Annotated in this window: 52 protein-coding genes and 1 tRNA gene (2 of these 53 cut by a window edge); 23 read left to right on the top strand and 30 right to left on the bottom strand. The window is 70.0% G+C overall.

Annotated elements, in window-relative coordinates; all coding sequences use genetic code 11:
• Positions 1–636: the 5' portion of a putative bifunctional diguanylate cyclase/phosphodiesterase gene (locus tag Q0Z83_RS37035; protein ID WP_317787947.1), read on the bottom strand. 1,305 nt of this gene lie to the left of the window's left edge; the window shows 636 of its 1,941 coding nt (coding positions 1–636); its start codon is at positions 634–636; its stop codon lies off the left edge, out of view.
• A gap of 160 nt (positions 637–796) precedes the next feature.
• Here Q0Z83_RS37035 and Q0Z83_RS37030 point away from each other — a divergent pair, with 160 nt between their 5' ends.
• The 3 genes from Q0Z83_RS37030 to Q0Z83_RS37020 all read left to right on the top strand — a co-directional run bounded on the left by Q0Z83_RS37030 (position 797) and on the right by Q0Z83_RS37020 (position 3,546).
• The gene (locus Q0Z83_RS37030) at positions 797–1,819 is read left to right on the top strand and encodes a sugar ABC transporter substrate-binding protein (RefSeq protein WP_317787946.1); all 1,023 of its coding nucleotides are present in this window, start codon (positions 797–799) and stop codon (positions 1,817–1,819) included.
• A gap of 36 nt (positions 1,820–1,855) precedes the next feature.
• Entirely contained in the window at positions 1,856–2,719 is an 864-nt protein-coding gene (locus Q0Z83_RS37025) for an SGNH/GDSL hydrolase family protein (protein ID WP_317787945.1), read from the top strand.
• A 119-nt stretch (positions 2,720–2,838) separates the two neighbouring features.
• Positions 2,839–3,546: a hypothetical protein gene (locus Q0Z83_RS37020; RefSeq protein WP_317787944.1), complete on the top strand. Its 708-nt coding sequence runs from the start codon at positions 2,839–2,841 to the stop codon at positions 3,544–3,546.
• Positions 3,547–3,565: 19 nt separating this feature from the next.
• Here Q0Z83_RS37020 and Q0Z83_RS37015 read toward each other — a convergent pair whose 3' ends face one another.
• From Q0Z83_RS37015 to urtA, 8 genes are all read right to left on the bottom strand, one after another.
• Positions 3,566–4,144 (bottom strand): TetR/AcrR family transcriptional regulator, encoded by a 579-nt coding sequence (locus Q0Z83_RS37015; protein ID WP_317787943.1) that lies wholly within the window; start codon positions 4,142–4,144, stop codon positions 3,566–3,568.
• Entirely contained in the window at positions 4,141–4,707 is a 567-nt protein-coding gene (locus tag Q0Z83_RS37010; protein ID WP_317787942.1) for a TetR/AcrR family transcriptional regulator, read from the bottom strand. The genes Q0Z83_RS37015 and Q0Z83_RS37010 overlap by 4 nt, the downstream gene beginning before the upstream one ends.
• The gene (locus Q0Z83_RS37005) at positions 4,707–6,434 is read right to left on the bottom strand and encodes a purine-cytosine permease family protein (protein ID WP_317787941.1); all 1,728 of its coding nucleotides are present in this window, start codon (positions 6,432–6,434) and stop codon (positions 4,707–4,709) included. The genes Q0Z83_RS37010 and Q0Z83_RS37005 overlap by 1 nt, the downstream gene beginning before the upstream one ends.
• Positions 6,435–6,529: 95 nt before the next feature.
• A complete protein-coding gene (locus tag Q0Z83_RS37000; protein ID WP_317787940.1) occupies positions 6,530–7,213 on the bottom strand; it encodes an ATP-binding cassette domain-containing protein in 684 nt (227 codons plus the stop codon).
• A 1-nt stretch (position 7,214) separates the two neighbouring features.
• On the bottom strand, positions 7,215–7,961 hold the full coding sequence (gene urtD, locus Q0Z83_RS36995) for an urea ABC transporter ATP-binding protein UrtD (protein ID WP_317787939.1): 747 nt from the start codon (positions 7,959–7,961) through the stop codon (positions 7,215–7,217).
• Between the two features lie 49 nt (positions 7,962–8,010).
• Positions 8,011–9,105: an urea ABC transporter permease subunit UrtC gene (gene urtC, locus Q0Z83_RS36990; RefSeq protein ID WP_317787938.1), complete on the bottom strand. Its 1,095-nt coding sequence runs from the start codon at positions 9,103–9,105 to the stop codon at positions 8,011–8,013.
• A complete protein-coding gene (urtB, locus tag Q0Z83_RS36985; protein ID WP_317787937.1) occupies positions 9,102–9,986 on the bottom strand; it encodes an urea ABC transporter permease subunit UrtB in 885 nt (294 codons plus the stop codon). The genes urtC and urtB overlap by 4 nt, the downstream gene beginning before the upstream one ends.
• A gap of 77 nt (positions 9,987–10,063) precedes the next feature.
• Positions 10,064–11,365, bottom strand: coding sequence for an urea ABC transporter substrate-binding protein (gene urtA, locus Q0Z83_RS36980; RefSeq protein WP_317787935.1), 1,302 nt, complete (start codon positions 11,363–11,365; stop codon positions 10,064–10,066).
• Between the two features lie 557 nt (positions 11,366–11,922).
• On the opposite strand from urtA, the gene Q0Z83_RS36975 reads away from it, so the two are divergent.
• Complete coding sequence (locus tag Q0Z83_RS36975) at positions 11,923–14,379, top strand: rhamnogalacturonan lyase family protein (protein WP_317787934.1); 2,457 nt, start codon at positions 11,923–11,925, stop codon at positions 14,377–14,379.
• Here Q0Z83_RS36975 and Q0Z83_RS36970 read toward each other — a convergent pair.
• Positions 14,351–14,797 carry a protein-tyrosine phosphatase family protein gene (locus tag Q0Z83_RS36970; RefSeq protein ID WP_317787933.1) on the bottom strand — a complete coding sequence of 149 codons (447 nt, stop codon included), beginning with the start codon at positions 14,795–14,797 and terminating at the stop codon, positions 14,351–14,353. The two genes, Q0Z83_RS36975 and Q0Z83_RS36970, sit on opposite strands and share 29 nt — an antisense overlap.
• A gap of 186 nt (positions 14,798–14,983) precedes the next feature.
• Here Q0Z83_RS36970 and argS point away from each other — a divergent pair, with 186 nt between their 5' ends.
• Both argS and Q0Z83_RS36960 read left to right on the top strand, forming a co-directional pair.
• The gene (gene argS / locus Q0Z83_RS36965) at positions 14,984–16,627 is read left to right on the top strand and encodes an arginine--tRNA ligase (protein WP_317787931.1); all 1,644 of its coding nucleotides are present in this window, start codon (positions 14,984–14,986) and stop codon (positions 16,625–16,627) included.
• Between the two features lie 105 nt (positions 16,628–16,732).
• Positions 16,733–18,514, top strand: a complete 1,782-nt coding sequence (locus tag Q0Z83_RS36960; RefSeq protein ID WP_317787929.1) for a bifunctional metallophosphatase/5'-nucleotidase — start codon at positions 16,733–16,735, stop codon at positions 18,512–18,514.
• A 51-nt stretch (positions 18,515–18,565) separates the two neighbouring features.
• On the opposite strand, the gene Q0Z83_RS36955 is transcribed toward Q0Z83_RS36960, so the two are convergent.
• The 3 genes from Q0Z83_RS36955 to Q0Z83_RS36945 form a co-directional block, all read right to left on the bottom strand.
• A complete protein-coding gene (locus Q0Z83_RS36955; protein ID WP_317787928.1) occupies positions 18,566–19,198 on the bottom strand; it encodes a hypothetical protein in 633 nt (210 codons plus the stop codon).
• Between the two features lie 96 nt (positions 19,199–19,294).
• Positions 19,295–20,773 carry a serine/threonine-protein kinase gene (locus Q0Z83_RS36950; RefSeq protein ID WP_317787927.1) on the bottom strand — a complete coding sequence of 493 codons (1,479 nt, stop codon included), beginning with the start codon at positions 20,771–20,773 and terminating at the stop codon, positions 19,295–19,297.
• Between the two features lie 125 nt (positions 20,774–20,898).
• Entirely contained in the window at positions 20,899–21,276 is a 378-nt protein-coding gene (locus tag Q0Z83_RS36945) for a hypothetical protein (protein WP_317787926.1), read from the bottom strand.
• A gap of 291 nt (positions 21,277–21,567) precedes the next feature.
• Here Q0Z83_RS36945 and Q0Z83_RS36940 point away from each other — a divergent pair, with 291 nt between their 5' ends.
• A complete protein-coding gene (locus Q0Z83_RS36940; RefSeq protein ID WP_317787924.1) occupies positions 21,568–21,912 on the top strand; it encodes an STAS domain-containing protein in 345 nt (114 codons plus the stop codon).
• Positions 21,913–21,919: 7 nt separating this feature from the next.
• Here the strand turns inward: Q0Z83_RS36940 and surE are convergent, their stop codons facing one another.
• Together surE and Q0Z83_RS36930 are read right to left on the bottom strand one after the other, a co-directional pair.
• A complete protein-coding gene (gene surE / locus Q0Z83_RS36935) occupies positions 21,920–22,756 on the bottom strand; it encodes a 5'/3'-nucleotidase SurE (protein ID WP_317787923.1) in 837 nt (278 codons plus the stop codon).
• A 35-nt stretch (positions 22,757–22,791) separates the two neighbouring features.
• Complete coding sequence (locus Q0Z83_RS36930; RefSeq protein WP_317787922.1) at positions 22,792–23,733, bottom strand: PfkB family carbohydrate kinase; 942 nt, start codon at positions 23,731–23,733, stop codon at positions 22,792–22,794.
• Positions 23,734–23,910: 177 nt separating this feature from the next.
• Here Q0Z83_RS36930 and Q0Z83_RS36925 point away from each other — a divergent pair, with 177 nt between their 5' ends.
• The gene (locus Q0Z83_RS36925) at positions 23,911–24,837 is read left to right on the top strand and encodes an SMP-30/gluconolactonase/LRE family protein (protein WP_317787921.1); all 927 of its coding nucleotides are present in this window, start codon (positions 23,911–23,913) and stop codon (positions 24,835–24,837) included.
• On the opposite strand, the gene Q0Z83_RS36920 is transcribed toward Q0Z83_RS36925, so the two are convergent.
• Complete coding sequence (locus Q0Z83_RS36920) at positions 24,834–26,960, bottom strand: HelD family protein (RefSeq protein WP_317787920.1); 2,127 nt, start codon at positions 26,958–26,960, stop codon at positions 24,834–24,836. The two genes, Q0Z83_RS36925 and Q0Z83_RS36920, sit on opposite strands and share 4 nt — an antisense overlap.
• Before the next feature lie 183 nt (positions 26,961–27,143).
• Positions 27,144–28,088 carry an alpha/beta fold hydrolase gene (locus Q0Z83_RS36915; RefSeq protein WP_317787919.1) on the bottom strand — a complete coding sequence of 315 codons (945 nt, stop codon included), beginning with the start codon at positions 28,086–28,088 and terminating at the stop codon, positions 27,144–27,146.
• Between the two features lie 181 nt (positions 28,089–28,269).
• On the opposite strand from Q0Z83_RS36915, the gene Q0Z83_RS36910 reads away from it, so the two are divergent.
• Positions 28,270–28,887, top strand: a complete 618-nt coding sequence (locus Q0Z83_RS36910; protein WP_317787917.1) for a carbonic anhydrase — start codon at positions 28,270–28,272, stop codon at positions 28,885–28,887.
• A gap of 66 nt (positions 28,888–28,953) precedes the next feature.
• On the opposite strand, the gene Q0Z83_RS36905 is transcribed toward Q0Z83_RS36910, so the two are convergent.
• Positions 28,954–29,280 (bottom strand): hypothetical protein, encoded by a 327-nt coding sequence (locus Q0Z83_RS36905; protein ID WP_317787916.1) that lies wholly within the window; start codon positions 29,278–29,280, stop codon positions 28,954–28,956.
• A gap of 246 nt (positions 29,281–29,526) precedes the next feature.
• Between Q0Z83_RS36905 and Q0Z83_RS36900 the strand changes: the two genes are divergently transcribed.
• Together Q0Z83_RS36900 and Q0Z83_RS36895 are read left to right on the top strand one after the other, a co-directional pair.
• The gene (locus tag Q0Z83_RS36900; RefSeq protein ID WP_093611019.1) at positions 29,527–30,018 is read left to right on the top strand and encodes a DUF3145 domain-containing protein; all 492 of its coding nucleotides are present in this window, start codon (positions 29,527–29,529) and stop codon (positions 30,016–30,018) included.
• Positions 30,019–30,153: 135 nt separating this feature from the next.
• Positions 30,154–31,887, top strand: a complete 1,734-nt coding sequence (locus Q0Z83_RS36895) for a glycoside hydrolase family 3 protein (RefSeq protein ID WP_317787914.1) — start codon at positions 30,154–30,156, stop codon at positions 31,885–31,887.
• 220 nt (positions 31,888–32,107) lie between these two features.
• Here the strand turns inward: Q0Z83_RS36895 and Q0Z83_RS36890 are convergent, their stop codons facing one another.
• From Q0Z83_RS36890 to Q0Z83_RS36865, 6 genes are all read right to left on the bottom strand, one after another.
• A complete protein-coding gene (locus Q0Z83_RS36890) occupies positions 32,108–33,295 on the bottom strand; it encodes a carboxyl transferase domain-containing protein (protein WP_449701868.1) in 1,188 nt (395 codons plus the stop codon).
• Between the two features lie 106 nt (positions 33,296–33,401).
• Positions 33,402–34,628 (bottom strand): beta-ketoacyl-ACP synthase II, encoded by a 1,227-nt coding sequence (gene fabF, locus Q0Z83_RS36885; RefSeq protein WP_317787912.1) that lies wholly within the window; start codon positions 34,626–34,628, stop codon positions 33,402–33,404.
• 1 nt (position 34,629) lies between these two features.
• Complete coding sequence (locus Q0Z83_RS36880; RefSeq protein ID WP_109591874.1) at positions 34,630–34,872, bottom strand: acyl carrier protein; 243 nt, start codon at positions 34,870–34,872, stop codon at positions 34,630–34,632.
• A 56-nt stretch (positions 34,873–34,928) separates the two neighbouring features.
• A complete protein-coding gene (locus Q0Z83_RS36875; protein WP_317787910.1) occupies positions 34,929–35,879 on the bottom strand; it encodes a beta-ketoacyl-ACP synthase III in 951 nt (316 codons plus the stop codon).
• The gene (locus Q0Z83_RS36870) at positions 35,876–36,805 is read right to left on the bottom strand and encodes an ACP S-malonyltransferase (RefSeq protein ID WP_317787909.1); all 930 of its coding nucleotides are present in this window, start codon (positions 36,803–36,805) and stop codon (positions 35,876–35,878) included. Before Q0Z83_RS36870 ends, Q0Z83_RS36875 begins: the two co-directional genes overlap by 4 nt.
• A 159-nt stretch (positions 36,806–36,964) precedes the next feature.
• The gene (locus Q0Z83_RS36865; protein WP_378078665.1) at positions 36,965–38,260 is read right to left on the bottom strand and encodes a PucR family transcriptional regulator; all 1,296 of its coding nucleotides are present in this window, start codon (positions 38,258–38,260) and stop codon (positions 36,965–36,967) included.
• 206 nt (positions 38,261–38,466) lie between these two features.
• Here Q0Z83_RS36865 and Q0Z83_RS36860 point away from each other — a divergent pair, with 206 nt between their 5' ends.
• Positions 38,467–38,691, top strand: a complete 225-nt coding sequence (locus Q0Z83_RS36860) for a hypothetical protein (protein WP_317787908.1) — start codon at positions 38,467–38,469, stop codon at positions 38,689–38,691.
• Between the two features lie 73 nt (positions 38,692–38,764).
• Positions 38,765–39,367, top strand: coding sequence for a TetR/AcrR family transcriptional regulator (locus Q0Z83_RS36855; RefSeq protein ID WP_317787907.1), 603 nt, complete (start codon positions 38,765–38,767; stop codon positions 39,365–39,367).
• Here Q0Z83_RS36855 and Q0Z83_RS36850 read toward each other — a convergent pair.
• The 3 genes from Q0Z83_RS36850 to Q0Z83_RS36840 form a co-directional block, all read right to left on the bottom strand.
• Complete coding sequence (locus Q0Z83_RS36850) at positions 39,348–39,938, bottom strand: hypothetical protein (protein ID WP_317787906.1); 591 nt, start codon at positions 39,936–39,938, stop codon at positions 39,348–39,350. The two genes, Q0Z83_RS36855 and Q0Z83_RS36850, sit on opposite strands and share 20 nt — an antisense overlap.
• Positions 39,939–40,307: 369 nt before the next feature.
• A complete protein-coding gene (gltX, locus tag Q0Z83_RS36845; protein ID WP_317787905.1) occupies positions 40,308–41,714 on the bottom strand; it encodes a glutamate--tRNA ligase in 1,407 nt (468 codons plus the stop codon).
• A gap of 25 nt (positions 41,715–41,739) precedes the next feature.
• Positions 41,740–43,854: a methyl-accepting chemotaxis protein gene (locus Q0Z83_RS36840; RefSeq protein WP_317787903.1), complete on the bottom strand. Its 2,115-nt coding sequence runs from the start codon at positions 43,852–43,854 to the stop codon at positions 41,740–41,742.
• A 140-nt stretch (positions 43,855–43,994) separates the two neighbouring features.
• On the opposite strand from Q0Z83_RS36840, the gene Q0Z83_RS36835 reads away from it, so the two are divergent.
• Positions 43,995–44,528 (top strand): dihydrofolate reductase family protein, encoded by a 534-nt coding sequence (locus Q0Z83_RS36835; RefSeq protein WP_317787902.1) that lies wholly within the window; start codon positions 43,995–43,997, stop codon positions 44,526–44,528.
• 42 nt (positions 44,529–44,570) lie between these two features.
• On the opposite strand, the gene aceE is transcribed toward Q0Z83_RS36835, so the two are convergent.
• Positions 44,571–47,309 (bottom strand): pyruvate dehydrogenase (acetyl-transferring), homodimeric type, encoded by a 2,739-nt coding sequence (gene aceE, locus Q0Z83_RS36830; RefSeq protein WP_317787901.1) that lies wholly within the window; start codon positions 47,307–47,309, stop codon positions 44,571–44,573.
• Positions 47,310–47,478: 169 nt separating this feature from the next.
• Positions 47,479–47,883: a YjbQ family protein gene (locus tag Q0Z83_RS36825; protein ID WP_317787900.1), complete on the bottom strand. Its 405-nt coding sequence runs from the start codon at positions 47,881–47,883 to the stop codon at positions 47,479–47,481.
• Positions 47,884–48,070: 187 nt separating this feature from the next.
• Here Q0Z83_RS36825 and Q0Z83_RS36820 point away from each other — a divergent pair, with 187 nt between their 5' ends.
• The 5 genes from Q0Z83_RS36820 to Q0Z83_RS36800 all read left to right on the top strand — a co-directional run bounded on the left by Q0Z83_RS36820 (position 48,071) and on the right by Q0Z83_RS36800 (position 52,869).
• Positions 48,071–50,335, top strand: a complete 2,265-nt coding sequence (locus Q0Z83_RS36820; RefSeq protein ID WP_317787898.1) for a transketolase C-terminal domain-containing protein — start codon at positions 48,071–48,073, stop codon at positions 50,333–50,335.
• Positions 50,336–50,449: 114 nt separating this feature from the next.
• Positions 50,450–50,881, top strand: coding sequence for a DUF3052 domain-containing protein (locus Q0Z83_RS36815; protein WP_317787897.1), 432 nt, complete (start codon positions 50,450–50,452; stop codon positions 50,879–50,881).
• Positions 50,882–50,953: 72 nt separating this feature from the next.
• Positions 50,954–51,418, top strand: a complete 465-nt coding sequence (locus Q0Z83_RS36810) for a peroxiredoxin (RefSeq protein WP_317787895.1) — start codon at positions 50,954–50,956, stop codon at positions 51,416–51,418.
• A 73-nt stretch (positions 51,419–51,491) separates the two neighbouring features.
• A tRNA-Val gene (locus tag Q0Z83_RS36805) sits at positions 51,492–51,563 on the top strand.
• A gap of 460 nt (positions 51,564–52,023) precedes the next feature.
• On the top strand, positions 52,024–52,869 hold the full coding sequence (locus tag Q0Z83_RS36800) for a hypothetical protein (RefSeq protein ID WP_317787894.1): 846 nt from the start codon (positions 52,024–52,026) through the stop codon (positions 52,867–52,869).
• Between the two features lie 274 nt (positions 52,870–53,143).
• Here Q0Z83_RS36800 and Q0Z83_RS36795 read toward each other — a convergent pair whose 3' ends face one another.
• Positions 53,144–53,776 (bottom strand): bifunctional DNA primase/polymerase, encoded by a 633-nt coding sequence (locus Q0Z83_RS36795; protein WP_317787893.1) that lies wholly within the window; start codon positions 53,774–53,776, stop codon positions 53,144–53,146.
• 225 nt (positions 53,777–54,001) lie between these two features.
• Between Q0Z83_RS36795 and Q0Z83_RS36790 the strand changes: the two genes are divergently transcribed.
• The 4 genes in view from Q0Z83_RS36790 to Q0Z83_RS36775 are tightly spaced (at most 16 nt apart) and all read left to right on the top strand, a layout consistent with a single transcriptional unit that may run on beyond the window.
• A complete protein-coding gene (locus Q0Z83_RS36790) occupies positions 54,002–55,228 on the top strand; it encodes a helix-turn-helix domain-containing protein (RefSeq protein WP_317787891.1) in 1,227 nt (408 codons plus the stop codon).
• A 16-nt stretch (positions 55,229–55,244) separates the two neighbouring features.
• Positions 55,245–55,829: a flavoprotein gene (locus Q0Z83_RS36785; protein ID WP_317787889.1), complete on the top strand. Its 585-nt coding sequence runs from the start codon at positions 55,245–55,247 to the stop codon at positions 55,827–55,829.
• 10 nt (positions 55,830–55,839) lie between these two features.
• Positions 55,840–56,688, top strand: coding sequence for a Nif3-like dinuclear metal center hexameric protein (locus Q0Z83_RS36780; RefSeq protein WP_378078642.1), 849 nt, complete (start codon positions 55,840–55,842; stop codon positions 56,686–56,688).
• Positions 56,685–57,147: the 5' portion of a zinc ribbon domain-containing protein gene (locus Q0Z83_RS36775; protein WP_317787888.1), read on the top strand. The gene runs 272 nt beyond the window's last position; the window shows 463 of its 735 coding nt (coding positions 1–463); its start codon is at positions 56,685–56,687; its stop codon lies off the right edge, out of view. Before Q0Z83_RS36780 ends, Q0Z83_RS36775 begins: the two co-directional genes overlap by 4 nt.

The following is a 57,147-nucleotide window of genomic DNA, read 5'->3' as shown; positions in this document are numbered from 1 at the left end:
CACGGCCTGGCCCTCGATCCGTCGCTGGTGGGTGAGCAGGATCGACGCGCAGAGCACGAGCAGCAGGAAGTCGGTGCCGCAGACGACCGCCGCGGCGAGGCTGAGTTTCTGGTTGAACTCGTCGGCGTCGCCCAGGTAGGCGTCCATCGCCAGTCGGTGCCTGGTGACGTTCGCGTTGGCCATCTTGCGCAGCATCGACGAGCCGAGGGCGGCCTGGTCGGCGAGCTGTTTGGTGTATTCGGGATCGCTGGTGGAGCGGCGTACGTCGATCAGGGTCTGGGTGAACGAGCCGTAGGCGTCGGTGGCCAGCTGGGCGTTCTGCACGTCCAGGTCGTCACCGTTGCGGGTCTGCCAGGCCAGCCCGGGGCTGGCCGAGTGCAGGGCGCTGTCCAGGAGGTCCCGGCCGAACTTCTTGGCCACCACGTAACTGTTCAGCGCTTCGGTCTCGACGCTGATGTTGACGTCCAGCTCAGCCCAGTGATCGCTGATCTGGGACACGTGTCGTACGTGGCTGGTGGTCCTGGCGTTAGTGGTGATGCTGATCGCGGCCAGAGCGGCCAGCGCGAAGACACCGACCGCGAGACCGATGACGGCGGCACGCGCCACGGCCTTGCTACGGACAACCTTCCCGAGCACCCCGATACCTCCACAGAACATCCCGAGGCGGACCGCTTGAGGGTTCCGCTCGCGGTGCTATCGATCGGCTGAACCGACGCCCGGTTAAAGGAGATCCCTCATACTGACTTGGCCGAGGGTCGAACATGGAAGAGCTATGAAATATCGGATCTTTCGCTCTGTGCTGGTTCTGCTTCTCCTCGGCGGCTCGGTGTCGTGCACGAAGCAGGACGACAATGGGGACCGCACGCCCACGGTCGGGTTCGTGGTGGCGAACAAGCAGCTCAACTACTCGCAGGAGATGTCGCTCGGCTTCATCGCCGGGGTGAACCAGGTCAAAGGCGTCAGCCTCCAGGTGGACGGGCCGAACATCATCGACGGCCCGCGGCAACTCGCCCTCTTCCAGGAGATGCGCAAGACCGCCCCGGACGGCATCTCGGTCTTCACCCTCACCCCGGACCTGTTCGCCGAGCCGCTGTCGACCGCGATCGCCGACGGTGTGCCCATAATCGCGGTGGACAGCCCGGCGCTCCCGTCGGCGGGGGTACAGCTGTTCATCGGCAACGACAGCTACGAGCTGGGCCGGTTGCTGGCCCGCAAGGTGATCACCCAGCTCCCGTCCAACGCCACCGGCAAGGTCGTCCTGGGCACCTCCTCCCCCGGGGTCTCGGTGCTCGACCGCCGCGCCATGGGCATCCGTGACGAGTTCAAGGAGCGCCTCCCGGCGGTCGGCGTGTTCGGCCCCTTCGACACGAAACAGGAGGTGGAGGCGAACATGGAGGCCTGGGAGACGCTCGTCAAGGTCAACCCGTCGGCCCTCGCCTTCATCGGCACCAGCGACGCCGACGGCTGGAACCTCGCCGAGATCCGCCGCCGGGAGGTCGCCTCCTGGGTGGCCGGCGCCTTCGACATCGACCCCAAGTCGCTGGCCGCGGTCAAGACGGGCGACCTGATCCTGGTCTCGCCGGAGCACTACGTGAAGGGCGCCGTCGCCGGCCGGCTCCAGGCGGAACACGCCAAGACCGGAAAAGCCCTGCCCAAGGGCTGGTTGTACGTGCCCGGCCTGGCCGTCGACAGGTTCAACGTCGACGAGATCCTGGCCCGCCAGTCGACCGTCGCGACCCGGGCCAAGGCGTTGTCCGGCGAGGTCGACAAGGTGCTCTCCGATCCCTCCTATCTGCGACCGCTGGCCGAGGTGAGCTGATTGGGACAGCCGTGACCGGTGAGGCAAGCTGGACGGGTGATTCGTCGATGGCACGTCGCCGCTCTGGCCCTGCTCGCCGTCTTCGCGCTGGCCTGTGACGGGGCGGGCCGAGCCACCCCGGGCGCCTCCGGGAAGCCCGAGCCCACCCGGTCGGCAGCCGGTTACCCGGCCTCGATGGTGGCGCTCGGCGACTCGATCACCGCCGGGCTCGGTGCCTGTCTCGCCTATGTCGCCTGCACCCGCAACTCCTGGTCGACCGGGACGAACGAGGCGATTCAAAGCCATTACCAGCGCATTCGCGACAAGAACGACAGTATCGAGGGCAACGCCGAGAACCTCGCCACTCCCGGAGCCGAGGCCGACGCGCTGGAGGGCCAGGCCGAGCGGGCGGTCCGGTTGAAGCCGCAGTATGTGACGGTACTGATCGGGGCCAACGACGCGTGCGCCGGCCGGGTGCAGGACATGACGCCCGTCGACACCTTCCGGGAGCAGGTCGACCGCGGGCTGGCCCGGCTGCGCAAGGGGCTGCCGAAGGCGCGGGTCCTGGTGGTCAGCATCCCCGACCTCTACCGCCTCTGGCAGGTCGGCAGCGAGAACACCAAGGCCACCGAGATCTGGAGCCGGGGCGGTATCTGCCCGTCGATGCTGGCCGACCCGACCTCCACGGCCACCGCGGACCGGGAGCGGCGGGAGAGCGTCCGGGACCGGATCGACGATTACAACACCCAACTGCGACAAGCCTGCCGGGAGTACGGGGACCGCTGTCGCTGGGACGGCGGGGCCGCGCACCGGGTCCGTTTCGCCATCGATCAGCTCAACCGGTTCGACTACTTCCACCCGAACGCCGAGGGTCAGAAGGAACTGGCCGATGTGGTCTATCCCGGTCGTTTCACATGGTGATGGGCGTCACAAATGACCAATTTGGCATTCACCATCGCGGCTTCGGGTGATTTCCGCGCGTACTCCCGGGAGATATACAAGCGACAGACGGGGCTCTACAGGACGCTGAGAGGAGCGCGATGGCCACCTGGCTTCTCGTGCCGTGTCTGGGCCAACTGCGCACCGAGCTGAACCGGATCGCGCCGAACAGGGACAAGTCCAGCGACGGCACCATCGGCGACTCGGCGCATCAGGGCCGCGTCTCCGATCACAACGACGACGAGGTCGGCCGGGTCCCGATCCGGGACGCCGACTCCAAACACGAGGTCCACGCCATCGACCTCGACACCGACCTGCGCGAACCCAACCTGACCATGGAGATGGTGGTGCAGCACGTGGTCGCCCGCTGCCGCAGCGGCGCCGAGAAACGGCTGCGTTACGTGATCTACAACCGGCGCATCTGGGAGGCGTCGAACGGTTGGAGGCAGCGCTCGTACACCGGGGACAGCCCGCACACCGAGCACGCGCACTTCTCCAGCTCATACGAGACGAAACTCGAAGCCTCGACCGCTTCCTGGCACCTGGAGGACATTCCCGTGGCACTCACCGAAGCCGACAAGAAGTGGCTGGCCGCCCAGATCGACAAGGCCGCGACCAACGCCGCCGAACGGGTCTGGAAGACGAAGTGGAACATCAACTTCGAACCGGGCACCGCGCCCTACGTGGCCGAGGCCGGCTCGATCCTGGCCCACGTGCCGGGCGAGCACGCCCGTACCGAGGCGGCTCTCGCCGAGATCGACGGCAAGGTCGACAAGCTGCTCACCGAGGAACCGTCCAACCAGGTCTGACCGGCGGGTCGCTGTCCGGCTAGGCCGGGGTGGTGCGGTCGCGGAGGCGGTCGAGCACCGCCTCGGCCGCCCACGCAGCGGCGTCGGCGATGTCTCGCCGGTCCATGCCGAACTCGCGACGGAACGTCACCCAGGTCCCGACGGAGTCGAGGTGGGACAGCGCCGCGACGACCGCCCTGCGCTGCGCCGGGTCGAGGGACGGCACCTCGGCGTCCAGCAGCCGCTCGAGCTGCGCCCGGCCCGGCGACGGCGCCGCGCCGTTCACGCCGCGCATCGCCGTCTCGGCGACGACGTGTGCGAGTTCCGGCCGTTCGTCGTACCGCTGCATCGCCTCGCGGATCGCGAGCGGAAGGTCGAAGATCGAGTGGGACTCCTCGCGGGCGAACAGCGTCGCCTCGATCCAGGCCGAGGTCGCCAGCAGCAGGTCGACGCGCGTCGGATAGTTGCGGAACACCGTGCGCTCGGCGATGCCGGCTCGGCGCGCGATGACCCGGTACGACACGTCGTCGCTGCCGAGCTCCTCGATCAGTTCGGCGTAGGCGGCGAGGATCGCCTCCTGCGTGCCGCTCAGCGACGGGACCGCCACCGACTCGCTCACGGCTCCGCCCGGGTCGTCTCGGGCACCCGGGTGAGCACGGTGTCCACGGCGCGGTCGAACGCGTCGCAGATCTCGTCGGCGTCCAGGTCGAATCCGGTACGCAGTCGCGCCCAGAACATCGCCGACGAGAAGTAGCGCAGGGCGGCCGCGACCCGCCGCCGATCCCGCCGGTTGAGCGTCGGGGCCGCCACGTCGAGCATCGCCTCGATCGCACGCGTGATGTGGGCCGGCTCGGTGTCGAGTGTCGGCGAGATCGCGGACGCCCGCGCGCCGACATACGCGTACGCGGGTGACGCGTCGAAGGCGCGGAAGCGCTCGTGCACGGCGGCGCGGAAATCGGACACGGTCACGAACGGCGGCAGCGGGAAGCGGGTCTGCTCGATCCAGTTCGAGAGCGCGGCGAGCAGGTGCGCGCGCGTCGGGTATTGGCGGTAGATGGTGCGCTCCGAGATGCCGACCTCGTCGGCCAGGGCCCGGTAGGAGATGTCGTCGAACGTGCGCTCACGCAGCAGCACCGCGGCGCTCGCGAGAATCGCGGTCGCCGTGTCGACCGGCTCCTCCATCACGTCTCCCTCTTTCGGGCGGCCGTCCGGTGCGGTGGCCCGGTGACTTCCGGCGGGAGCACGTAGTGATCGGAATCGTCGAGCGTGAGCGCCAGCGACGAGACGTACTGCACTTCGCCGTGCGGTCCTCTCTCGGCCGAGGCCAGCATATCCGGCCGCTCGAAGGTGTAGCCGGTGACATGGCAGCGCAGCCGCTCGCCGGAGGGGTTGCCGTGGACGTCGAATCGGGGGGAGTCGATGCCGTCGGAGCGGCGGCGCAGGTAGTAGCGCCCGCGCGTGGCGAGGGCCGTGACCGGCGTGGCCACGACCGCGACGCCGATCGCGATGAGCACCGAGAACGGCTTGACGGCGGCGCCGAACACCCCGGCGAACGCGAGCAGCGACAGCACCGAGGCGAGCCCCACCGACACCGGCCCGACCGGGTTCCAGTCGTGCAGCATGCCGCGGCGGAACTCGGGGAAACGCGGCGAGATGCGCAGCACCCACTTGTTGATCGCGATATCGGTGGCGATCGTCACGAGCCACGCCATCACGACGTTCGCGTAGAGGCTCAGCACGAAGGAGATGAGGGTGAAGACGTCCAACATCATCAGCACATACGCGATCACGAGGTTGAACAGGACGAAGATCGTGCGGCCCGGGTAGTGCTTCGCCACCCGGGTGAACACGTTCGACCACGCGAGCGAGCCCGAGTACGCGTTCGTCACGTTGATCTTCACCTGCGCCACCACGATGAGCACCAGGGCGAGCACGATCGCGAGCCAGTCGGGGAGGAGGGTCTGATACATCACGACGAATTGCTTGACCGGTTCGGTCGCCTGGTGCCCGAGCGTGGGTTCGACCCTCACCAGGAGATAGACCGCGAGAAACACCCCGATCACCTGCTTGGTGCCGCTGAAGACGACCCAACCCGGGCCGGCGAACGCGAACGACGTCCACCAGGAGCGGGTGTTCGACGGCGTGCGGGGTGGCATGGCGCGGATGTAGTCGATCTGCTCCGCCAGCTGCGGGGTGAGGGCGAAGCACACCGCCGCACTCGAGACCACGGCCCCGAAGCTGATCGAGCCGTCGGAGTCACCGGTGAACGACGTGAAGGCGCGGACCGCCTCGGGGTCGGAGACGACGATCCACAGCAGCGGCAGCAGGGCGAGGGCGAGCCACAGCGGCGTCGTCCAGAACTGCAGGCGCTCCAGTGCGCGCATGCCGTAGATGACGATCGGGATCACGACGACGGTCGAGACGAGATAACCGAGCCACAGCGGCATCCCCGTCGCCACCTGCAGCCCCTGCGCCATGATGGCGCCCTCCAGGGCGAAGAAGATGCAGGTGAAGCCGGCGAAGATCACCGTCGTGATGATGGAGCCGTAGTAGCCGAATCCCGAGCCGCGGGCGATCAGGTCGAGGTCCAGGTTGTACCGGGCGGCGTAGTAGGCGACCGGCACGCCGACGATGACGATGATGACCGACGCGAACACGATGCCGAGCACGGCGTTGGCGGTGCCGTGGTCGATGCCGATGCTCGCGCCGATCGAGAAGTCGGCGAGGAACGCGATGGACCCGAGCGCGGTCGCACCGACGGAGGCCGCGCTCCAGCGCCGGAAGGTGCGCGGCACATAGCGGAAGGCGTAGTCCTCCAGGCTGTCCTCTGCGGCCGCGCGCGCGTTGTCCGTCGACACAGGGCAAATTTCGCGGTCCGGTGTTACGACGGCGTTGCGGGTGTGAGTCATGCTGTGCCCTCATTGGCCTGCCCTCCCGGCCCCCGCCTGCGACGTTCACGGTTCGGCGTGAGAGGGTGCCGCTCGGTGCGGTCGGTCATGCCGGTTCAGATCGCCATGGCTGCTCGCACGGTGGAGGTCGCCGCCTTGCCCCCCTCTCCGGTCCGGGTGACGTGGCCTGAGGCGAGCACGACATAGCGCTCGGCGGCCTCGAGGGCGAAGCCGATGTGCTGCTCGACGAGCAGCACGTTGATGCCCTCGTCGGCCAGCTGCATGATGGTCTGCTCGATCTCGGCGACGATCGTGGGCTGGATGCCCTCGGTCGGCTCGTCGAGGATGAGCAGCTTCGGCTCGGTGATGAGGGCGCGGGCGATGGCGAGCTGTTGGCGCTGCCCGCCGGAGAGCAGGCCCGCCTTCCGGGCGGCGAACTGCTCCAGTGCCGGGAAGCGAGCCAGCTGCGCGTCGATCAGGGCCCGGCCGCCCCGGCGCCCGTCGGCGACGAGCTGGAGATTCTCCAGCGTGGTGAGCTGCCCGAACGACTGCTGACCCTGCGGCACGTACGCCATGCCGCGAGCGACGCGCTGGTTGGGGGCGAGCGACGTGACGTCCGCACCGTCGAACACCACCCGGCCCTTCGACGGCTTGATCAGGCCGATCGCGAGACGCAACAGGGTCGACTTGCCGGCGCCGTTGTGGCCGAGCACGGCCACCACCCGGCCGGTCGGCACCGTCACGCCGTGCAGCACCCGGGTACGGCCGTAGCCGGCTTCGATGTCGGTGAGTTCCAGCATGTCAGCCCTCCGTCATGGCGTCTGCGGTGCCGAGGTAGACCTCCTGCACCCGGGGATCGGCCTGCACCTCGGCCACCGCGCCCTGTGCGAGTACCCGGCCCTGGTGCAGCACCGTCACGCGGGTGGCGTACCGGCGCATGAAGTCCATGTCGTGCTCGACCACGAGCACGATCCGCTTCGCCGCGATGCGCTGGAGAAGCTCGCCGGTCGCGGTGCGCTCGTCCTGGCTCATACCCGCGACGGGTTCGTCGAGCAGCAGCACCTTCGCGTCCTGCACGAGCAGCATCGCGATCTCCAGCCACTGCTTCTGGCCGTGCGACAGGATGCCGGCCGGCGTGGTGAGCTCGCCGGTGAGTCCGGTCTCCTCCAGCGCCTGCTCGATCGACGGGTCGACGCCACGTCTGGTCCGCAGGAGTGAGAGCGGGGAGCGGTGGCGCCCGGCGGCGATGTCCAGGTTCTGCAGCACGGTGAGCTCGTCGAAGACGCTCGCGGTCTGGAACGTGCGGCCGACCCCGAGGCGGACGATCCGGTGTACCTGTCTGCCGAGCAGTTCCTTCTCGCCGAGCCTCGCCGACCCGGTGCCCTTGACCAGCCCGGTGACGGCGTCGATGCAGGTCGTCTTGCCGGCGCCGTTCGGTCCGATGAGGAATCTGACCTCGCCGGGGTGCGCGTCGAAACTGACTCCGTCGACCGCGACGAAGCCGGAGAACTCGACGCGGAGATCCGTGACGACAAGCGAATCGGTCATGACTGAGCCTCCTTCGTCGTGCCGCGGAAGTGTCGCTCGGTGCGGACGGTCATGACCTGACCTCTTCGAGTTCGGCGACGACCGGTGCCGTGGCGGGCTGGTCGACGGGCTTCCGGCGGGCTCGCCCCGTGAACCTGGCCGGCAGCGACGACAGCCCGTTCGGCAGGAAGAGGATGACGACGATGAACAGCAGGCCGAGGATGTAGGTCCAGCCTTCGGGCCAGGTCGAGCCGAGGCTGGACTGTCCCCAACCGACCGCCATCGCGCCGAGCGCGGGGCCGAAGAGCGAGGCACGGCCGCCGAAGGCGACACCCGCGATCATCAGGATCGAGGCGGCGGCGCCGATCTCGGCCGGGGTGATGATGCCGACGATGGGTACGAACATCGCACCGCCGATGCTTGCCATCAGCGCGGAGACGACGAAGGCGACGAGCTTGACGTTGGCCGGGTCGTAGCCGAGGAAGCGCACCCGCTCCTCGGCGTCCCGGGTGGCGACGAGCAGCTCACCGAAGCGGCTGCGGTAGAGCTGCCAGACCGCGAGCAGGCACACGACGAGGAGCCCGGCCGCGATGAGGAACACCATGACCTTGTTGGCCGGGTCGTTCAGCACGAAGCCGAAGAAGTACTTGAAGTCGCTGAGCCCGGTGTCGCCGCCGGTCTCGCGGATCGTGGAACTGATCAGGGTGGCCAGCGCGACGGCGAGCGCCTGCGTCAGGATCGCGAAGTACGCGCCCTTCACCCGGCGCTTGAACAGCGCGTACCCGAGGATGCCGGCCATGACCACCGGGAGCAGCACGATCGCCAGCAGGGTGAACCCCGCGCTGCGGAACGGTTCCCAGAACGCCGGAAGCGGTGCGAGCGGGTCGTAGAGCACCATGAACCCGGGGATCCGGTCACCGGCGGTCTCCAGCGTGAGGTGCATGGCCATCGAGTAGGCGCCGAGAGCGAAGAACACCCCCTGACCCATCACGAGCATCCCGCCCCGGCCCCACGCCAGGCCGATGCCGACCGCGGCGATGGCCCAGCAGCAGTACTTGCCGAGATTGTTGAGCCAGTGATCGGTGAGGACGAGGGGAGCGACGGCGAGGAGCAGGACGGCGAACACCCCGATGCCGCTGAGGGAGATCCAAGGCTTCTTTGTCATGCCAGACTCCTGGTTCGCACCGTGAACAGGCCCTGCGGGCGCAGCTGCAGGAAGACGATCACGAGGATGAAGGCGAGCACCTGCGCCAGGCTGCCGGTCGTCCAGTAGGCGAAGTACGCGAGCGCGACGCCCACCGCCCACGCGGCGATGATGGTGCCCTTGAGCTGGCCGATGCCTCCGGCGGCGACGACGAGGAAGGCCGGGATGATGTACTGCGCGCCCATCTGGGAGTTCGTGCCGCCGATGAGTGACGCGGCCACGCCGGCGACGCCGGCCAGGCCCGATCCGGCGAAGAAGGTGAGGCGGTCGATGGTGCGTGTGGAGATCCCGGAGGTCTCGGCGAGGTCCCGGTTGTGCACGGTCGCCCGGATGCGGCGGCCGAACGAGGTGTACTTGAGCCAGGCCGACAGCGCGGCGACGCAGACCGTCGCGAGCAGGATGGTGAACAGCTGCCGGAGCGGCCAGTCGTAGCCGAGGATGTTCAGCTGCCCGTCGAGCCATCCGGGCTTCTCCACCGGGACGCCCTGGGACGGGAAGATCTGCAGCGCCGCCTGCTGCAGGATCAGGCTGACACCGACCGTGACGAGCAGGGTGTCCAGGGGCCTGCGGTACATCCACTGGATGATGGTGACCTCCAGCAGGAGGCCGAACAGGCCGGCGACGACGAACGCGACCGGCAGCGCGACCGGGATCGACAGGTCGGTGGCGGTGATGACCTGCTGGACGAGGTAGGCGGCGAAGGCGCCGAGCATGAGGAACTCGCCGTGGGCCATGTTGATCACGCCCATCTGCCCGAAGGTGAGCGAGAGGCCCAGCGCGGCGAGCAGGAGCAGCGCACCCTGTGCGCTGCCGTTCAGCAGCGGTGCGATCAGTGCGTCCACGTGCACTCGCTCTCTTTAGCGTCTCGGAAACGGGGGAGGGGCCGCGTGCCGTCGGTGACACGCGACCCCGCGGGCGATCAGCCCGCCGCGTCGACCAGCTGCTTGCGGATGTCCGCCGGGAACCAGTCGTAGCCCTCGAGGTACGGATCGGGCTCGATGAACTTGTCGGAGGCCCAGACGATGTCGAACTGGTTGCTGGAGTTGATCTTGCCGATGTGGCCCGGCTTCGAGATGTGGTGGTTCTCGCCGTCGAGCGTGACCTTGCCCTCCGGTGCGTCGAACGTGATCGTGTTCTTCTTCGCCGCGGCGTTCACCGCGTCGACGTCGAACGAGCCGGCCGCCTCGACGAGGGCCTTGTACAGGTACAGCGAGATGTAGGCGGCCTCCATCGGGTCGGAGGTGACACCGCTGCTGCTGGGGTAGGCCTTCCAGCTCTCGATGAACTTGGGGTTGGTGTCGGTCTTGAGCGACTGGAAGTAGTTCCAGGAGGCGTACTGGCCGGTGACCTCGTGGCCCATCGCCGGTGCCTCCTCCTCGGCGATCGACACCGAGATGATCGGCGTGGTCTCGGCTTTGAGGCCGGCGTCGTAGTACGCCTTGACGAACCCGACGTTCGACGAGCCGTTGATGGTGTTGAAGATGAAGTCGGGCTTGGCCGCCACGATCTTCGCCACCTGGCTGGTCCAGTCGTCCTTGTCGAGCGGCACGTACTCCTCACCGACGATCTCGATGCCGAGCTTGGCCGCGTACAGCTTGATGATCGCGTTCGCGGTGCGCGGGAAGACGTAGTCGCTGCCCGCCAGGAACAACCTCTTCACGCCCCGGGCGGCGAGGAAGTCCATCGCCGGGATGATCTGCTGGTTGGTGGTCGCCCCGGTGTAGTAGATGTTCGGCGACGACTCCAGGCCCTCGTACTGCACCGGGTAGAAGAAGAGGCCGTTGTGCTTCTCGACGACCGGCTTGACGGCCTTACGGGAGGACGAGGTCCAACCGCCGAAGATCGCGGCGACGCAGTCCTGGGTGAGCAGCTTCTCGGTCTTCTCCGCGAAGGTGGGCCAGTCGGTGGCGCCGTCCTCCTGGACGTACGCGATCTTCTTGCCGAGGATGCCACCCCCGGCGTTGATCTCGTCGGCGGCCATGTGCAGCACGTTGGAGACGGTCTTCTCGGAGATCGCCATGCCGCCGGTGAGGGAGTTGAGGAAGCCGAGCTTGACCGTGCTGCCGGAGGTGTCGACGCAGCTGGGTGCCGCGGACGTCGCGCCGCCGGCCGCCGCTTCGTCGCCGGCTCGGGCGCCGCAGCCGGCGAGCACGAGGGCCAGGGTCGTCCCGAGGGCGCCCATGGTCGTCAGCGTGCGCAGCCGCTTGCTGGTGGTGGACATATAGGGGAACTCCGTTCCTGCTCAAGGGGGCGTGCAGCCGGGGTCACGCCGGCAAGGTGCGGCCGGCTGCTGCAGGTGAGAGCAGATTGACTCCGCGTCATTGCTCTGACATTTCTTGAATGTTCCAACTCTGTAGCCACCGCCTCGAATGCCGCGAGAAACCCCTGTAAGAGCGCGCTAGATCATGAGGAGGTGGTGTCAAAGTTCTGCCATCGCCTCGGGGGGCGTGAGTTCGATGGCACAGTCCTGACACTGCTGGGGGATCGATTCAGGGCGGCTGGGCGGTCCCTGTTCGCCACCATCCCGACGATGCGGGGATCCACGGACCTCATGTACCTGCTCACCCGGGCCGAGCGGTTGATGTCACCGGCCTGCCAGTCGGCCCCGAACTGCGGGAACAACTCGAGCTCCTGATCGCCGTGCTCGATGGGAGCGTGGCCACCGTCTCAGTTCTGCAGCGCGGCAAAGCTCTCACCTGAGTCAACGATTCCGATCGACATGATGGGCTTCAAACTTCCGCAAACGTCGATACACAAGCGTCCCCTACCGTCCGGTGCATGAGAGCGATCATCGCCGCCGCGGCCGGTGCCACCCTGGCCGCCGGTCTGCTGGCGACACCGGCGCAGGCCGGTCATACGAAGAGCCGGATCGTCGAGGCACTGGACCGCGGCCTGGTCGCCGTGCCCGCTCAGAGCGGCGGTACCTTCCTGAGCTGGCGTCTGCTCGGCACCGAATACGGCGGCAACGTCGCGTTCAACGTCTACAAGGGCGCGACGAGGCTCAACCGGAAACCGATCGACGAGTCGACGAACTTCACCGACACCACCCCCGGCACCGGCGTCTACACCGTCCGGGCCGTCGTCAAGAACCGGGAGCAGGCCCCCAGCGGCCCGGCCATCACACCCGGTGACATCCCGCTGCTGCCCGCGCCGAACTACCACGTGCAGCACGCGTGGCCCGGCGACCTGGACGGCGACGGCCGCTACGAGATCGTCGTCTCCCGGCTGTCCTACGCCCTGGATCAGCCGAACTACCTGGAGGCGTACACCCTCGACGGGCGCAACCTGTGGCGGGTCGACCTGGGCGTCAACTCGTACGCCAGGGCCGGTGGCAACGCCGCGAACGACCCGCCGCTCGCCGCGATCAGCGGATACGGCGAGGTGGCCGGCTACCGCAACGACGACAACGTGACGGTGTACGACCTGGACGGTGACGGCCGGGCCGAGGTCCTCGTGAAGACCGCCAACGGTGTCACCTTCAGTAACGGTGCGGTGATCAGGTCGGCGGGTGCTCTCGACCAGTTCGTCTCGGTGATCGACGGCCGGACCGGTGTCGAGCGTGAGCGGGTGCCGGTGGCCGCCGACTTCGTGGCCGACGGACCGTCCGGTGGCCAGTACGGCGTCGCCTACCTGGACGGTGTGCACCCCAGCCTGATCACCAAGCAGGTGGTCCGGATCGGCGCCAAGCGAGGTGACTTCCGGGTCCTCTTCGCGGCCTGGGACTTCGACGGCCGCACGCTGACCCGGCGTTGGAAGTTCGTCCGCGGGGTCGACCAGGGCACCAGTTTCCACCAGCTGCGGATCATCGACGTCGACCAGGACGGCCGGGATGACATCGCGGACGGTAACTACGTCGTCAACAGCGACGGCACGTTCCGTTACGTCGTGGCGGGATCGGTGCACGGCGACCGGTTCCACATCGGAGACCTCGACCCGAAGCGCCCCGGCCTGGAGGGTTACGCGATCCAGCAGACCGAGGGCGGGATCTTCACGAACTTCCCCTGGTACTACTTCGACGCGGCCACCGGCGAGCGCCTGATCACCGGTTCGCACCCGGACGTCCCGCCGGACGCCACCCTCTGGGACATCCCGCGCGGTACCACCGCCGACATCGACCCGTCCCACGACGGCTACGAGTTCTGGGCCGCCACCGCGAACACCGACCTGCCCGGCGCCGGTGTGTGGAGCGTCGACGGCACGCAGATCTCGAAGACCACGCCGAGTGTCGACTTCCGCATCTGGTGGGACGGCGACAAGGGCTCCGAGCTGCTCGACAACACGTACGTCGAGAAGTGGAACCCGAAGAAGCAGACCACCTCGAAGATCTTCGAACCGTCCGGTGTGGTCTCGTCGTGGCGCAACGCGGTCCCGTTCTACGGAGACATCCTCGGCGACTGGCGCGAGGAGTACTTCGCCGAGACCGCCGACCACACCACGCTGCGGCTGTTCACCACGAACATCCCGACGAACGTCAAGCTCTACACCCTGGCGCACAACCCGGGCTACCGGCTGGGCTGGACGGTCCGCGGTTACCTGCAGTCCACGCTGACCGACTTCTACCTCGGATTCGGCAGCCGTCCGCCGGCCAAGCCGCGGATCACCACGGCCCGCAAGAGCACGTGGTCGGTCATCGCGGAGGACGACTTCGTGACCGATTCCGGCACGTGGTCGTCGGAACTCCAGAGCGGCGGCACGGTGGCGGCCGCCGGCGGGATCCTGGACATCGACGTACCGAACGGTGCGACGGTCTGGCTCAAGCAGGAGATCGAGGGGCCGTACGAGATCGAGTTCACCGCCACCCCGGTGAGCGCCGGCGGGCCGAACGATCACGTCACCGACCTGAACACGTTCTGGAACGCCCGGGACGTGCGTTCACCCGACGACATCTTCGCGACCACCCGCAACGGCGCCTTCGCCCAGTACGACTATCTGAAGACCTACTACGTCGGCCAGGGCGCGAACCTGAACACCACCACCAGGTTCCGCAAGTACGTCGGTGAACCGGGCAACCGCCCGTTGCTCTACGACTACACGTCCCCGCTGATCGAGGCGAACGTACCGATCAAGGTCCGGATCCAGGTGAACGGGCAGCAGATCCGCTACTACAGCGACGACCGGCTGGTCTTCGACCACACCGACGCCACCCCGTACGACAGCGGCTGGTTCGCCTTCCGCACGGTGGCCAGCCACTTCCACATCGAGGACTTCACGATCTGGCGGCCCCCGGCGGTCTGAAGCGCGCGACGAAACGCTTCTGCCAGGGAGTCTCCACCGCATGTCGGTGATAGTGCCGCCGGATCCAGGCCACCGCCTCGTCCGGCGGCACGCCGTCGAGCACGGCCAGGCAGGCCAGCGCGGTGCCGGTCCGGCCGACACCCCCGGTGCAGGCGATCTCGACCCGCTCGCCGTCCGCGCGGCGCAAGGCCTCCGTCAAGACCTCAGCGGTGTACGCCGGATCGCGCGGCAGCCAGAAGTCCGGCCACCGCACCCACCGGCTGTCCCACCCGAACTCCGGCGGTGCCGCGCCCTGCAGGTAGATGCCGAGGTGCGGCGGGTGCCCGGTCGGCATCGCGGCCCGCAGGCCCCGTCCGCGGATCAGCCGTCCGGACGGCAGCCGCAGGATTCCGGCGCCGTCCTCGTCCCACCCGCTCATGGAACGAATAGTGCCAGGCGGGCTATAGTCACCGCATGTTCTGCTTCAGCGTGCTCTCGGTGAGTGAGCGACGCCGGCGTCCTCACGGCCGCCGCTGAAGCCATGCCTTCCCTCCGGCGGGTCGACACCCGCCGGAGCCGGAGAAGGCACCGGTCCGACCCGTCCTGATCATCGACGGAGTCGACCATGAATCTCGAATCTCTTCTGCACGACCGGCTCGCCCCCGCCTTCGAAGCGGTCGCCGGCCATCCCGTCGATCCGGCGGTCCGGGCCTCGCCGCACGCCGACTTCCAGTCCGGGGCGGCGCTCGGACTGGCCCGGGAGCTGGGCCGGCCGCCCCGGGCGATCGCCGCCGAGGTGGCCGCCGCCGCCGACCTGGCCGGGATCGCCGAGGTCGAGGTGTCCGGCCCGGGCTTCCTCAATCTGACCCTGACCGGCGACCTGATCGACGGGGCGCTGCGGGCGGCGGCCGCCGACGAGCGGCTGGGTGTCGCCCCGGTCGCCGTACCGGAGCGGATCGTCGTCGACTACTCCGGCCCCAACGTGGCCAAGGAGATGCACGTCGGCCACCTGCGGTCGACGATCATCGGGGACGCCCTGGCCCGGACGTACGAATGGCTGGGTCACGACCTGATCCGGGTGAACCACCTGGGCGACTGGGGCACCCCGTTCGGCATGCTGGTCGAGCACCTGATCGACGCCGGTGGCGCGGGCGACCACTCGATCGGCGACCTGACCGCCTTCTATCAGGCGGCCCGGGTCAAGTTCGACACCGACGACGACTTCCGGACCCGGGCCCGGATGCGGGTGGTGGCGCTGCAGTCCGGCGACCCGCTGTCCCGGGAGCTGTGGCGGGAGCTGGTCGCCCGGTCCGAGCGGTACTTCCTGGACGTCTACGCCCGGCTCGGTGTCACCCTCGGCCCGGACGATTTCGCGGGGGAGAGCCGGTACCAGGAGGATCTCGAGGCGGTGGTGGCCGGACTGACCGAGAAGAACCTGCTGGTCGAGAGCGACGGCGCGCTCTGCGCGTTCCCGGCCGGGTTCACCGGACGGGACGGCGCCCCACTGCCGCTGATCGTGCGCAAGGCCGACGGCGGTTTCGGGTACGCCGCGACCGACCTGGCCGCGGTCCGGCACCGGGTCGGGAGACTCGGCGCGAACCGGATGCTCTATGTGGTCGGCAGCCCGCAGCGGATCCACTTCCAGATGGTCTTCGCGGTCGCGCGGGAGGCGGGCTGGCTGCCCGACGACGTGATCGCCGAGCACATCGGGTTCGGGTCGATCCTGGGCGCCGACGGCAAGATGCTGAAGACCCGGGCCGGTGACACGATCAAACTGGCCGAACTGCTCGACGAGGCGACCTCCCGGGCCAGCGAACCGGCGATCGGCATCGGCGCGATCAAGTACGCCGACCTGTCCGGCGACCGGATGGGCGACTACGTCTTCGACTGGGACCGGATGCTCGCCAGCACCGGAAACACCGGCCCCTACCTGCAGTACGCCTACGCCCGGATCCGGTCACTGTTCCGGAAGGCGGGTAGCGGCCCCGGCCCGGTGACGGTGACCGAGCCGGCCGAGCGGGCGCTGGCGCTGGCGCTGCTCGGTTTCGAACCGGCGGTCCGGGCCGCCGCGGCCGCGGCCGAACCGCACCGGCTCGCGGTTCACCTGCACGGACTGGCCGTGGCGTTCTCGGTCTTCTGGGAACGGTGCCCGGTGCTGCGGGCCGAGGGCGACGTGCGGGCGAGCCGGCTCGGGCTGGCCGATCTCACCGCGCGGACCCTCCACACCGGAATGTTTCTGCTGGGTATCGAGGCCCTCGACCAGATTTGACCGGCACGCAATCCAGGTCCATCGACCGATCCCCTTACCGGCCGTTAGGGTGCAGTGTTCGGCGCCCACGAGGCGCCACCTGACTTTGATGCTGAGAGGTCCGCAATGTCCAATCCCACAGGCGTTTCGCGGCGGAGCGTCCTCGCCGCGTCCGCGGCCGGCGTCGCCGCTCCGTTGATGGTCTCCGGGGCGGCGCAGGCTCACCAGGGTGGCGGCACCACCACGTACCGCCTGACCGTGCTGGGTACCTCAGACACCCACGGCAACGTCTACAACTGGGACTACTACCGGGACGCCGAGTACGACGACAGCGCCCACAACGACGTCGGCGTGGCCAAGCTGGCCGCGCTGGTGAACAAGCTGCGCGCCGAGGCGACCGGCCCGGTCCTGGTGCTGGACGCCGGTGACACGATCCAGGGCACCCCGCTGGCCACCTACTACGCCAAGCAGGAGCCGATCACCTCGACCGGTGAGAAGCACCCGATGGCGCGGGCCATGAACGTGCTGCACTACGACGCGGTGACGCTGGGCAACCACGAGTTCAACTACGGTCTGCCACTGCTGAACCTGTGGATCCGGCAGCTCGGGTTCCCGGCCCTCGCCGCCAACGCGATCAGTGTCAAGACCGGAAAGCCGGCGTTCACCCCGTACGTCATCAAGAAGGTCTCGCTCGGTCGGCACGCGCCGACGCTGCGCGTCGGCATCCTCGGTCTCACCAACCCGGGCTCGGCGATCTGGGACCGGGCGAACGTCGAGGGGAAGATCGAGTTCACCGACATGATCGCCACGGCGGCCAAGTGGGTGCCGATCATGCGGGCCCGCGGCGCCGACGTCGTGCTCATCTCCGCGCACGGCGGCGACAGCGGCACCAGCAGCTACGGCCCCGAGCTGCCCAACGAGAACCCCTCGGCGCTGATCGCCGAGCAGGTGCCCGGCATCGACGCGATCCTCTTCGGGCACGCGCACCGTGAGGTCGCGCAGCGGTTCGTGACCAACCTCCGGACGGGCGAGCAGGTGCTGCTCTCCGAGCCGTCCAAGTGGGGCCAGCGGCTCACCAAGATGGACTTCGACCTCACCCGGGTCAAGGGCTGCTGGAAGATCACGTCGAAGGCGGCCGCGTCGCTGAACACCAACACCGTCGAGGCCGACCCCAAGGTCCTCGCCGTGGTGAAGAAGCAGCACGACAAGACCGTGGCGTACGTCAACCAGGTCGTCGCCGCGTCGACGGTGGAGCTCTCCGCCGCGACCAGTCGGTACGAGGACACCCCGATCCTCGACTACATCAACAAGGTGCAGACCGACACGGTCACGGCGGCCCTGGCCGGTACGGAGTACGCGTCGCTGCCGGTGCTGTCGATCGCCGCGCCGTTCAGCCGGACCGCGGTGTTCCCGCAGGGCGATGTGAAGATCAAGGACGTCGCCGGGCTCTACATCTACGACAACACCCTGGAGGCGGTCGTGCTGACCGGCGCCGAGGTGAAGGCGTACCTGGAGTACTCCGCGAAGTACTTCCTCACCCACCCGGTCGGCGCCCCGGTGAACCCGGAGACGATCAGCGACCCCGCCGTGCCCGACTACAACTACGACGTGTTCTCCGGCATCGACTACGACATCGACATCAGCAAGCCGGTCGGCAGCCGGATCACCCGCTTCCAGATCGGCGGGGTGGAGGTGGCCGCCGACGCGCGGTTCGTGGTCGCGGTCAACAACTACCGGCGCTCCGGCGGCGGCAGCTTCCCGGGCATCGTGAAGACCCAGGTCTACAACGCCCAGCAGGAGATCCGTCAGCTCCTCATCGACTGGGCCCAGGCGAAGGGCGCCATCGACCCGGCCGACTTCTTCGTTGCGAACTGGCGGCTCGTACGCGAGGGTGTGCCGGTCTTTTGACCGTCCTTCCGGACAGCGGCGGCCGGCCCGGGTGACCGGGCCGGCCTGCTGTCACTCCTTCTCCCGCCAGTTGCCCTCGGTGTCGGCGTTCACGTACATGCCGTTGGTCTTGCCGGTGGACAGCTCGAAGGTGCACAGGTAGGTGCGTACCCCTTCGGCGTCCCGCTTGCTCTCCGACGTGCATTCGACCGCGGTGACCTGGCCGAACTTCTTGGTCACCCGGGCGTCCGAGACCAGCGCCGTCTGGAGCTGCTCGGTCAGCCCCGCCTCCTGGTGCCAGTGGTAGAGCGGAATCGCCGCGTTGAACACCGTCGCCGTCCAGAAGGCGCCACCGGCCACCAGCGTCACCACGAAGGCGATCCAGTACGGCCGCCGGCGCCGCCCGTAGCGACGTGCCTGGGACGCCCGCCGCAGCACCGAGATGATGCCGAGGGCGCTGAGCAGGAACGTCCAGACCACCACCGGCCGCCACGACGGCGCCTCCGGCCGGTTGAGGTCGTGCACCTCACCGGGGAACCGGACCAGCAGCTGGCCGTGCTTGTTCTCGGGAGATCCGTAGGCCGGCACGGTCCCGCCGTACAGCGGGGCGGTGTGCGGGGGAGGCGGCGGCTCCGGAACCGGCGGCCCGGCCCACGGGGGCGCGCTCGGGTAGTGGCCCGGCTCCGGTGGAGTCTGGACTGTCATCGTGGTGCGACCCTCTTCCCGTGACGGCCCGGCTGGTTCTCCGTGCCGCCGAGACCATCGGCATCAGGCCGACCGAGTTGAGGGTTCAGTTGCTTTTCAGGTGCCGAGGCCGACGCCGAGCACCGGCGGGATCACCGGGGTCGACGGATCCGGGTCGGGGGAGGGGCTCTCGCTGGTCTTGTCGGGTGTCGGCGACGCCGAGGACGGGCTCGGGGACGGCGAGGAGGCGCTCGGCTTCGGCGACGAACTGGCCGAGGCGCTGGCCGACGGCTTCTTGGTACGGCTCGTCGACGGCTTGACCACCTCGTCCTCCGACTCGACCGGAGACGGATCACCACTCGGCTCGTCGGACTCGACCGGGCCGCCGGGCACCTGCTGCGGCACCTCGTTCTTCGGGTTGTTCCCGGTGGAGGACGACGGGGTGTCGTCGTCCAGCGCGAAGGCCACCCCGAGACCGCCGGCCAGCACGAAGAGGCCGAGGATCACGAACATCAGGACGCGCTGGGTCGGCGACTGACCGGGCCGCGAGGACGGGTACGGCACCGGAGCGGCCACGCTGCGCTGGGCCGGGAGCGGCTGCCGGGGCGCCGCCGGGCTGATCGGCGCGGTCACGCCGGTCTCGCCCGGGTAACCGTAGGCCGGGTAGGCGCCACTGGGCTGACGGGCCGCCGGGTAGGCCCCGCTGCCGACCCGGGCCGGGCTGATCGGGGCGGTCATCGACGTGCCGGTCAGCCGTTTCCAGTCGATCGGCCCGGCCACCGCGAACGCCGCCTCGGCGAACTCGGCCGCACTCTGGAACCGGTCGGCCGGCTGCTTGGCCATCGCCCGGGCGATCAGCTCACGCACCTCGTAGGGCACGTGGTCGGGCAGCGGGTCCGGGTCGTCCTCCAGGTGACGCAGCGCCACCTGGAGCGCGTTGTCACCGTCGAACGGCGGCCGCCCGGCGATGCAGTGGTAGGCCACCGCGCCCAGCGCGTAGATGTCGGTGGCGGGCGTCAGGTTGCCCTTGGCGACCTGCTCCGGAGCCATGTAGAGGGCGGTGCCGACGATCGCGTTGAGACCTGTGACGCTGGTCATCGCGGTCGACCGGGCCACCCCGAAGTCGACCAGGATCACCGCGCCGGTCGGCTTCACGATCAGGTTGCCCGGCTTGACGTCGCGGTGGACGATCCCGTTCTCGTGGGCGGCGTGCAGTGCGTCGGCCGCCTGCGCCACGATCGCCATCGTCTCGGCGACCCCGATCGGGCCCTCCTTGACCCGGCTGGAGAGCGGGTTGCCCTCCACGAACGCCATCACCAGATAGGCGACCTTCTCCGGGCCCTCGTAGTCGCCGTCGCTCGCGTAGTCGTAGACCTCGACCACACCCGGGTGCCGGAAGGCGGCCATCATCCGGGCCTCGCCGTAGAAGCGGGCGGCGAACTCCGGGTCCTCCAGCATCGCCGTCCGCAGCACCTTCACCGCGACGGTCCGGCCGAGCACCACATCGGTGCCTCGCCAGACGTCACCCATGCCGCCGGTGGCGACCCGGTCGTCCAACCGGTAGCGGTTGTCCAGGAGGCTTCCTGCACTGAGCACCAGCGGACCTTATCTGTGCGGGGATCGGGGAGCTGTAGGAGTTCAAGCCGAATGCCGCTCAACTGTACAGAGCCGGGGCTCGACATGGGAGAGCAGCAAGGGCCTGCGACGATGCCCCCGAACGGTCAGTGGTCGTCGTACGTGGGGGTGACCACGACTGCCGTCTCGGCCAGCTCGATCTCCTCGTTCTCGGCCCGACGCTCGATCGCCGCCCGGGCCGTGCTCGCCGCCGCCCAGCCGAGCGCCGCGCCGAGCAGGCCGACCCCGGCGATCAGCAGCCACGGGCGGGACGGACGGCGTCCGGCCAGCGCGTCGGCGGCCGCGGCGGCGCGGGTCACGGCCTCGTCGGTGACCGATGTCACTCGGTCGCCGGCTCGGGACGCCAGCCGCCGGCTCTTGCGCCCGGCCCTACCGGCACTGTCCCCGGCCGTGGCCCAGGCGCTGGAGAGGTGCTCCCAGGCCTCTTCGGCGGTCCGTTCGGCCCGGTTCTTCTTCGCGAACATCGTCCGTCACCTCCAGCGCACGGTCATTCAGGGATGTTTCCCGTCTATGGTGCCCACAAACGTCCGGTGTGGACGCCATCACGGTTCGAAAACGATTTGACGGCCCGCAGTAGTGTTGACGAGGTTCACACGGGCCACTCAGGTGACTAACAGGTTCGGCGCCTAACCTTTCGGGCAGTTTCACCGAACCTTTCGGGGGTAACTCCTCGCCGCCCTACCGGGGCCGGCGTCGTGGTCGCCCGCGTATAGAAGGAACAGCACCCGGATCTGCCGGGTGGGTGGAGGGAAGACGTGACGCTGTCGATAACGACGTCGACGCTGGCCGACGGCGCGGTGGAGGTGTCGCCGCGAGGCGAGATCGATGTCGAGAACGCGTACGAGATCCGTGAAGCAGTGGCAGCCCAGCTGTCCGCCGGATCACCCGCACGGATCGAGCTGAACATGCGGCACGTGACCTTCATCGACTCGGTGGGCATCAGTGCCCTGGTCGCGGCGTTCCAGCTGGCCGGCGTCAGTGACGTCAAGCTGGTCGTGACCCGTCCGAGCCGGTTCGCGCACCGCCAGCTCTGGGTCACCGGCCTACTCGGCCTCTTCGGCAATCCACAGCCGTTCGACGAGGAGACGGTCACCGCCTGACCTCGTCTCAGTAGGCCGGGCTCTGCACCAGCACGCCCTCGACGTTGATCCGGATGTTCTGGTCCTCATGGGGCGCCCGGATCGGCGTGACGACGGCGAAATTCTCCGCGAGCGCGGCCAGGTCAGTGCCGGGGTCGAGATTCTCCTCGGCGGCCTGCACCGCCGTCCGGACGTAACCGTCGCCCGCTTCGGCGATGCTCATCTGCACCTGGCCGAACCGGGCCAGGGACGCCTGCCGCAGTCCGCGGATGCCGTCCACGTGCAGGTCGGGGACGTTGAGGTTGTAGACGGTCCCGGGGGGCGTGTGCATCAGTGACGGCAGCAGCTTGATCGCCATCTCGGCGCCGCTGATCCAGTGGTGCTGCTCATCGTCGATCTTGTCGAGGGCGGCGATGGCGGCACCGCCGCTGGACGCGCTGGCCGCCGCCGGGGTCAGCACGTCCAGGGAGACCGCGAGCCCGTGCAGGCCGGCGTGCGCCGCGGTGAGGCAGGCGCCCACGGTGCCGGAGTGCACCACCGCGGCTCCGGCGTTGGCGCCCCGGTTGATGCCGGAGAGCACCAGGTCCGGGGCGGGCCCGAAGGCGTCGCGCAGCGCCAGCAGGACGATGTAGGCGGGCGAGGCGGCCACCCCGTACGCCGGGATGTTCTTGCAGCCGGCCAGTTCCCGGGCCTCCGAGACGATCTTGCCGTCCTGGACGACCGCGGTCATCGAGGCGCTGGCACCACTCGACTCACTCAGCGGCGCCGCCACCACGACCTCGTATCCCGCGTGCGCGGCGGTACGGGCCAGGGTGCGGATGCCCGGGGACTCGATGCCGTCGTCGTTGGTGATCAGGATTCGCATTCGCGGGCGATCGCCCGTGGAGGGGGTCATGATGCCTACGCCTTCTCGATCGGGGTCAGCCGGACCCTCTCGGTGAGGACCCGGACGGCGTCGACGTGCCCGGTGCCCAGCCCGTGGCGGGTGACGTTGAGCGCGCCCGCCGCGGCGCCGGTGCGGACCGCCTCGTCCATCCGGCCGCCGTTGGCCAGGGTGGCCGCGACTCCGGCGGTCATCGAGTCGCCCGCACCACGATGCTCGGCCGGGGTGAGCCGGGGCAGCGCGACCGTAAAGATCTCTTCGTTGAAGAGCGCCAGCGCGCCCATGTCGGCCCGAGAGACCAGCACCGTCTCGGCACCCGCCTCGTGCAGCTGGACCAGCGCCTTGGTCAGGGCTCCGGTGCTGCCGTCCGGGGCCATCCCGTCGGCGATCAGCTCCTCATGGCTGATCTTGAGCACCGAGATCCCGGCTTCCAGCACCGCGGCCAGGTGGCGACTGCACAGGTCGGCGATGACCTGACAGCCGTTGGAGCGCAGATCGGCGGCGAGGCGGCCGTACACCTCGGGCTTGATCACCGAGGGATGGGCCGGCCCGCTGAGGATCGCGATGCCGGCGCGTAGGCCCTCGGCCAGGGTCAGGTTGTAGAGCTCGTCGAGCTCGTGTCGGGAGAGCGGGCTCCCGGGTCGCTCGGCGATCTCCTGGCGGCTGCCACCGCGGCGATCGTGCACATACCAGCCGCTGCCGTGCTCCCGCCGGACCAGCCGGAGCGTCACGCCCGGCAGTTCGCCGAGCAGCGGAGCCAGCACTCGCCCCACCTCGCCGCCGGCGGCGGTGCAGAGCGTCACCTGCGCTCCCAGCACGGTGATCATCCGCGTCTGCCAGATGCCCTGTCCGCCCGGGTGGACGTGCAGTTCCGGCTCGTCGTGGTGTTGCTCGATGGTCACCGTCAGCTGTGGGGCCGGCGCGAAGACCATGACACGCCCGTCACTCATGTCTCGCATTGTTATCTTTTTGCGCATCCGGCGTGGCGGTTCGCAAAAAGTACAGATGCCGTGTGTATGGCATGACCCGATCGTCCCCTGAAGCCAGGGATGATCGCCATTGCCTCTACCGGTTGTGTGTGACTTCGCGTGCAATGAGAATCTTGATGACCCGTTCTGCATAGGAAAGGAAGTTTCGTGCTTCGCCGTACCCTTGCGAACGTTCTCTGCCTCACCGCCCTGGCGGTGACCGTGTCCGCCGTGCCCGCCGCGGCGTCCCCGGCCACCCCGCCACCGACCACCCTCACCCTGCCGAACGGCTTCCAGCCGGAGGGCATCGCGATCGGCGACAAGCCGTACGCCTACTTCGGCTCCCGCGTCGACGGCGACATCTACCGCGTGGACCTGCGCACCGGCGTGGGCGCCACGTTCGCCGAGGGCCCGGGCACCCCCTCGCTCGGCCTCAAGATCGACGACGGCCGGCTCTTCGTGGCCGGCGGTTCGGGCGGCGACGCCCGGGTGATCGACCTGCGCACCGGCGCCGTCCTGCGGAGCTACCAGCTGCGGCCGGCCGCGGACGGTCCGTTCATCAACGACGTGATCGTCACCGACGACGCCGCCTGGTTCACCGACTCACGCAGCCTGACCCTGTTCAAGCTGCCGTTCGGCCGGCACGGGAAGCTGCCCGCGGAAGCCGTCGCGGTGCCGCTCACCGGCGACATCGTGTTGCAGACCGGCAACAACGCCAACGGCATCAGCACCACGCCGGACGGCCGCGGCCTGATCATCGTCCAGTCGAACACCGGATTCCTGTTCCGGGTCTCGACCTCCGGAGTCACCTCACGGATCGACGTGGGCGACACGTTGCTCACCAACGGCGACGGCCTGTGGCTGCGCGGCCGCAGTCTCTACGTCGTGCAGAACCGGCTCAACCAGATCGCCGAGATCCAGCTGAACCGGTCCGGGACGGCCGGGACGCTCGAGTCCGTCACCACGGACCCGAGCTTCGACGTGCCGACCACCATCGCCGAGTACCGCAAGCGCTTCTACCTGCCGAACGCCCGCTTCACCACTCCGCCGACACCGGAGACCACGTACAACGCGGTCGCCGTGCCGATTCCCTAGTCGTCGGGCAGCCAGTCGGGGTTCGTGCCCACCGTGGTCAGCCGCTGCGTCGCACGCGACAGCGCCACGTACAGGGTGCGGACCCCGGCCGGGTCGGTCGCGATCTGCGACGGCTCGACCAGCACCACCGAGTCGTACTCCATGCCCTTGGCCTCCAGTGCGGTCACCACCTGCACCCGCTCCGGCAGCCCGGCCACCCAGCCCGCCACCTCGTCGCGCCGCGGCACCGGCATGATCACGCCGATCGTCCCGTCCACCTCGGCGAGTTGCTTCTCGGCCAGCTCACGGACCGCTTCCGGCAGACCGGGGACGCCGGAGACGACGTCGGCCGGCGCGACGCCGGTGCTGCGCACCGCTGAGGGCAACGGCAGATCGGGCATGATGGTACGGATGACCCGAGCCGCCACCTCGAAGATCTCCGACGAGTTCCGGTAGTTCGTGGTTAGCGCGTAACTGTTGCGCTTGCGGCTGCCCAGTGCCCGGTCCCGCGCCCGGTCCAGCTCGGCCGGGTCACCCGACCACGCGGTCTGCGCCGGGTCGCCGACGATCGTCCACGAGGCGTAGGAGCCACGCCGCCCGATCATCCGCCACTGCATCGGCGACACGTCCTGTGACTCGTCCACGACGACGTGCGCGTACTCCCGGTAGTCCTCCTCCCGCTGCACCTGCTGGGCGCGGGCCGCGGCCTGCCGGTCGGCGTAGGTGCTGACCTCCTGGATCCCGTCGCGCACGTGGAACGGGTTCTTCGTCTTGCGCTGCGGTTGGCGGGGACGGCCCATGATCTCGTCCAGCTCGTCCAGCAGCGCCACGTCGGCGATCGTCGGCCCGTGCTCGGCGAGGGCGTCGAACGAGCCCTGCAACGTGGCTATCTCGTCGCGAGACAGCACCCCGTTCGCATACGCCCGGAGCCGGCGCGGGTCGGCCAGCCAGCGCAGCACCCGCATCGGGGTGAACCGCGGCCACCAGGCCTTGAGGAACTCCCGGAAGTCGGTGCGATCGGCCAGCTCCGACTCGAACTCGCGTTTCTCCGGTAGCCGTACCTTCGCGTCCCTCGCCTGTGCCCACAACGCGTCGAAGACGCGGTCGAAACCGTGCCCACGGACCTCGTTGCGCCGCGCCCCGCGCTGAAGCGCCGACCGCCGGATCCGGTCCAGGTCGTTCGCGTCCAGCCGCAGCAGCGTGCCCCGGTAGAGCAGCTTCAGCTCGGTGGGTCCGCCCGGCACCGCGTCGTGCGAGGCCCGCTCCAGCACCCGGCGCATCCGCAGCGAGCCCTTGATCGAGGCCACGTCGCCCGGGTCGACCCGGGTCGCGTCCCAGCCGGGCACCAGCGAGCCCAGCGACCGCAGCGTGGCGGTCTCCTCGCCGAGCGACGGCAGGACCGTCGCGATGTAGTCCACGAAGACGCCGGACGGGCCGACCACCAGGATGCCGCCGCCGGCGAACCGGCTGCGGTCGGAGTAGAGCAGGTACGCCGCGCGGTGCAGGGCCACCGCGGTCTTGCCGGTGCCCGGGCCGCCGGTGACGATCGTCACGCCGGAGGCGGGGGAGCGGATCGCGTCGTCCTGCTCGCGCTGGATGGTCGCCACGATGTCGCGCATCCCGCGGCCGGTCGCCTTGGCCAGGCTGGCCAGCAGGGCGCCGTCGCCGACCACCCGCATGCCGTCCGGCGCCGAATCCGGGTCGAGCAGGTCGTCCTCGATGCCGGTGACCCGCTCCCGGGCCGACTGGATCATCCGGCGGCGGACCACGCCGAGCGGATCGGCCGGGGTGGCCCGGTAGAACGCCGCCGCAGCGGGCGCCCGCCAGTCCACGACCAGCGGTTTCGCGTTGTCGTCGCGGATGCCCATCCGGCCGACGTAGTGGGTGGCCCCGGTCTTCAGGTCGAGCCGGCCGAAGACCAGGCCCTCGTGCTCGGCATCCAGGGCGTGCCGGCGGCGGGCCTGATGGAAGACCATCGCATCCCGCTCCACGAGCGCCCCGAACGTGCCGACGCCGGCGAGCTGATAGCCCTCCTTCTCGGCCCGTGAAGCGTCCCGGCGCAGCTCCGTGAGACGGGTGTAGACCCGGTCCACGTGCTCCTGCTCGACCGCGATCTCCTGCTCCAGGACGGTGGTGTCGCTCAAGTCCGCTGTTCTCCCTCTCGTGGCGCACCACCACACGCGCGGACGCGCTCGCGCGAAGGGGGCAATCGAACTTACTCCTGCCCGTGCGCCCGCGTCGAACGAGCCCGGCGGTCACGCAGAAGTTCGAACTTCCCAGGATCGTCGCCGAATCACTGCGAGGTGTGCATTTCCCCGGAAAACGAGTCACGCGGCCTTACGGCAGTGGGGCTGTCCGATGGTCGGCTTGACCGGCCGGCGGTCCTTCTTAGCCTGCCGGGCCGCCCGGCGCACCAGGGTGACCAGGGCCGCCGACACCTCGGCCGGCCGCTCCAGCGGCAACATGTGCCCGGCGCCCGGCACCACCGTCAGCTCGGCCCCGGGCAGTGCCGCGGCGATCGACTCGGCGCAGGCGGGCGGGGTCAGCCGGTCCCGGGAGCCGACCAGCACGGCGGCCGGCAGGTCCAGCCCGGCCAGGGTGTCCAGGCGCAGCTGGGCGCCGATCGACTCGCGGAAGCCACCGATCGAGCGCAGCGGGGCCCGGCCCAGCCCGCCCATGGTGAGTGTCATCGCCTCGTCGGCGCACTCGTCGCCGAAGAGCAGCCAGCGCAGCGCGGGACGCAGGGCGGGCAGCATCACTCGGTGCGGGCGCCAGGCCCCGGACCGGGCGAGTAGGCCCGCGCCCAGGGTCTCGCCGGCCCGCATCAGGGCCGCCAGTTGGTCGGGCAGGCCGTACCGGGTGTGGGTGTGGCCCTCGGCCGTGGTCGAGACCAGCAGCAGGCCCTTCACCCGATCGGTGAATTCCGCCGGGTGGCGGTGGGCGTACTCCATGATCGTCATGCCGCCCATCGAGTGGCCGGCCAGCACCACCGGACCGGCCGGGGCATAGCGGCGGATCACCTCGGCCATGTCGTCGCCGAGCTGGGCCAGCGTGGCCGAGCGCAGATGGGTGGCGCTGGACCGGCCGTGACCCCGGGTGTCGTATGCGATCACCCGCGGCGCCTTGTGCCCCATCTCGCCGAGCGCGGCGATCTGCTGCCGCCAGGTACGCCGGTCCTGGCACCACCCATGGGAGAGCACCACGGTGACCGGCGCGTCGGTGGGGCCGGTCACGGAGACGTGCAGCCGTACGCCGTCGGCGAGAGTGAACATGGGTACCTCCGTGATGGTCACGGTCCCCGCAGTACCCGCGGGTAATAAGCATCACTCGTGATCCGGAGTATTACCAGCATGTTTCGGTGGGACTTTCGCCTCTACCGGCAGCGCGACGACGGGACAGTGAGTTACCTCGCAAACACTTCACCCTGCGGCCGGGCCGACGAAAATCCCTAACATGACGGCAACTCGTGACGCCCAGGTCAGCACGTCCTCCGCAGCCATGAGCGAACTCATCGCCGGCAACAAGCGTTTCGTCTACGGACGTCCCCGCTACGGCCACGACGTGGCACGTGCCGCCGCCACCGCCAACGGGCAGAAGCCGCACTCGCTGGTGCTCGGCTGCATCGACTCCCGGGTGCCGTTGGAGGCGATCTTCGACCAGACGTTCGGTTCGATCTGCGTGGCCCGCTCCGGCGCGCACGTGCTCGACCGCTCGCTGATCGGGTCGATCAACTTCGCGGTCGCCGAGCTGGGCGTCTCGCTCGTGCTCGTGGTCGGCCACAAGCGCTGCGGGGCGGTGCACGCCACGGTCGAGGCGCTGCGGTCCGGCGTCACCCCCGGCAGTGACGTGGGCCACGTCGGCTACCTGGTCGACGAGCTGGCGCCGGCGGTGCAGGCGGTCGGCCTGGAGGGCGAGGACACCGACGAGAAGGCGGTCCGCGAGCACGTGAGCCGGACCGTCGACCGGCTCCGGGACGTGCCCGAGCTGGCCGCGGAGATCGCCGCCGGCCGGGTCAAGGTGGCCGGGGCCGTCTACGACCTGGACAGCGGCTGGGTCGAGTTCCTGCCTTGATCCACTGATCATGCAAAAAAGCGCCTCCCGGCCGAAACCGGGAGGCGCTTTCGCGTTACGGGTGACTCAGCCCTCGAACACGCCGGCGTCGACGAGACGCTTCTCGGTGGCGGCCCAGCCGTGGTCCGGGTGCTTCTCGTGCAGGTTGACCAGCTCGGCGCGGATCTTGGCGCCGTGACCGGCACCGGTCAGCACGCGGATCTCCTCGACGAAGGCGTCCGAGTCGGTCTTGAGGTGCGCGGTCTTGCCGTTGGTCAGGTTACGCACGTAAGCGAAGCGGCCGTCGGCGAGCGGGATCACGTACTTGTACTCCCCGAGCACGCTGAGGGCGCCACCGCTGCCCTGGCCGGCGCGGACTGATGCGCGGGCGGTCTTTGAAGTGTTGCTCGCCACGGCGGTACTCCTTGAAGGAAAGCTTGGGGCAGAAAGAAAAAGGCCGTGGCAACTCTACACGACGGCCCCTCGACCATACCGTCAGAGCAGGTAAGGCCGTTGAGCAGGGTGTGCCACTACGGCCGCTCCCATAGTCGATGTTGCGGATTCTCTGGCGCACCATCCGTACCAACCGGCATCATGGGACACGATCAACCGCGGTCGAGGTCGTAGGGGAAGACGCACCTCGGTCTCCGGGAGGTCACCGTGCCAACGTGTGGCGTCGTATACGTCCACTCGACCCCACTCGCCGTGTGCCAGCATGTCGAGTGGGCGATCGCGCGCGTCTTGACCGCGCCGGTCAACCTGCAATGGACCGTGCAACCGGTCGATCCGAGCATGCGCCGAGCCGAGTGCAGCTGGACCGGTCGGGCCGGCACTGGCGCCGAGCTGGCTGCTGCCCTACGACAGTGGCCCATGATCCGATTCGAGGTAACCGAGGAACCCAGCCCAGGGGTCGACGGAGAACGGTTCATGCACGTTCCCGGTCGAGGGCTGTTCCACGGGGTCATGGGCGCTTCGGGCGACATCCAGATCGGTGAGGACCGGCTGCGCGCCATCATGTCCTCGGTCCGAGCGCCCGAGGCGCTGTCGCATGCGCTGGAGAAGGCGCTCGGCACCGCCTGGGACGTGGAGCTGGAGCCGTACCGGTACGCCGGCGACGGTGCCCCGGTGACCCTGCTCACCCGGGTCGGCTGACACGCCGCACTGGGTTCCCGCCGGGCTCGCCCGGGTCGGCTGACCACGCCCCTCGGCTATGGGGCGATTCCCCCTGAAGCATGCCCAAAACGCGGTGGGGCGGCGAAGTGGCGACGTTTGCCGTGAACTGGTTCGATGGCGATCGTGAGAAATCTGGCGCGTGCTCTGGTCGTACCCCTGCTGCTGGGTCTGGGGGCGTGCGGCGACGAGCCGGAACCCGCGGCAGCCCCGCCGGCCACCACCGCGCCGCGTCCCGTCTCGCCGGCGCCGGAGAGCGCCTCGGCGGGCCCGCAGGGTGACCCCGCCGCCCGGGCCGCCGAGATCGTGGCCCGGCTCAGCGACGAGGATCTGGCCGGCCAGGTGCTGATGCCGTATGCCTACGGCAGTTCGGCCACCGACGTCGATCCCGACAACGCCCGTGCCAACCAGGGCCTCGGCGGGGTGAACACGCCGGCCGAGCTGATCACCAAGTACCGGCTCGGCGGCCTGATCCTGGTCGGGTTCACCGTCGACGATCCGACCAGCAAGACCAACCCCACCACCAACGTGGAGAACCCGAAGCAGGTCCGCGCTCTCACCGCCGGCCTGCAGGACGCCGCGTTGAAGCTGCCCGCCTCGGCGCCGCTGATGATCGGCATGGACCAGGAGTACGGCACGGTGACCCGGGTCACCGACGGTGTGACGATCCTCCCGGCCGCGATGGCGTTCGGCGCCGCCGGCCGGCCCGAGCTCACCGAAGCGGCCTGGCGGGCGGCCGGCCAGGAGATCGCCGCGATGGGCGTCACCGTCGACTTCGCGCCGGTCGCCGACACCCTCAACACCACGGGCGGCGGAGTGATCGGCTCCCGCTCGTTCGGCAGCGACCCGAAAGCCAACGCCACCCAGGTCGCCGCGGCCGTCCGCGGCCTGCAGTCGTCGGGGGTCGCCGCCGCCCTCAAGCACTTCCCGGGGCACGGCCACACCACCGCCGACAGCCACGACGAACTGCCGCTGATCGGCCAGGACCGCAAACGCTGGGAGCAGCAGGACCTGCCACCGTTCAGCGCCGGCATCACCGCGGGCGCCGGGGTGGTCATGTCCGGCCACCTCAACCTGCAGTCGGTCGACAAGGGTGTGGCCGCCACCTTCTCCCGCAAGATCATGACCGACGAGCTGCGCGGCCGGCTCAAGTTCACCGGCGTCGCCGTCACCGACGCCATGAACATGGCCCCCGCCAAGAAGTGGCCCGCAGGCGAAGCCGCCGTCCGCGCCCTCAACGCCGGCAACGACATGCTGCTCATGCCTCCGGACATCGGCGGCGCCCGCGACGGCATCCTGGCCGGCCTCAAGGACGGCAGCCTCAAACGCGAACGCCTCACCGAGGCCGTCACCCGCATCCTCACCCTCAAGTTCCGTACCGCGCAGACCCCACAGCCGGAACTCTCCGTGATCGGCTCTCCCGCCAATCAGCAGGCTGTCACCGCCCTCGACGCCGCCGCCGTGACCGTCCTCCGCGGCCCGTGCGCCGGTCCGCTCGCCAACGGCCCGGTCTCGGTCACCGCGCCCGCCAACCGGGAGGTCGCCCGGGTCGCCCTGGTCAAGGCCCTCCAGGAGGCGGGAGTTCAGGTACAGAGCTCGGGCGGCTCGGTCATCCGCCTGGTCGGCTACGGAGACGAGCGGGTCGACCTCGACGACGCGGCCGCCGTCACGGTGATGATGGACTCACCGGGCCTCCTCGCCCAGGCGGCGACACCGACCCTGGTCGCCACCTACTCGTCCAGCAAACTGTCACTCACCGCGTTGGCGGCCGTCATCGCGGGCAAGGCGAAAGCACCCGGCCGGTCACCCATCGCGGTCGGCAAGCTGCCCCGGAGCGCTTGCGCGAAATGACCACGGGGGTACGGCCGACCCGCCCTACTTTCGGTTGATCTCGCGCGCGAGCATCCGCGTGGTCGTGCGGGAGGGGATCCGAGTGCGGCTGGAGCCGGGTTTCGGTGACCGGCGGATACCGCCCGGCGGGCGCGTTTCGGCCGGGAGTGGTCGGCGTGTCGCGTGGTGGTTCGGGGCGGTCGACGTTCGGCGGGCGCTGTGGCCGTACCGGATGAAGTGCTTATATCGGAATGTTCGTGTGATTTCCGCGGCCCGCGGGGGTGGCGGCGAGGATTTCGGCGATGCGGCGGCGGGTGTCTTCCGGCCGGATGATCTCGTCGACCAGGCCGAGGTCGACGGCTCGGGACGCGCTGGTCAGGTCGAGTTCTTCGGCGAGCAGGCGGGCCCGTAGCGGTTCGCGTTCGGCGGGTGGGGTGGCGGCGAGGGTCCGGCGATGGCGGAGGTCCACCGCGGTGTTCGGGCCGGTGACCGCGATCGTCGTGGACGGCCAGGCCAGCACCGCGGTGGCGCCGAGGGAGCGGGAGTTCATCGCCAGGTAGGCGCCGCCGTAGACGCGCCGGGTGATCACCGTGACGCGGGGCACCACTGCTTCCGCGAAGGCGTGCAGCAGTTTGGCGCCCTGATGCGTCGCGTCGTCGGGTCCGGGGCCGGGCAGGAGTCCGGGGGAGTCGGCCAGGACGAGCAGCGGGACGCCGAGGGCATCGCACATTCTGACGAAACGGGCGGCCTTCTCGGCGCCGGCCGGGTTGAGGCAACCACCGAGCCGCGCGGGGTTGCTCGCCACGACACCGACCGTCCGGCCGGCGAGGCGGCCGAGGGTGGTGATCATGTTCGTGGCCCGGTCGGCGTGGAGTTCCGTGCCGGGATCGTCGAGAACGGCCCGGACCAGCGGGCGTACGTCGTAGGTGGATTCGGTTCCGCCCGGCACGAGGGTGTGCAGCGGCACGCCGGTGGTGCCGCCGGGAGTGGCGTCGTCGGGGGAGACCCGGCCCTGGCTACCCAGGAGCAGCGCGATCCGGCGGGCCTCGACGAGAGCCTGATCGGAGTCCGGCGCGACGACGGCCGGGGACGACCCGGGCGACCGGACGGCGATGACCACGTCGGTGAGCGGCGGGACGTAGGCCGCGGCGCCGCCGACCGGCCCGAGAAGGACCGAGATCTGCGGCACCCGGCCGGAGGCGCGGACCACCGCGGCGAACACCTGGCCGGCGGCGTCCAGGGCGGACATCCCGTCGGCGAGCGGCGGTCCGGCATCCGACCAGAGCCCGATCACCGGAACCCGTTCGCGGACCGCGGTGTCGACGGCCGTGACGATGTTCCGCGCATCGGGAGCGCCGCCCGAACCGGCGAAGGCGATGACCGGGGCGCCGTCGACACGGCCGCGGGCCGCGAGACCGGTGGTGAGCAGCCGCGTGGTGCCGCGGTCGAGGAGGGCCCTGAGCCGCTCCTCGGGGTCGTGGTGCCCGACCGAGGTCGGATCGACACCCGAGGAGGATCGGCTCACGGCAGGGGGATCAGGCGCGGGTGAAGACGAGGGCCACGTTGTGGCCGCCGAAGCCGAACGAGTTGTTCATCGCCGCCTGGATGTCGGCGGTCCGCGCCTTGTGGGCCGCCACCTCCAGGTCGAGGCGCTCGTCGGGGTCGTCGAGGTTGATGGTCGGAGGGATGATGCCGTCCCGGAGGGCCAGGATCGCGGCGATCGACTCGAGCGCGCCCGCCGCGCCGAGCAGATGGCCGGTCATCGACTTGGTCGAGGTCAGGATCGGGTGGCTGCCGATAGCGGCCCGGATCCCCTTGATCTCACCCATGTCGCCGACCGGGGTCGAGGTGGCGTGGGCGTTCACGTGGTGGATGTCGGTGCCGGTCAGGCCGGCGTCCTCGATAGCCATCCGCATGGCGCGGATGCCACCGCGGCACTCCGGATCGGGCTGGACGATGTCGTATCCGTCCGAGGTGATGCCCGCACCGGCGAGACGCGCGTAGACCCGGGCGCCGCGGGCGGCCGCGTGGTCGGCCCGCTCCAGGATCAGCGCGCCGGCGCCCTCACCGAGGACGAAACCGTCCCGGTTCTTGTCCCACGGGCGGGAGGCGCGTTCCGGTTCGTCGTTGCGGGTCGACATGGCCCGCATCGAGGCGAAGCCGGCGACCGGCAGGGGGTGGATGACCGCTTCGGTGCTGCCGGCCACGACCACGTCGGCCCGGCCGAGCCGGATCAGGTCGAGACCGAGCGCGACCGCCTCGGCGCCGGTGGCACAGGCGCTGGCCATCGCTCGTACCCCGGCCTTGGCCTGGAGTTCGAGACCGATGTACGCGGCCGGACCGTTCGGCATGAGCATCGGCACGGTGTGCGGGCTGACCCGCCGCGGGCCGGACTGCTCGAGGATGTCGTCCTGGTCGAGGAGGGTGATCGCGCCCCCTATGCCGCTGCCGAAGCTGACGGCGAGACGCTCCTGGTCGACTCCCGCGTCGGCGAGGCCGGAGTCGGCCCACGCCTCCTTGGCCGCGATCACGGCCATGGCCTCGGAACGGTCCATCCGGCGCAGCCGGACCCGCTCGATGACCTCGGAGGGGTCGACGGCGAGCTGCGCGGCGATCCGGACCGGGAGGGAACCGGCCCACTCCTGGGTGAGGTGACCCACCCCGGAGCGGCCGGCGAGCATGGCGTCCCAGGTGGACGCGACGTCCCCGCCCAGCGGGGTCGTCGCGCCGAGCCCGGTGACGACGACGTCTACGTTGCTCATGTCAGTGGTTCGCCTCGATGTAGTTGACGGCGTCGCCGACGGTCTTGAGGTTCTGCACCTCGTTGTCCGGGATCTTGACGCCGAACTTCTCCTCGGCAGCCACCACGACCTCGACCATCGACAGCGAGTCGACGTCCAGGTCGTCGGTGAAGGACTTCTCCTCGGCGACGTCGTCCGGGTTCACCCCGGCGACCTCCTCGAGGATCTCGGCGAGGCCGGAGGTGATCTCTGTGCGAGTTGCCATGGTGGGAATCTTTCCTCTCGATGAATGGTGCTGGCGTCGGTCGGGTGTCCTGCCCGTTACGGGCAGCGGACGACCTGACCGGCGTAGGTGAGGCCACCGCCGAAGCCGAAGAGCAGCACGGGCGCCCCGGAGGGCAGCTCGCCGCGCTCGATCAGCTTGGACAGGGCCAGCGGGACGCTCGCGGCGGACGTGTTGCCCGACTCGACGAGGTCCTTGGCGACGATCGCGTCCGGGCTCAGGCCGAGCCGCTTGACGATGCCGTCGATGATCCGGGTGTTGGCCTGGTGCGGGACGAAGGCGGCCAGCTCGGACGGAGCGATCCCGGCCTTCTCGCAGACCTCGATCGCGAACGGCGCGAGGGCGGTGGTGGCCCAGCGGAAGACCGCCTGGCCGTTCTGCTTGATGTAGGGCTGCCAGCCGGCGATCTTCAGGGCTTCGCCCTTCTCCGGTGTGGAACCCCAGACGACGGGGCCGATCCCGGCGGGTTCACCGTCCGGCACCGCGGAGAGGACCGCGGCTCCGGCACCGTCGCCGAAGAGCACGGCTGTCGTACGGTCGGACCAGTCGGTGATGTCGGAAAGCTTCTCCGCGCCGATGACCAGGGCGTTGCGGGAGGCCCCGGCCCGGATCGCGTGGTCGCCGGTGGCGAGCGCGTAGGAGAACCCGGAACAGGCCGTGTTGACGTCGAACGCGCCCGGGGCGTTGATGCCGAGCCGGTCGGCGACCCGGGTCGCCACGTTGGGGCAGCGGTCGATCGCCGAGCAGGTCGCGACGATGACGAGGTCGATGTCGGCGGCGGTGAGCCCGGAGGCGGCCAGTGCCTTCTCGGCCGCGAAGGTGGCCATGTCGGCGACCGACTCGCCGTCCGCGACGCGCCGCTCGGCGATGCCGACCCGGTCCCGGATCCACGTGTCGTTGGTGTCCAACGTGCTGGCCAGGTCGTCGTTCGTGATCACCCGCGACGGCTGGTAGTGGCCCATCGCGAGGATGCGGGAACCCGCGGTCATCGTCTGTCTCCTTCGGTGCGGGCGATCAGGTCGAGGGCGGCCGGCAGGTCGTCCGGGGTGTTGAGCGTGACGATCTCGGGGGCGCCGTCGCCCTTGAGCTCTCGCTTGACCAGGCCGGCGAGGGTGCCGGCGGGCGGAAGTTCGATGACGCCGGTGACGCCGAGCTCCTTCAGGGTCCGCATGCACAGGTCCCAGCGGACCGGGGCGGTCACCTGGCGGACCAGGCGACGCAGCATCTCGGGGCCGGTCGTGACGGCGGTGCCGTCCAGGTTCGACAGCAGGGTGCGCGCCGGGTCGTGCACGGTGACGCCCTCGGCGACGGCGGCCAGCGCGGTCTCGGCGGGCGCCATGAACGGGGTGTGGAAGGCGCCGGCCACGGCCAGCGCGATCACCCGGGCCTTGGTCGGCGGCGCGGCCGCGAACTCGGCGAGGGCGGGCAGTGCGCCGGCGGCGACGATCTGGCCGGCACCGTTGCGGTTGGCGGGGAACAGCCCGTGCTTCTCGATGGTGGCGACCACCTCGTCCGGGTCGCCACCGAGGACCGCGCTCATGCCGGTCGGCTCGAGGGCGCAGGCGGCGGCCATCTCCCGGCCGCGGACACCGGCCAGGGTGATCGCGTCGGCCGGGCTGAGCACACCGGCGAGAGCGGTGGCGCCCAGCTCACCCACGCTGTGCCCGGCGATCACGGCGACCCGCTCCAGTGGCAGCTGCTCACCGGCCAGCAGGGCGGCGGCGACCAGCAGCGGCTGGGTCCGGGCGGTGTCCTTGATCTCCTCGGCGTCGGCGCGGGTCCCGAGGTGCAGCAGGTCGACGCCGGCGAGGGCGGACCACTCGGTCAGACGGGCCTCGGCGCCGGGGAGGTCGAGCCAGGGGGTGAGGAAGCCGGGCTTCTGGGAACCCTGGCCGGGCGAGAGTACGGCGAGCACGTCCTCGACTCTTCCGGATGCAACGCCTTTCCGGGGTAGCCAGGCGCGACCAAACCCTACGACCAGCGTTGTAGGGTTCCTACAAAACAGAGGTATTCTTGGGTCACTTCAACCACATTTATACCTCCCACGAACGTGTCGAATGGTGAGAGATCCCGGTCACGTCGCAGGGTCCAGACGGCCGATGGTCAGGGCCATTCGCAGGGTGAAGGCGTCCCGGCCGTCCAGTGGCGACAGCCCGGCGACCTCGGCGACTCGCCGCAATCGGTAACGCACCGTGTTCGGATGGACGTAGAGCTCGCGCGCCGCGCTCTCCAGCACGCTCCCCGAGGCGAAGAACGCGTCGAGGGTCTCCAGTAGTCCGCTGCCGGCCCGGGTCAGCGCACCGAAGACGTCGTGCCGCAGCTTGCGCCGGGCGTCCATGTCACCGGAGAGCACCCGCTCGGGCAGCAGGTCGTCGGCGGCCACCGGCGAGGGCGCCCCGGGCCAGGCGGGTGCCGCCCGGAACCCGGCGAGGGCGGCCCGCGCCGACTCGGTGGCCTGGTCCAGGGACGGCACCGCCGGCCCGACCACCACCGGGCCCTCGCCGAAACCGCCGGCCAGCGCGGACGCGGCGGTGACCGGATCGGTGGCGCCGCCGACCACCACGACGAGACGATCGCCGTGCACCCCGGCGATCACCTCCAGCCGGGCCCGCCGGGCCGCCCGGTAGACGGCGTGCAGCACCGGAGTGATGTCGCCGCCCGGCGAGCGGCCCACCACCACCGCCACCGGTGGCGCGTCGGCCCAGCCCAGCGCGGCCGCCCGGCTGGCCAGCACGTCGGACGAGTCGCCGCGCAACAGGGCGTCGACGAGCAGGGCCTGGAGGCGGGCGTCCCAGGCGCCGCGGGACTCGGCGGCCCGCGCGTAGACCCGGGCGGCCGAGAAGGCGATCTCCCGGGAGAACCGCAGGATGGCCTGGATCAGCGCCTCCTGCTCACCGGACTCCGCGAAACCGGGCACCTCGGACTCGGCGACGTCGACCGTCACCTTGATCATCTCGACGGTGTGGGTGAGCGTGATCACCCGGGCCAGCGCACGGGGTGCGGCGGCGAACACCTCGTCGGAGATCTCGGTGCTGGCCGCGACGGTCCCGCCGGAGCGCAGCCACTCGACCAGGGACCGGACACCGGCCTGTGCGACGAGCATCACCCAGGACCGCTGGTCGGCCGGGAGCGCCCGAAACCAGGGGAGCGTCTCATCCATGCGTGCCACCGCCGCGCTGGCCAGCGTGCCCGCCTGCCGCTCGATGCGGCGCAGGGTGCCCGGGGCCAGGGGTTTCGCCGGGGTCTCCGGCCTGCCCCCGGCCGATGTGCCGGTGTCGGTGTCTGCCACGTGTCCAGGGTTCCACGTGCCGGGCCACCCACCGAGTCCGGCGTCGGTGGGTGCGCCTAAGCGGGTGCTTCCGTGGGAGATGTGCGTGAAACGAAGACAATGTGCATTTTAGGGGCTTTTATGACATTTGACCGGCGTAGCGGTGCGCCTCTCCCGCGATTTCGGTCGGTGACCTGGCATCGTGTCGGACGGCGGTCCGACCCGGGGGTTAACACCGGACGCCACGGTGCCGATGAAAGGTCGGTGCCGGGGAAGCCGGCGCCCAGCGCACGGATCGAGGAGGCGAGATGATGGAACGGGACGACGCGTTCGCGTGCTCCGACAGGGATCCCGCCCTCGACGATTCGCCGGCGGTGTCGCCGGCCGACGAGGAGCTGATCGTGGACCCGGGTACCGGCCGGGTCGGATGCCGCACCGAGCTGCGTGGCTGGGCCGGTGCCCACCTGCACGGCGCGGTCCGGCCGAGGCGACGGGCCGCCGGTCGCGGCCGTCCACCCGGCCGCTGGTGTTAGAGCCTGCCCCGTACGGGTGAGTGACGGGCGCGTTTCCGGGCTCCGAGGCGACCGGACTGGTCAGGTTGACGTGGTGGACGACAAGAGACGGCAGATCCTGGATCAGGCGCTCGCCCTGGTGGACGAACGCGGGCTGGCCGCCATGTCGATGCGGGCGGTGGCGGAACGCGTCGGGCTCACCTCGATGGCGCTCTACCCGTACGTCGGAGGCAAGGACGCTCTGCTCGACGGCCTGGTCGACCTGCTGCACCTGGAACTCGGCAGCCATGTCGGCCGGGACCCGGCGGATCTGGACTGGCGGCACCGCCTGTCCGCGCTGGGCCGGGCCGTCCGGGCGCTGGCCCGGGCCCACCCGAGCGCCTTCCCGCTGCTGCTGAACCGCTCGGCGGCCGGGCCGTCGGCGTCGTGGCTGGCCGCGGCACTGCAGGGCATCCTGGCCGATGCCGGGGTGCCGGCCTCCGAGGTGCCCCGGCAGGCCCGGTTGATCTGCGCGTTCCTGCTCGGCTACACGACCGGCGAGGTCACCGGCGGGCTGCCCGGATCAACCCCGGAAATGCTCGAGGGCGCCGCCGAGTTCGACGCCGATCTGGACGACCTGATCGGCATGATCGAGAACTCAGTGGCGCCCCGAACGGAAACGGAACAACCAGAGGACGTCAGACGCGTCGGCGGATGAGGAACGCCATCCCGGCCAACCCGGTCAGGATGACCAGCAGCACCGCCCCGTTGAGCAGGAACAGCCGGCGGAACTCGGTCACCGCCTGGCTCACCTCCTCGAACGGGTCGACCCGGTCCACGGCCAGATCGGTGCCGACACCGCCACCGATACCGCCGTGCACCACGTCCGGCTTGGTCTCCAGCGGAGCACCGCCGAGTCGCAGCGACTCCGGCATGGAGAGCCGGCCGTAGAACCAGGCCTCCGCCTTCTTGCCGGTCGGCTGCTTCGCCGGCCGGTGCGCCCGCGGACCACCCTGGGCCAGCGGGTACAGGTGGTAGAGCTGGCTCGGCGCGTTCTTGACCAGCAGTGTCAGCGTGTATTTCGGGCCCAGCTGCGCGGATTTCGGCGCCGAGCTCGACGACTGCGCCGACGCCAGCCAGTCCACCTCGCTGGTCAGCATCTGGAACAGCCGCGGCCGCTCGTCCTGCCGAACCAGCACGGTCTCCTCGATGCCGTTGCCGACCAGTTGGATCGCATCCGGTTGTGGTGCCTTGGGAGCGGCCTGTGCCGATACCGGCGCCGCCCCCATTGTCAGAGCCAATGCCACAACTGCTGCCGCAGCCGTAGACACCAGCCTCGTGATCGCCCCCCGCACCATCCGACCTCCCCGCCCGTGGATGGACATGGCCCACTCAACCTGCTGCTCGTGCCCGGCGGTGGAACCGGGAACACGGCCCAGGCCTCCAGCCTCCCTGGACACCGCCCCGCCCGCATCTCGAGGCAGGGTGAATTGGAGCCATGTGGGGATGACCGCGGAGACGGAAACGGCCGTTGATCAGCCGCCGAATAGTACCCACACTCCGCAACAGTGGGGGGCGGTGGTCACCCTGGTGACGGAGAGCATCACCTCATTCGACGACCGGCTATGGCGCGCCGGCCGCCGAATGGGGTAAGCGTCCTAGAGGCGGGCCCTAGCTGCGGAAATGCGCGCGAGGGTGCGCTCCTTGCCGAGCAGTTCGATCGACTCGAAAAGCGGCAGCCCGATGGTGCGGCCGGTGACCGCCACCCGTACCGGCGCCTGGGTCTTTCCCAATTTGAGACCTCGCGCCTCACCGACCTGCTCGAGCGTCGCCTTCAAAGCCTCGGCCGACCAGTCCGCGAGGGCGCCGAAGGCGGCCGCGGTGTCGTCGAGGATCTCGGCGGCGCCGTCCTTCATCGCCTTCGCCCAGGACGCCTCGTCCTGCACCGGCTCGTCCAGGAAGAGGAAGTCGACATTTTCCACGATCTCGGACAGCACCGCGATCCGGGTCTGCGCGAGCGGGGCGATCGTGCTGAACAGCTCGGCGTCGAATTTCGCCGGCTCCCAGGGCGGGGCCGGGATCGTCTCGGTGCCGGTCAGCCACGGAGCGCAGACCTGGGTGAACTCGCTCGGGGTGAGCGCCCGGATGTACTCGCCGTTGAACGCCCGCAGCTTCTTGACGTCGAAGAACGCCGGCGCGTGGTTGACCTCGTCGATCCGGTACTCCTCCTCGACCACCGACCACGGGACGATCTCCCGGTCGCCGGACGGGGACCAGCCGAGCAGCATCAGGTAGTTGCGCATGGCGGCGGCCAGGTAACCCTCGTCCCGGTACGACTCCAGGGCGACCTTGTCACGCCGCTTCGACAGCTTCTGCCGCTTCTCGTTCACGATCACCGGCACGTGACCCCACACCGGCGGGGTGTGGCCCAGCGCCTCCCACAGCAGCTGCTGTTTCGGCGTGTTGGGCAGGTGCTCCTCGGCCCGGAACACGTGGGTGATCCCCATGCTCAGGTCGTCGACCACGTTGGCCAGCAGGAACACCGCCGAGCCGTCGCTGCGGGCGATGACGAAGTCCTCGATCAGCCGGTTCTCGAAGGTGGGCTTGCCGCGGACCAGGTCCACCACCACGGTCTCGCCCTCGTCGGGCGTGCGGAACCGCAGCGCCCGGCCCTCGCCCGGCCCGAGCGCCCGGTCGCGGCAGAAGCCGTCGTAACCGGTGTGCTTGTTGCCCGAGCGGGCCACCACGTCGTCACGGGTGCAGTCGCAGTAGTAGGCCTTGCCCTCGCCGTAGAGCCGGGTCGCGGCGGCGGTGTGGTCGGCCGCGTAGGAGGACTGGAAGTACGGCCCCTCATACGTCCCCCGCTCGATCCCGATCCAGTCGAGCGCCGAGATGATGCCCTCGGTCCACTCGGGCCGGTTGCGGGCCGCGTCGGTGTCCTCGATCCGGAGCACGAAGACACCGCCGTGCTGCTGGGCGTAGATCCAGTTCTGCAGGGCCGATCGGGCGCCGCCGACGTGGAACATGCCGGTCGGTGAGGGTGCGAAACGTACGCGAACAGTCACCGCCCCAGACTACCGACCAGCCGTCTCACACCGTGAAGCGCCCGACCAGACCGGTCAGCCGCTGCGCGGTAGCGGTCAGTTCGTCGGCCGCCCGGTGCGACACCGCCACCGAGTCCCTGGTGCTGCGCATCGCCCCGTTCACCGTACCGATGCCGTCGGCGATGTCGCGGCTGCCGCCGGCCGCCTCGGAGATGTTGCGGGCCATCTCGGCGGTCGTCGCGGCCTGCTCTTCGACCGCCGCCGCGATCGCCGTCTGATAATCGTTGACCTGGGCGATCCGCGCCGAGATGGCATCGATCGCGGTGACCGCTCGGGCGGTGTCGGCCTCGATCGCGGCGACCCGGGAGGTGACGTCCTCGGTCGCCCGGGCGGTCTCCTGGGCCAGCTCCTTGACCTCGCCGGCGACCACCGCGAACCCCTTGCCGGTCTCGCCCGCGCGGGCCGCCTCGATCGTCGCGTTCAGGGCGAGCAGGTTGGTCTGCTCGGCGATGGTGGCGATCAGCTGCACCACGTCGGTGATCTTCGCGGTGGAGTCCCGCAACTCGGCGATGACGTCGGCGGCCGCGGCGGTCAGACCCACCCCGTCCCGCCCGGCCTGCGCGGCCTCCTGCGCGTTGTGTGAGATCTCGGTGATCGACGCGCCCATCTCCTCGGCCCCGGCGGCGACCGTCGCCACCACGTGCGACACGCTCTCCGCGGACGCGCTGACCGTGTCGGCCCGGCTCGCGGCGGTGTCCGCGGCGGCCGACATCTCGCCGCCGGTGGCCGCCACCCGCCGGGCGGTGCCGGCCACCTCGTCCGAGGCGCCGGTCACCTCCTGCATGACCGCGCGCAGCTCGGCCGCCGCGGTGTTCAGCGCACCACCGGCCGCACCGATCTCGTCGCCGCCCTTGTCGTCGATGCGCACCGTGAGGTCCCGCTCGGCGAGCCGGGTCAGCGCCCCGGTCAGCGCGGCCATCCGGCGCGAGATCGGCGACGCCTGGAGGTACGCCGCCGCCGCGCCGGCCAGTGCCAGCAGCACCCCGGCGATCACGAACGACGTCAGCATCGTGCCGCGCCCGTCGCGGACCGCGGTGACCGCCGCCGCGGAGTCGGCGTCGTAGCCGCCCACGGTCACCGCCCATTGGTACGGCGCGTAGTAGCCGACCGTGGTGGTGGTGTCCCCGGCGGGCGCCCCGGCCGCTCCGGGCAGCCGGTACTTCGCCTGCCACGTGCCGTCGGCGAGCTCCGGAGCCTTGGTGACGATCTCCTCGACGTACTTCGTCCCGGCGGCGTCGGTGCTGTCGAGCAGGGTCTGCCCGGCCATGCCCTCGATGTTGGAGGCGACGATCCGGCCGCGGTCGGCGGCGGCGGTGCTGAAGATCGACACCCAGCCGTTCGTCTGGATCTTCATGGCGGTGATCGTCTCGGTCAGGTTGACCAGGGCCTCGGCCTGGGGCACACCGACATAGAGGGCGCCGATCACGTCACCGGCGGCGTTCCGGATCGGGTCATAGACGGAGACGTACGGCGTACCGACCACCATCGCGACGCCACGGTACTGCTTGCCGTCCTTGAGCGCGGCGGCCACCGCGTTCGGTTTGCCGTCCGCGGTCGCCGGGATGTACGTGCCGATGGCGCGGGTGCCCTTGGCCGACTTCACCGTCGTGCCGACCCGCAGCATGTCGCCACCCGCGTTCATCCGCTGGAAGACGGTGATGGTCGCGCCGGACAGCGTCTTCGCGTCGTCGACGAACGGGGTGGTCCGCTTCAGGTCGGTGTTCTGCCCCAGCCACGCGCCGCCGATCTCGACGCGGGGCAGGCTGACCGTGGTCGTCGCCTGGGTGACCTGGTTGACGGCTGTCCAGGGGACCCGTCCGCGCGCGAACCGCATCCCGCCGTTCTGGGCCAGGTACGCCGAGGCGCTGTTCATGCTCCGGTCCATGCCCTGCTGTATCTCGTCGCCGACGCTCCGGACCAGGGCGCTGATGTCCTCGGCGCTCTGGGTGAGTGCGGCCGCGTTCTGCCGGAGCACCTCCCGTTCGGTGCTGTCGGCGAATCTGCCGCTCTGCCAAGTCCCGACGGCGACCAGCACGAGTGCGGTCACCAGGACACTGCCCAGCCCGAGCAGGAGCAGTTTGTGCCTGATTCGGAATCCCACACCTGGATCATTGCGCCGCGACCAGCGCGCCGCCCGCTCGTTGCCGTTTTCAATGGCGGCTGGTCGTCAGTGCTGCCGCGGCCCGCGCGGCAGCACTGACGACCAGCCGGGGACTTACGTCGAGCAACGAGGTGAGGACGATGGGCAAGATCGTGGCGGTGGAGTACATGACTCTCGACGGCGTCTTCGAGGAGCCGGTCTGGAGCGGGCCGTACTTCAACGAGGAGCTCGGCGCCTGGCAGGCCCACAACCTGGGGGAGGCCGACGCGCTGCTGCTCGGCCGGGTCACCTACGAGGGGATGAAGGCGGTCTGGCCGCAGATGGCCGCCGAGACCGGTGAGTTCGGCGTGAAGATGAACGAGATGCCCAAGCACGTGGCGACCACGACGCTCACCGAGCCGGAGTGGAACGCCACCTTCATCGAGGGCGACGTCGCCGAGGCGGTGGAGAAGCTCAAGACCGGCTCGGAGACCCTGCTGATCAACGGCAGCGCGACCCTCGTCAACTACCTGGCCCGGTACAACCTGATCGACGAGTACCGGGTGATGATCAACCCGGTGGTGATCGGCGAGGGCCGCCCGCTCTGGGAACCCGGCACCCGGATCGCCCTCACCCACATCGGCAGCTGGCGCTCCTCGACGGGCGTCGAGGTGATCAGCTACGTGCCGGCCTGACCGTGTCGAGGGGGCCGGTGCGGCCCCCTCGACAGCGGTCACCTACGAGTCGCCGCCGGTCTCGCCGACAGGCGCGGCGTTGACGTCGTCGATCGCGTACTTCTTGGCCGCCTCGGCCGGCACGTGCGCCGGAATCTGGCCCCGCAGTGCCAGCTCACGCAGCGTCGCCACGGTCACCGACTCGCCGTCCACATGGAAGTGGCGGCGCAGTGCGTGCCGGGTGTCGCTCATGCCGAAGCCGTCGGTGCCCAGCGAGGTGTAGCCGTTCGGCACCCACCGGCTGATCAGGTCCGGTACGGCCCGCATCCAGTCGCTGACCGCGACCGACGGGCCCTCGGTGGCCTCCAGCTTCTGCTGGATGTACGGCTTGCGCGGCGCGTCGCTCGGGTGGAGCAGGTTGTGCTCCTCCGCCTCGATCGCGTCGCGGCGCAGCTCGGTCCACGAGGTGACCGACCAGACGTCGGCGCTGACCCCCCAGTCCTGGGCGAGCAGCTCCTGCGCCTTGAGCGCCCACCGCATGCCGGTGCCGGAGGCCAGCAGCTGCGCCTTCGGACCGTCCTTCTGCGGGCTCTCGTTGAACCGGTAGATGCCCTTGAGCAGGCCCTCGGTGTCCAGGCCGGCCGGCTCGGCGGGCTGGATCGCCGGCTCGTTGTAGATGGTGAGGTAGTAGAAGATGTTCTCCTGCTTCTCGCCGTACATGCGGTGCAGGCCGTTCTCGATGATGTGCGCGATCTCGTACCCGAAGGCCGGGTCGTAGGACACCACCGCCGGGTTCGTCGCCGCGATCAGCAGCGAGTGCCCGTCCTCGTGCTGCAGGCCCTCACCGTTGAGCGTGGTCCGGCCGGCGGTGGCGCCGAGCAGGAAGCCCCGCGTCATCTGGTCGGCGGCCGCCCACAGCTCGTCGGCGGTGCGCTGGAACCCGAACATCGAGTAGAAGATGTACAGCGGGATCATCGGCTCGTCGTGCGTCGCGTACGACGTACCGGCCGCGATGAAGCTCGCCGTGGAACCCGCCTCGTTGATGCCCTCGTGCAGGATCTGGCCGTCCGTCGACTCCTTGTAGGACAGGAACAGCTCCCGGTCCACCGAGGTGTAGGTCTGGCCGTGCGGCGAGTAGATCTTCTTGGTCGGGAAGAGCGAGTCCATGCCGAAGGTCCGGGCCTCGTCCGGGATGATCGGCACCCAGCGGGCCCCGAACTCCTTGTCCCGCATGAGGTCCTTGAGCAGCCGGACGAACGCCATCGTGGTGGCGATCTTCTGCTTGCCGCTGCCGCCCTTGAGGCCGCTGAACGCCTTCGAGTCCGGGATGGCCAGGGACTTCGCCTTGGTCCGCCGGGTCGGGATGGACCCGCCCAGCTCGCGGCGCCGCTCGACCATGTACTGGTACTCGTCGGACTTCTCGCCGGGGTGGTAGTACGGCGGGAGGTACGGGTTCTCCTCGAGCTGCTTGTCGCTGATGTCGAGGTACAGCCGGTCCCGGAAGCCCTTCAGGTCGTCCAGGGTCAGCTTCTTCATCTGGTGCGTGGCGTTACGGGCCTCGAAGTGCGACCCGAGCGTCCAGCCCTTGACCGTCTTGGCCAGGATCACGGTCGGCTGGCCGGTGTGCTCGGTGGCCGCCTTGTACGCCGCGTACAGCTTGCGGTAGTCGTGCCCGCCGCGCTTGAGGTTCCAGATCTCGTCGTCGGTCATGCCCTCGACGAGCTTGCGGGTCCGGGGGTCGCGGCCGAAGAAGTGCTCCCGCACGTACAGCCCGGACTCGCCCTTGTAGGTCTGGTAGTCACCGTCGGGCGTCTTGTTCATCAGGTTGACCAGCGCGCCGTCGGTGTCGGCGGCGAGCAGCGAGTCCCACTCGCGGCCCCAGACGACCTTGATCACGTTCCACCCGGCGCCGCGGAAGAACGCCTCCAGCTCCTGGATGACCTTGCCGTTGCCCCGGACCGGGCCGTCGAGACGCTGCAGGTTGCAGTTGACCACGAAGGTGAGGTTGTCCAGCTCCTCGCGGGCGGCCAGGCCGATCGCGCCGAGCGACTCGACCTCGTCCATCTCGCCGTCGCCGAGGAACGCCCACACGTTCTGCCGGCTGGTGTCCTTGATCCCGCGGTTGTGCAGGTAGCGGTTGTACCGCGCCTGGTAGATCGCGTTCAGCGGGCCGAGGCCCATGCTGACCGTCGGGAACTCCCAGAAGTCCGGCATCAGACGCGGATGCGGGTACGACGGGAGGCCGCCACCGGGGTGCGACAGCTCCTGCCGGAAGCCGTCGAGCTGGTGGGTGGTGAGACGACCCTCCAGGTAGGCCCGCGCGTACATGCCGGGGGAGGCGTGCCCCTGGTAGAAGATGTGGTCGCCGCCACCCGGGTGGTCCTTGCCCCGGAAGAAGTGGTTCATGCCCACCTCGTAGAGGCTGGCGCTCGACGCATACGTCGAGATGTGCCCGCCCACGCCGATCTCCGGCCGCTGCGCGCGGTGCACCAGCATCGCCGCGTTCCACCTGATGTAGGCCCGGATCCGCCGCTCGACGAACTCGTCACCCGGGAACCAGGGCTCACGCTCCGGCGGGATGGTGTTGATGTAGTCCGTGGACGTCAACGGCGGCACGCCGACCTGTCGCTCCCGGGCCCGCTCCAGCAGGCGCAACATCACATAACGGGCTCTTTTCGCGCCGCGTTCGTCGATGACTCCGTTGAGCGACTCGACCCATTCGTTGGTCTCTTCCGGGTCGATGTCGGGAAGCTGGCTCGGCAGGCCATCGCTGATCACCGGGCGCTTGCGCTCCGTGGCCACAGGCAATCCTCTAGGTGTGAGTGTCGGAGTCCGGGCGACCCTTGGTGGCGAATCGCGCGGAATAGGTCTCCATCCTGCCCCCTTACGGTGTGCGTCGTCACGTCTACCGGGCGTCTCAGCGACGCTCGACACATGTACTGACCAGTAACTTTGTGGACCGCCTGCCGGACTACCCGGCCAGGAAGGAGAACCGCACCTGCCGGATCGGGTTGTCGCCGTTGGTGTCCACGAGGCATACCGACTGCCATGTGCCCAACGCGATCTGGCCGTTGATCACCGGCAACGTGGCGTACGGGGCGATCCACGCCGGAAGGACGTGATCACGACCGTGGCCCCGGGAGCCGTGCCGGTGCTGCCACTTGTCCTCGGTCGGCAGCAGATCGTCGATCGCGGTCAGCAGGTCGTCGTCCGAACCCGCCCCGGTCTCGATGATCGCCACCCCGGCCGTCGCGTGCGGCACGAACACGTGCAGCAGGCCGTCCCTCTCGGACTGGACGAAGCTCGCCGCCTCACGGGTGATGTCCACGACGGCCGGCGACCCGCCGGTCCGCACGGTGATCAGTTCGCTGCGCATCGGCCGAGCCTATGTGTACAGATCGAGCAGCAGGAACGCGGACGTGACGGCGGCCAGCCAACACACGCACTGCGCCAGCCGCGCGACGGCCCACCACAAGATCATGTCGTTGAGTACACCACCGGGTGACGTCCCGTGTTCGCCAGATCGATCGTTCTCGCAGTGGCATCACCGGCCGCGGTCGGGAATGCTGAATTGCGTGACCACTCCGCAAAGCCTCGACGAGCGGTTCCGCGATGCGGTCTCGGCCCTGCGACCACCGGAGTCCGGGCGTGCCCCCGGCGACCCGGTCCGCGACGGCGCCGGCCTCACCGGCGCCGAAGCCCGGGAGCTCTTCGACGCCCAGCTGACCAGCCGCCACCTCGACCTCGCCGCGCGCTGGCTGCGCAGCTTCAACGAGGGCTTCCACACCGGCGGGTCGTCCGGGCACGAGGGCAACGCCGCGGTCGCCGCGGCCTTGCGCGGCGACGACCCGGCACTCCTGCATCACCGTTCGGCGGCCTTCTATTGCGTACGGGCGGCCGCCCACTCCGGTCCGGCCGGTCCGGACTCCACCCGCCGCCTCGAAGAAGCCGCCCGTGACGTGCTGCGCGGAGTCGTCGCCTCGGTCCGTGACCCGCTCACCGGCGGTCGGGACAAGATCTTCGGCAACCCGGCCCTGCACCTGATCCCGGCCCTCTCCGCACCCGGCGGGCACCTGCCCCGCGCGGTCGGTCTGGCCCACTCCCTGAGCCGGGCCACCTCCTCGCCCGGTCTCTCCGCCTCCGGTCTCGCCTGGCCGGAGGACGCCGTCGTGGCCGCCTCCTTCGGTGCCGGCGGGGCCGCGGGCGCCGGGGCCACCGCCGCCCTGCACGCGGCCGGCCGGCTCGAGCTGGCCGGGCAGCCGGTGCCGCTCCTGCTGATCTGCGAGGACGACACCCCGGGCGAGGCCGGCCCGGACGGGTGGACCGGCGCCTCGCTCCGTGGCCGGCCCGGTGTGCGGTACACGTACGCCGATGGTTGTGACCTAGCCGCCGTCTACGACGCGGCGGCCGAGGCCGTCGCCTTCGTCCGCACCGAACGCCGCCCCGCGGTCCTGCATCTCTCGACCGTCCTGCTGCTCGGCCGTCCCGGCGATCCGGAACCCGGCGACGCCCTCGACCGGGACCCCCTGATCAGTACCGCCCGGCTGCTCGTCGAATCCGGGCTGTACGGGCCGGACGAGGTGATCACCCGCTACGACGAGATCGGCTGGCAGGTCCGCAAAGCCGCCGAGGAGGTGCTCGGTGAACCGAAACTCGCCTCCGCCGGCGAGGTCGTCGCGACCCTGGCCGCCCGCCGCCCGCTGCGTGTCGCCCACGCCGTCGCCGAGGCCGCCGGCCGGGCCCTCGGCGCCGGAGCGCCCACCCGGCAGCGTGCCTTCGACGGACGGCTCCCCGAGGACGCCGGGCCGATGAACCTCGCACAGACCATCACCGCGGCCCTCACCGACGCGCTGGCGGCCGATCCGGGGCTGCTGGTGTTCGGCCCGGCCACCACCCGTGGCGGGCGGCACGGCGTCACCACGGGCCTCGCCGCCCGCGACCCGGAACGGGTCTTCGACAGCCCGCCCGACCCCACCACGATCATCGGGCTGGCCGCCGGTGCCGGACTCGCCGGGCTGATCCCGGTCCCCGAGCTGGACTGTCTCGCCGGGCTGCACGGCGCGGCCGAGCAACTACGGGCCGAGGCGGCCACCATGGCGTACCTCTCGGCCGGCGCCTACCGCAACCCGCTCGTGCTGCGGGTGCCCGGGCTGGCCCAGCCGTTCGGGGTCGGCGGCCACCTGGCCAACGACAACACCGTGGCCGCGCTCCGCGACATCCCCGGCCTCGTCGTCGCGGTGCCCGCCCGGGCCGCCGACGCCGCGCCGATGCTCCGCTCGTGCCTGGCCGCCGCCGAAGTCGACGGGACGGTCAGCGTCTTCCTCGAACCGGTGGCCGTCTACCAGACGAGGGACCTCTATCAGCAAGGCGACAACGAATGGCTGGCGCCGTATCCGGCCCCCGGCGGATGGGCCGACGGGCACGTTCCGATCGGCCGGGCCCGCACCTACGGTCTCGGCACCGCCCAGGATCTGACCATCGTGACGTACGGCAACGGCGTCCGGATGGCGCTGCGTGTCGCCGCCCAGCTGGCCGCCGACGGGTACGGCTCGCGGGTCGTCGACCTGCGCTGGCTCAACCCGCTGCCGACCGCTGACCTGGTCAGAGAGGCGACGGTCACCGGCCGGGTGCTGATCGTCGACGAGACCCGACGCTCCGGCGGCGTCGGCGAGGGCGTCCTCGCGGCGCTCGTCGACGGCTCGTTCGTGGGATCCGTACGCCGCGTCGCCGCCGCCGATGTGCCGGTTCCGCTCGGTCCGGCCGCCCAACAGGTCCTCGTGGGAGAGGATGCCATCACACAGGGTGCCCACGCGCTGCTGGCACGGTAAATTGCCACACACTCGGTGCGCCACTTGCGCACCGGCCCCGGAATGTGTGGACTACCCCCAGGTTCCGGTGCAACTTTGACGGCATTTTTCTTGACGGCTAGGAGGATTTGGACAGTGAGCGCGACCGCGGGTCAGGCCGACGGCGTACGTAGCCTGGCGGACCGGTTCGGCCTGGAGCCGAACATGGTGGTCATGGAGATGGGATACGACGACGATGTCGACGAGGATCTCCGTGACGCCCTGACCGAACGCGTCGGTGACATGGTCGACGAAGACACCGACGAGGTCGTCGACGCGGTGCTGTTGTGGTACCGCGACGGCGACGGTGACCTCTTCGAGATCCTCACCGATGCCCTCGGCCCCCTCGCCGACAACGGCGTGGTGTGGCTGCTGACCCCCAAGGCGGGCCGTGACGGGCACGTCGAGCCCAGCGAGGTCAGCGAGTCGGCCCCGACAGCGGGCCTCCAGCAGACGTCGACGGTGAACGCCGGCAAGGACTGGACCGGCGCCCGCCTGGTCACCCCCCGGGGCGCCAAGAAGAAGTAACTCACTGCCCTCCCGCTCCAGGTCGGCGCCCCTAGGGCGCCGACCCATAGGTGTTTGCCCTAGTCTGGGGAGATGCCGATCGAGGTGGGCGCTCCGGCCCCGGATTTCCTGCTCAAGGACCAGAACAACCAGGAGGTACGCCTGAGCGACTTCCGTGGTCGCAAGGCGGTCCTACTGGTCTTCTACCCCTTGGCGTTCAGCCGCCGCTGCCACGGCGAACTGACCGAGATCCAGGAGAAGCTGCCGGAGTACACGAGCGACCGTCTCCAGGTTCTGACGGTGAGCGTGGACTCGGTCTACAGCCACAAGGTGTGGGCCGAGCAGGAGGGCTTCGACTTCCCGCTGCTGGCCGACTTCTGGCCGCACGGCGGGGTGGCCTCGGCCTACGGGGTCTTCGACCCGGAGCGCGGCTACGCCAACCGGGGCACGTTCCTGATCGACCGGGAGGGCACCGTCATCTGGTCCGAGATGAACGGCCCGGGCGAGGCCCGAGACCAGAAGGCGTGGCGTTCCGCCCTGTCCACCCTGACGGCCTGAGGCCCTTGCCTCGCCACTCTCCGACCTCGATCAGCGGCAGGGTACGATGACGACTCCGGCCGCATGCCGTGCCGGGCGCGTAGCTCAGTGGGAGAGCACTCGCCTTACAAGCGAGGGGTCGTAGGTTCGAAACCTACCGCGCCCACCCTGATGACCAGCACCGATGCCGTTGGCAAGATCGGCGGGTCGGCGTCTTGTGGCGACGTTGACGGTCGCCGTGCCTGCGGCTGTTGAGTGCCTGGGCGGCTACCGGCCCGAGTAGGTGCGGGTTTGGCGCTGAGCTCCTGGTCGACCCGGCCCTCAGACTCGGGTGCCGGCCGGGGCGGCCGACCGGCTTTCGGATGTGTCGGCGGGGTTGCGCTTCGCTGCGGCCGTAAATCCTGGTGCCGCCAGGTGTGTACGTCCTGTCTGCAGCTTGCTTTCCGGCAAGGGAACCATTCGAGTGCGGAGAGGCAACCGGGGTGCAACGGGAACGGGCTCATGTGGGTGTGCGTGGGGTCGATTCGTAGGGGGTCCGCGGGTATCGCGGTGGGCGGGTCCCGGCCGGTTTCCCCTCGGCGGTTCGGGCCCGCCCGGATGGATGGGCGACTCTTGCGGAGGCCGACGTGGGTACGGAACTGCACGCCGGGATCGACTTCGAGAAAGTGGTCGTCTCCCCGTACCCGCTGAAGGTCCGTAGTGGGGTCGCCTGCCGGGAGCGGGCCGGATCGCTCAATGTCTTCGTTCCCCGGGCGCCCAGCGGGCGCAGCCGGGAGGAGCGGGTCACCTTCGTCGCCCGCCTCGCGTTGCCGCTGCTGTTCGTTTCGGCGGTGCTCGCGGCGTCCGGATTCAGCTGGTGGCTCGCCGTCGGTGGTAGTGCCGCCCTCGTCGGAGCGGTCTGGCGGCGGCAGGCCAAGGCTGCTCAGGAGGCCGCGTTCGCGGTGCCCCGGGATGAGGAGTCACGGGTTCTCTGGTCGGTGCCGGAGCGGGCCGCGTTCGCGGGTGCTCTGGACGCGTCGCAGCGGGTTCGGCGGACCTGGCCGGCGCTCGACGGGATGATCGATTCGGGTCTCGCGGATCGATCGTTGACTCGTGCGCTCGGTGAGCTGGCCGAGGTTCTCGGGCGGCGGCAGGAGTTGCGGCGGCTGCGTGCGGAGTTGGCCGACGTCTGGGATGCCGACATTCCGGCCGACAGCCCGGCCCGGATCGCCGCCGAACTGCAGCGGGCCCGTGCCGACGAGGTCTGGCGGGAGGCCGGGGACGCCGCCAACCGGATTCTCGGCAGCATCGACGCGGCGGCCCGGGCCGGTGAGAGCTTCATCCGGGAGCGGCAGGTCGCCGCCACGGCCCGGCATGCCGAGCGGACGCTCGCCCGCGTCGCCGGGGTTCCGGCCACCGTGGAGAGCGGGCCCGACCTGGCCGGCCGCACCGAAGCGGTGATCGACGCCTACCGCGACCTGGCCCGCGCGTAACGAACGCGCGTAACGAATGCGCTTGACGAACGCGCGTAACAAACGCGCTTGACGAACGCGCGTAACAAACGCGCTTGACGAACGCGCGTGGCAAATGCGGGCGACAAGCGCGGCGGACGAAGGCGGGCGACAAACGCCGCGTAACACCGGGCACATGAGACCGGGACACACGAATCGGCGGCCGTGAAGATTCACTCACGCATTTCCCCCGGAGGGGTGATGTGATCGAGGGGCGCCGTGCGGCAACCTTGACTCATGACAGGTGTCCAAGGGTTCAGGCCGCCCGCCGGGACAACTGCCGGGGGACCAGGGCCGGCCCCACCGGCCGGCTCGATCCGGCGACCGTCGCGGCCAGGCGCTCCTGCACCTCGTCCGAGGACGGGAGCCGCCACTGGACGCGGCCCGGCGGGATCTCCCAGCGGACCGGGCCTTCGGGCAGGCGGCTCGGCGGCGCGGGGATCCATGAGCCGGCGCCGTGCCGGATCACGTCCAGGCGGTGTTCGAGTTCCGGCCGAAGTGGACTGCCGGGCCGTACCAGGAACATCCATCGCCCGTCGGCGGTCACCGCGACCGGCCCGGACGTCGGGCCGTGCGCGCCGAGCGACGCGGGCACCTCCAGCGCGTCGAAGGTGTTCCCCGTGGTGAGTAGGACGGTGTACGGGCGCCGTCGCCACCACGCCGCGATGCGGGCCGGATCGTCGCCGGTGGACGCCGCCCACGAGTCGAGGGCCGGGTGGCAACCGGTGATGTCGCAGTCGGGGCGGCCGCAGTCGAAACGATGACCGGTGAGGTACGCGCCGGGTGTCACCGACCAGCCGTGCGCCGCATACCGCAAAGCGGCCCGGCGCAGGAGGGCTCTGTCGAGGATTGACGGTGGGACGAACGGCTGACGGCTGGTCCACTGCATAGCTCGATACCCCCGGATTCGAGTGGCTAGGCCGTATCCCTACGACGACGGACGTCGTTGGGTCCGGCAGATCCACCCTTTGCAACTTGCATGAAAAACTACGAGCATCGGTGAGCAGGCGATCACACACGCTGTGCGATCTGCGCGCACGTGCGAGGTCCACACTGCGACTGACACCGGATGGCTCACCGGCGGAGGTACCGCCGGTTGAGTGGGGGAGGCACCGTGGACGAGCTGCCGATCGGCCGCCGCGTCGCCTATTGGCGGGGCCGACGCAAGATGTCCCAGCAGGTGTTCGCGGACCGGCTGGGCAAATCGAAGAGCTGGGTCGACAAGGTGGAGCGCGGGGTCCGCCGACTCGATAAATTCTCCGTTGTCTATGACATCGCCGACGTGCTCCAGGTCGACGTCCAGCTGCTGCTGGGTAAAGAGGTGGAGCGCAAACCGGAGACGCAGAACTGCATCGACCAGGTGGAGGTCGAGGAGATTCGGGCGGCTCTGGAGCGTTATGACCAGATGAGTGCGTTCTTCCAGGCGGTGCCACATTCGCCACCGCTCACCGAGATGCGCAAAGCGGTCAGCCACGCGTGGCTCACCTATCAGCACGCCAAGTACGGCGCGCTGGCGCGTGCACTGCCCAAGCTGCTCCGTGACGCCCAGGCGGCGGACAGCGCCCATGCCAACAGCGACGAGGCGCCCACCGCGGCGCACCTGCTCGGGCAGGTCTACCAGATCGCCTCGTCGGCACTTCGCAAGGTCGGCGAGCACGAGCTGTCCTGGCTCGCCGCGGACCGTTCGATCGCGGTCTCCCAGCGAGCCGGCGACCAGTTGCTGGCCGGGCTGGCCAGCTACCGGGTCGGCAGTGCGCTGCTCGCACTCGGCCGGGTCCGCCCGTCGCTGGAAGTGAACGTCAACATCGCCAACCGGCTGGCGCCGGGCCCGGACCGGCCTCGGCCGGATCAGCTCTCGGTCTACGGGATGCTGCTGCTCAACGGGGCCATGGCGGCGGCACGGATCGGCGACAGTGCGACCGTCCGGGACCTGCTCTGCGGTGCCGACCAGGCGTCGCTGGAGCTGGGTGGCGACTTCAACCACTACTGGACCAGCTTCGGACCGACGAACGTGCAGCTGCACCGCTGCGCGACGGCGGTCGAGCTCGGCGACGGGCGGCTGGCCGTGGAGACGCACGAGGGCATGGACAAGGCCGGCTTCCAGGCGATGCTGCCGGAACGCCGGGCGCACCACTACCTCGACATCGCACGTGGCTACACGCAGATCGGCGACGTCGAGAAGGCGGGCGAGATGCTGCTGGAGGGCGATCGCCTCGCCCCGTCCGAGATCCGGTGCCGGCCGCTCGCCCACGAGGTCCTTTCCGACGTGCTCCGGCGTACCCGGGGCACGCCGCCGGCTCCGATCGCGGAGCTGGCCGAACAGATGGGAGTCGGTGTATGAGGTGGGTCCGCGAGTGATGACGGGTAACCCCTCACCCGGTGTGCTGTACGTGCTGGTGTGCGGCTCACCGATGGCCCGCGACGTCGGGATCCTGGTCAGCCTCGCCCAGAGTGATGGCTGGGACGTCTGCGTGGTCACCACCCCGGACGGCCGCAAGTTCGTCGACGTGGCGGCCTTGCAGGCGCAGACCGGGCATCCGGTCCGTTCCGACTACAAGAGTCCCGGCGACCCGGACGTGCTGCCGGCGGCCGACGCGATGATCGTCGCGCCGGCCACCGTCAACACGGTCAACAAGTGGGCCGCCGGCATCACCGACACGCTGGTGCTCGGGCTCCTCGTGGAGGGGTACGGCTACGGCGTCCCCACCGCGGTGGTGCCCTACACCAACAAGGTCATGGCCCTGCACCCGTCGCTGCACGAGAGTCTCGCGAAGCTGCGGGACTGGGGTGTGCACGTGCTCTACGGCGAGGACGTGTGCCGTCTCGGCGGTCCGGGGCAGACCGATCGATTCCGCGGCCAGTTCCCCTGGCGGCGGGCCCTGCAGGCGGTCAGCAACCCGATCGCGGCGGGCAGCCGAGTCGAGCCGGGGGCGCTTTCCTAGCGGTATAGGGTTGGCCCTCGTGACCGACTTGACCGTCCATGCCGTGGTGGATGCCCTTGATGCGCGTTTCCCGCGGAGCTGGGCGGAGTCGTGGGACCGGGTCGGACTGGTGCTCGGCGAGTTCGAGCACCCGGTCACCCGTGTCCTGTGCGTGGTCGACTGCGTCCCGGAGACCGTCGACCAGGCGATCGAGCTGGGCGCCGACCTGATCGTGGCGCACCACCCCCTGTTCCTGAAACCGGTGTCGTCGATCGCGCCCGACACGTTCAAGGGCGCCCTCGTGCACCGGCTGATCCGGGCCGGGGTGGCGCTCTACACCGCGCACACCAACGCCGACGTGGCCAACCCCGGGGTGTCCGACGCGCTGGCCGCCCGGCTCGGCCTGTCCGGGCTGCGCCCGCTGGTGCCGGCCGAGGGTGCGGCCGCCGGTGCGGGCCGCGGGACCGGTCGGATCGGGGAGCTGCCGGAGCCGCTGACGCTGGCCGCGCTCGCCCGTCTCACCGCGCAGCGTCTTCCCGTGACCGCGGCCGGCGTGCGCGCCGCGGGTGACCCGGATGCCCTGATTCGTACCGTTGCGGTCTGCGGTGGCGCCGGTGACTCGTTCCTGTCCGTCGCCGCCCGGTCGGGCGCCGACGCGTACCTCTGTGCTGATCTGCGGCATCACCCGGTGAGCGAGCATCTCGCCTCGGGTGGCCCCGCCCTGCTCGACGTCGCGCACTGGGCGAGCGAGCGTCCCTGGCTCGACGACGTGGCGGCCTGGCTGCGCGAGGTGTTCCCCGTCGAGGTCCTGGTGTCCGATCTGGACACCGACCCCTGGACCGTCCATGCGAATCATGATGATTTGGAGATCCGCCCGTGAAGGCCGCCCCGGAAGCCCAGCGCCGTCTGCTCGATCTGCAGGCCGTCGACACCACCCTCGCGCAGCTCGCGCACCGGCGTAAGTCGCTGCCCGAGCTGGCCGAGATCGACGCGGCCGCGCGGGAGATCTCCGCGCTCGAGGACGAACGGGTCCGTGCCCAGGTGGTCGTCGACGACCTGGAGCGGGACATCGCCCGGCTGGAGAAGGACATCGACCAGGTCCGGCAGCGCAAGGAGAAGGACCAGAAGCGTCTGGACGCGGGTGGTTCGCTGCGGGAGGTCGAGGGTCTGCAGCACGAGCTGGCCACGCTGAACCGGCGGCAGTCCGAGCTCGAGGACTCCGAGCTGGAGTTGATGGAGCAGAACGAGACGGCGGCGGCGACGTTGACCGAGGTGCAGGGCCGGCTCTCGGCCGCGGTCGGGCGGCGTACCGACGCCGAGCGCCGCCGCGACGAGGCGC

It is taken from the genome of Actinoplanes sichuanensis (assembly GCF_033097365.1).
GTDB classification, from domain to species: domain Bacteria; phylum Actinomycetota; class Actinomycetes; order Mycobacteriales; family Micromonosporaceae; genus Actinoplanes; species Actinoplanes sichuanensis.
The sequence above is the reverse complement of the archived record's forward strand: the minus strand, read 5'-3'. Positions and strand labels throughout refer to the sequence as shown.

Bases quoted from the DNA above. Each gene is read 5' to 3' on its own strand.
- Q0Z83_RS36930 (WP_317787922.1), bottom strand. From the start codon at position 23,733: ATGCGAGACATGAGTGACGGGCGTGTCATGGTCTTCGCGCCGGCCCCA.
- Q0Z83_RS37000 (WP_317787940.1), bottom strand. From the start codon at position 7,213: ATGCTGGAACTCACCGACATCGAAGCCGGCTACGGCCGTACCCGGGTG.
- Q0Z83_RS37010 (WP_317787942.1), bottom strand. From the start codon at position 4,707: ATGGAGGAGCCGGTCGACACGGCGACCGCGATTCTCGCGAGCGCCGCG.
- Q0Z83_RS36810 (WP_317787895.1), top strand. From the start codon at position 50,954: ATGCCGATCGAGGTGGGCGCTCCGGCCCCGGATTTCCTGCTCAAGGAC.
- Q0Z83_RS36825 (WP_317787900.1), bottom strand. From the start codon at position 47,883: ATGCGCAGCGAACTGATCACCGTGCGGACCGGCGGGTCGCCGGCCGTC.
- urtC (WP_317787938.1), bottom strand. From the start codon at position 9,105: ATGACAAAGAAGCCTTGGATCTCCCTCAGCGGCATCGGGGTGTTCGCC.
- Q0Z83_RS36795 (WP_317787893.1), bottom strand. From the start codon at position 53,776: ATGCAGTGGACCAGCCGTCAGCCGTTCGTCCCACCGTCAATCCTCGAC.
- Q0Z83_RS36975 (WP_317787934.1), top strand. From the start codon at position 11,923: ATGAGAGCGATCATCGCCGCCGCGGCCGGTGCCACCCTGGCCGCCGGT.
- Q0Z83_RS36955 (WP_317787928.1), bottom strand. From the start codon at position 19,198: ATGACAGTCCAGACTCCACCGGAGCCGGGCCACTACCCGAGCGCGCCC.
- Q0Z83_RS36970 (WP_317787933.1), bottom strand. From the start codon at position 14,797: ATGAGCGGGTGGGACGAGGACGGCGCCGGAATCCTGCGGCTGCCGTCC.
- Q0Z83_RS36875 (WP_317787910.1), bottom strand. From the start codon at position 35,879: ATGACCGCGGGTTCCCGCATCCTCGCGATGGGCCACTACCAGCCGTCG.
- Q0Z83_RS37020 (WP_317787944.1), top strand. From the start codon at position 2,839: ATGGCCACCTGGCTTCTCGTGCCGTGTCTGGGCCAACTGCGCACCGAG.
- argS (WP_317787931.1), top strand. From the start codon at position 14,984: ATGAATCTCGAATCTCTTCTGCACGACCGGCTCGCCCCCGCCTTCGAA.
- Q0Z83_RS36960 (WP_317787929.1), top strand. From the start codon at position 16,733: ATGTCCAATCCCACAGGCGTTTCGCGGCGGAGCGTCCTCGCCGCGTCC.
- Q0Z83_RS36850 (WP_317787906.1), bottom strand. From the start codon at position 39,938: ATGGGGGCGGCGCCGGTATCGGCACAGGCCGCTCCCAAGGCACCACAA.
- Q0Z83_RS36910 (WP_317787917.1), top strand. From the start codon at position 28,270: ATGACGGCAACTCGTGACGCCCAGGTCAGCACGTCCTCCGCAGCCATG.
- Q0Z83_RS36945 (WP_317787926.1), bottom strand. From the start codon at position 21,276: ATGTTCGCGAAGAAGAACCGGGCCGAACGGACCGCCGAAGAGGCCTGG.
- Q0Z83_RS36895 (WP_317787914.1), top strand. From the start codon at position 30,154: ATGGCGATCGTGAGAAATCTGGCGCGTGCTCTGGTCGTACCCCTGCTG.
- urtD (WP_317787939.1), bottom strand. From the start codon at position 7,961: ATGACCGATTCGCTTGTCGTCACGGATCTCCGCGTCGAGTTCTCCGGC.
- surE (WP_317787923.1), bottom strand. From the start codon at position 22,756: ATGCGAATCCTGATCACCAACGACGACGGCATCGAGTCCCCGGGCATC.
- Q0Z83_RS36835 (WP_317787902.1), top strand. From the start codon at position 43,995: ATGGGCAAGATCGTGGCGGTGGAGTACATGACTCTCGACGGCGTCTTC.
- Q0Z83_RS36785 (WP_317787889.1), top strand. From the start codon at position 55,245: ATGACGGGTAACCCCTCACCCGGTGTGCTGTACGTGCTGGTGTGCGGC.
- fabF (WP_317787912.1), bottom strand. From the start codon at position 34,628: ATGAGCAACGTAGACGTCGTCGTCACCGGGCTCGGCGCGACGACCCCG.
- urtA (WP_317787935.1), bottom strand. From the start codon at position 11,365: ATGTCCACCACCAGCAAGCGGCTGCGCACGCTGACGACCATGGGCGCC.
- Q0Z83_RS36820 (WP_317787898.1), top strand. From the start codon at position 48,071: ATGCTGAATTGCGTGACCACTCCGCAAAGCCTCGACGAGCGGTTCCGC.
- Q0Z83_RS36860 (WP_317787908.1), top strand. From the start codon at position 38,467: ATGATGGAACGGGACGACGCGTTCGCGTGCTCCGACAGGGATCCCGCC.
- Q0Z83_RS36880 (WP_109591874.1), bottom strand. From the start codon at position 34,872: ATGGCAACTCGCACAGAGATCACCTCCGGCCTCGCCGAGATCCTCGAG.
- Q0Z83_RS36915 (WP_317787919.1), bottom strand. From the start codon at position 28,088: ATGTTCACTCTCGCCGACGGCGTACGGCTGCACGTCTCCGTGACCGGC.
- Q0Z83_RS37005 (WP_317787941.1), bottom strand. From the start codon at position 6,434: ATGACTCACACCCGCAACGCCGTCGTAACACCGGACCGCGAAATTTGC.